General features: G+C 46.4%; 45 protein-coding genes and 1 CRISPR repeat array (1 of these 46 running past the window's edge). Of the genes, 39 read left to right on the top strand and 6 right to left on the bottom strand.

Annotated elements, in window-relative coordinates; translation table 11 throughout:
* The 6 genes from rsmB to rpe all read left to right on the top strand — a co-directional run.
* On the top strand, nucleotides 1-1,295 hold the 3' portion of the coding sequence (rsmB, locus tag AAHF22_RS19300; protein WP_371834089.1) for a 16S rRNA (cytosine(967)-C(5))-methyltransferase RsmB. It extends 40 nt beyond the left edge of the window; only the last 1,295 of its 1,335 coding nucleotides appear in the window; its start codon lies off the left edge, out of view; it ends in the stop codon at nucleotides 1,293-1,295.
* A 249-nt stretch (nucleotides 1,296-1,544) separates the two neighbouring features.
* Nucleotides 1,545-2,591, top strand: a complete 1,047-nt coding sequence (rlmN, locus tag AAHF22_RS19295) for a dual-specificity RNA methyltransferase RlmN (protein ID WP_347326650.1) — start codon at nucleotides 1,545-1,547, stop codon at nucleotides 2,589-2,591.
* Nucleotides 2,592-2,597: 6 nt separating this feature from the next.
* On the top strand, nucleotides 2,598-3,371 hold the full coding sequence (locus tag AAHF22_RS19290) for a Stp1/IreP family PP2C-type Ser/Thr phosphatase (protein ID WP_347326649.1): 774 nt from the start codon (nucleotides 2,598-2,600) through the stop codon (nucleotides 3,369-3,371).
* Entirely contained in the window at nucleotides 3,368-5,599 is a 2,232-nt protein-coding gene (gene pknB, locus AAHF22_RS19285) for a Stk1 family PASTA domain-containing Ser/Thr kinase (RefSeq protein WP_347326648.1), read from the top strand. The genes AAHF22_RS19290 and pknB overlap by 4 nt, the downstream gene beginning before the upstream one ends.
* Nucleotides 5,600-5,641: 42 nt before the next feature.
* Complete coding sequence (gene rsgA, locus AAHF22_RS19280; protein ID WP_347326647.1) at nucleotides 5,642-6,565, top strand: ribosome small subunit-dependent GTPase A; 924 nt, start codon at nucleotides 5,642-5,644, stop codon at nucleotides 6,563-6,565.
* A 3-nt stretch (nucleotides 6,566-6,568) separates the two neighbouring features.
* The gene (gene rpe, locus AAHF22_RS19275; RefSeq protein ID WP_347326646.1) at nucleotides 6,569-7,231 is read left to right on the top strand and encodes a ribulose-phosphate 3-epimerase; all 663 of its coding nucleotides are present in this window, start codon (nucleotides 6,569-6,571) and stop codon (nucleotides 7,229-7,231) included.
* A gap of 900 nt (nucleotides 7,232-8,131) precedes the next feature.
* Here rpe and rpmB read toward each other — a convergent pair.
* The gene (rpmB, locus tag AAHF22_RS19270; RefSeq protein WP_082472268.1) at nucleotides 8,132-8,320 is read right to left on the bottom strand and encodes a 50S ribosomal protein L28; all 189 of its coding nucleotides are present in this window, start codon (nucleotides 8,318-8,320) and stop codon (nucleotides 8,132-8,134) included.
* A gap of 545 nt (nucleotides 8,321-8,865) precedes the next feature.
* On the opposite strand from rpmB, the gene AAHF22_RS19265 reads away from it, so the two are divergent.
* From AAHF22_RS19265 to recG, 3 genes are read left to right on the top strand one after another with little or no spacing between them, the layout of a single operon-like run.
* Complete coding sequence (locus AAHF22_RS19265) at nucleotides 8,866-10,635, top strand: DAK2 domain-containing protein (RefSeq protein ID WP_347326645.1); 1,770 nt, start codon at nucleotides 8,866-8,868, stop codon at nucleotides 10,633-10,635.
* Nucleotides 10,636-10,689: 54 nt separating this feature from the next.
* Nucleotides 10,690-11,550 (top strand): DegV family protein, encoded by an 861-nt coding sequence (locus AAHF22_RS19260; protein ID WP_347326644.1) that lies wholly within the window; start codon nucleotides 10,690-10,692, stop codon nucleotides 11,548-11,550.
* A 14-nt stretch (nucleotides 11,551-11,564) separates the two neighbouring features.
* A complete protein-coding gene (gene recG, locus AAHF22_RS19255; RefSeq protein ID WP_347326643.1) occupies nucleotides 11,565-13,616 on the top strand; it encodes an ATP-dependent DNA helicase RecG in 2,052 nt (683 codons plus the stop codon).
* 301 nt (nucleotides 13,617-13,917) lie between these two features.
* Nucleotides 13,918-15,036: direct repeats of the CRISPR family, unit length 32 nt; unit sequence GTCACTCTCCGTGCGAGAGTGTGGATTGAAAT.
* A 440-nt stretch (nucleotides 15,037-15,476) separates the two neighbouring features.
* Here the strand turns inward: recG and AAHF22_RS19250 are convergent.
* Nucleotides 15,477-15,767, bottom strand: a complete 291-nt coding sequence (locus AAHF22_RS19250; protein ID WP_347326642.1) for a hypothetical protein — start codon at nucleotides 15,765-15,767, stop codon at nucleotides 15,477-15,479.
* Nucleotides 15,768-15,817: 50 nt separating this feature from the next.
* On the opposite strand from AAHF22_RS19250, the gene AAHF22_RS19245 reads away from it, so the two are divergent.
* The 27 genes from AAHF22_RS19245 (at nucleotide 15,818) to AAHF22_RS19115 (ending at nucleotide 50,354) form a co-directional block, all read left to right on the top strand.
* Nucleotides 15,818-15,949, top strand: a complete 132-nt coding sequence (locus AAHF22_RS19245) for a hypothetical protein (protein ID WP_347326641.1) — start codon at nucleotides 15,818-15,820, stop codon at nucleotides 15,947-15,949.
* 382 nt (nucleotides 15,950-16,331) lie between these two features.
* The gene (locus AAHF22_RS19240) at nucleotides 16,332-18,005 is read left to right on the top strand and encodes a LytS/YhcK type 5TM receptor domain-containing protein (protein ID WP_347326640.1); all 1,674 of its coding nucleotides are present in this window, start codon (nucleotides 16,332-16,334) and stop codon (nucleotides 18,003-18,005) included.
* Nucleotides 18,002-18,841 (top strand): LytR/AlgR family response regulator transcription factor, encoded by an 840-nt coding sequence (locus tag AAHF22_RS19235; protein WP_347326639.1) that lies wholly within the window; start codon nucleotides 18,002-18,004, stop codon nucleotides 18,839-18,841. Before AAHF22_RS19240 ends, AAHF22_RS19235 begins: the two co-directional genes overlap by 4 nt.
* Nucleotides 18,842-18,977: 136 nt before the next feature.
* Nucleotides 18,978-20,345 carry an L-lactate MFS transporter gene (locus AAHF22_RS19230; RefSeq protein ID WP_347326638.1) on the top strand — a complete coding sequence of 456 codons (1,368 nt, stop codon included), beginning with the start codon at nucleotides 18,978-18,980 and terminating at the stop codon, nucleotides 20,343-20,345.
* A 614-nt stretch (nucleotides 20,346-20,959) separates the two neighbouring features.
* Nucleotides 20,960-21,577, top strand: coding sequence for a HEAT repeat domain-containing protein (locus AAHF22_RS19225; protein ID WP_347326637.1), 618 nt, complete (start codon nucleotides 20,960-20,962; stop codon nucleotides 21,575-21,577).
* Between the two features lie 258 nt (nucleotides 21,578-21,835).
* Nucleotides 21,836-22,858 (top strand): serine/threonine protein kinase, encoded by a 1,023-nt coding sequence (locus AAHF22_RS19220; RefSeq protein WP_347326636.1) that lies wholly within the window; start codon nucleotides 21,836-21,838, stop codon nucleotides 22,856-22,858.
* Nucleotides 22,859-23,714: 856 nt separating this feature from the next.
* Complete coding sequence (locus AAHF22_RS19215) at nucleotides 23,715-25,910, top strand: transcriptional regulator (protein ID WP_347326635.1); 2,196 nt, start codon at nucleotides 23,715-23,717, stop codon at nucleotides 25,908-25,910.
* Nucleotides 25,911-26,291: 381 nt separating this feature from the next.
* On the top strand, nucleotides 26,292-26,717 hold the full coding sequence (locus AAHF22_RS19210) for a membrane-associated protease 1 (protein ID WP_347326634.1): 426 nt from the start codon (nucleotides 26,292-26,294) through the stop codon (nucleotides 26,715-26,717).
* Nucleotides 26,718-26,789: 72 nt separating this feature from the next.
* Nucleotides 26,790-27,236: a J domain-containing protein gene (locus AAHF22_RS19205; RefSeq protein WP_347326633.1), complete on the top strand. Its 447-nt coding sequence runs from the start codon at nucleotides 26,790-26,792 to the stop codon at nucleotides 27,234-27,236.
* Nucleotides 27,237-27,267: 31 nt separating this feature from the next.
* Nucleotides 27,268-27,804 carry an FHA domain-containing protein gene (locus AAHF22_RS19200; RefSeq protein WP_347326632.1) on the top strand — a complete coding sequence of 179 codons (537 nt, stop codon included), beginning with the start codon at nucleotides 27,268-27,270 and terminating at the stop codon, nucleotides 27,802-27,804.
* An 18-nt stretch (nucleotides 27,805-27,822) separates the two neighbouring features.
* Entirely contained in the window at nucleotides 27,823-28,359 is a 537-nt protein-coding gene (locus AAHF22_RS19195; protein ID WP_347326631.1) for an FHA domain-containing protein, read from the top strand.
* Nucleotides 28,360-28,371: 12 nt separating this feature from the next.
* The gene (locus AAHF22_RS19190) at nucleotides 28,372-29,256 is read left to right on the top strand and encodes a PP2C family protein-serine/threonine phosphatase (RefSeq protein ID WP_347326630.1); all 885 of its coding nucleotides are present in this window, start codon (nucleotides 28,372-28,374) and stop codon (nucleotides 29,254-29,256) included.
* A 3-nt stretch (nucleotides 29,257-29,259) separates the two neighbouring features.
* Nucleotides 29,260-31,014: a serine/threonine protein phosphatase gene (locus AAHF22_RS19185; protein ID WP_347326629.1), complete on the top strand. Its 1,755-nt coding sequence runs from the start codon at nucleotides 29,260-29,262 to the stop codon at nucleotides 31,012-31,014.
* A 798-nt stretch (nucleotides 31,015-31,812) separates the two neighbouring features.
* A complete protein-coding gene (locus AAHF22_RS19180) occupies nucleotides 31,813-33,153 on the top strand; it encodes a hypothetical protein (RefSeq protein ID WP_347326628.1) in 1,341 nt (446 codons plus the stop codon).
* A complete protein-coding gene (locus AAHF22_RS19175; RefSeq protein ID WP_347326627.1) occupies nucleotides 33,150-33,839 on the top strand; it encodes an iron-dependent peroxidase in 690 nt (229 codons plus the stop codon). The genes AAHF22_RS19180 and AAHF22_RS19175 overlap by 4 nt, the downstream gene beginning before the upstream one ends.
* 77 nt (nucleotides 33,840-33,916) lie before the next feature.
* Nucleotides 33,917-36,604 carry a molecular chaperone gene (locus AAHF22_RS19170; protein ID WP_347326626.1) on the top strand — a complete coding sequence of 896 codons (2,688 nt, stop codon included), beginning with the start codon at nucleotides 33,917-33,919 and terminating at the stop codon, nucleotides 36,602-36,604.
* Nucleotides 36,605-36,822: 218 nt separating this feature from the next.
* Nucleotides 36,823-37,599 (top strand): DNA and RNA helicase, encoded by a 777-nt coding sequence (locus AAHF22_RS19165; protein WP_347326625.1) that lies wholly within the window; start codon nucleotides 36,823-36,825, stop codon nucleotides 37,597-37,599.
* A 41-nt stretch (nucleotides 37,600-37,640) separates the two neighbouring features.
* Complete coding sequence (locus tag AAHF22_RS19160) at nucleotides 37,641-38,231, top strand: hypothetical protein (RefSeq protein ID WP_347326624.1); 591 nt, start codon at nucleotides 37,641-37,643, stop codon at nucleotides 38,229-38,231.
* 2 nt (nucleotides 38,232-38,233) lie between these two features.
* Nucleotides 38,234-39,724 carry a phage baseplate assembly protein V gene (locus tag AAHF22_RS19155; RefSeq protein ID WP_347326623.1) on the top strand — a complete coding sequence of 497 codons (1,491 nt, stop codon included), beginning with the start codon at nucleotides 38,234-38,236 and terminating at the stop codon, nucleotides 39,722-39,724.
* Entirely contained in the window at nucleotides 39,721-40,326 is a 606-nt protein-coding gene (locus tag AAHF22_RS19150) for a hypothetical protein (protein WP_347326622.1), read from the top strand. The genes AAHF22_RS19155 and AAHF22_RS19150 overlap by 4 nt, the downstream gene beginning before the upstream one ends.
* A gap of 340 nt (nucleotides 40,327-40,666) precedes the next feature.
* On the top strand, nucleotides 40,667-41,233 hold the full coding sequence (locus AAHF22_RS19145; protein WP_347326621.1) for a hypothetical protein: 567 nt from the start codon (nucleotides 40,667-40,669) through the stop codon (nucleotides 41,231-41,233).
* 179 nt (nucleotides 41,234-41,412) lie between these two features.
* The gene (locus AAHF22_RS19140) at nucleotides 41,413-41,796 is read left to right on the top strand and encodes a DUF4280 domain-containing protein (RefSeq protein ID WP_347326620.1); all 384 of its coding nucleotides are present in this window, start codon (nucleotides 41,413-41,415) and stop codon (nucleotides 41,794-41,796) included.
* A gap of 107 nt (nucleotides 41,797-41,903) precedes the next feature.
* A complete protein-coding gene (locus AAHF22_RS19135; RefSeq protein ID WP_347326619.1) occupies nucleotides 41,904-44,717 on the top strand; it encodes an AHH domain-containing protein in 2,814 nt (937 codons plus the stop codon).
* Nucleotides 44,714-45,217, top strand: coding sequence for a hypothetical protein (locus AAHF22_RS19130; RefSeq protein ID WP_347326618.1), 504 nt, complete (start codon nucleotides 44,714-44,716; stop codon nucleotides 45,215-45,217). Before AAHF22_RS19135 ends, AAHF22_RS19130 begins: the two co-directional genes overlap by 4 nt.
* 500 nt (nucleotides 45,218-45,717) lie before the next feature.
* On the top strand, nucleotides 45,718-46,503 hold the full coding sequence (locus tag AAHF22_RS19125) for a hypothetical protein (RefSeq protein ID WP_347326617.1): 786 nt from the start codon (nucleotides 45,718-45,720) through the stop codon (nucleotides 46,501-46,503).
* A gap of 169 nt (nucleotides 46,504-46,672) precedes the next feature.
* On the top strand, nucleotides 46,673-49,039 hold the full coding sequence (locus AAHF22_RS19120; protein ID WP_347326616.1) for a putative bifunctional diguanylate cyclase/phosphodiesterase: 2,367 nt from the start codon (nucleotides 46,673-46,675) through the stop codon (nucleotides 49,037-49,039).
* A gap of 619 nt (nucleotides 49,040-49,658) precedes the next feature.
* On the top strand, nucleotides 49,659-50,354 hold the full coding sequence (locus AAHF22_RS19115; protein ID WP_347326615.1) for a YitT family protein: 696 nt from the start codon (nucleotides 49,659-49,661) through the stop codon (nucleotides 50,352-50,354).
* 381 nt (nucleotides 50,355-50,735) lie between these two features.
* Here AAHF22_RS19115 and AAHF22_RS19110 read toward each other — a convergent pair whose 3' ends face one another.
* A complete protein-coding gene (locus AAHF22_RS19110; protein WP_347326614.1) occupies nucleotides 50,736-51,941 on the bottom strand; it encodes an MFS transporter in 1,206 nt (401 codons plus the stop codon).
* 155 nt (nucleotides 51,942-52,096) lie between these two features.
* On the opposite strand from AAHF22_RS19110, the gene AAHF22_RS19105 reads away from it, so the two are divergent.
* A complete protein-coding gene (locus AAHF22_RS19105; RefSeq protein WP_347326613.1) occupies nucleotides 52,097-52,651 on the top strand; it encodes an RNA 2'-phosphotransferase in 555 nt (184 codons plus the stop codon).
* A 352-nt stretch (nucleotides 52,652-53,003) separates the two neighbouring features.
* Here the strand turns inward: AAHF22_RS19105 and AAHF22_RS19100 are convergent, their stop codons facing one another.
* The 3 genes from AAHF22_RS19100 to hxlA all read right to left on the bottom strand — a co-directional run bounded on the left by AAHF22_RS19100 (nucleotide 53,004) and on the right by hxlA (nucleotide 55,805).
* Nucleotides 53,004-54,041, bottom strand: coding sequence for an LLM class flavin-dependent oxidoreductase (locus tag AAHF22_RS19100; RefSeq protein WP_347326696.1), 1,038 nt, complete (start codon nucleotides 54,039-54,041; stop codon nucleotides 53,004-53,006).
* 542 nt (nucleotides 54,042-54,583) lie between these two features.
* Nucleotides 54,584-55,168, bottom strand: a complete 585-nt coding sequence (gene hxlB / locus AAHF22_RS19095) for a 6-phospho-3-hexuloisomerase (protein WP_347326612.1) — start codon at nucleotides 55,166-55,168, stop codon at nucleotides 54,584-54,586.
* A 4-nt stretch (nucleotides 55,169-55,172) separates the two neighbouring features.
* Nucleotides 55,173-55,805 carry a 3-hexulose-6-phosphate synthase gene (gene hxlA / locus AAHF22_RS19090; protein WP_347326611.1) on the bottom strand — a complete coding sequence of 211 codons (633 nt, stop codon included), beginning with the start codon at nucleotides 55,803-55,805 and terminating at the stop codon, nucleotides 55,173-55,175.
* Nucleotides 55,806-56,057: 252 nt separating this feature from the next.
* On the opposite strand from hxlA, the gene hxlR reads away from it, so the two are divergent.
* Entirely contained in the window at nucleotides 56,058-56,417 is a 360-nt protein-coding gene (gene hxlR / locus AAHF22_RS19085) for a transcriptional activator HxlR (RefSeq protein WP_347326610.1), read from the top strand.
* A gap of 140 nt (nucleotides 56,418-56,557) precedes the next feature.
* Nucleotides 56,558-57,205, top strand: coding sequence for an SDR family oxidoreductase (locus AAHF22_RS19080; protein WP_347326609.1), 648 nt, complete (start codon nucleotides 56,558-56,560; stop codon nucleotides 57,203-57,205).
* Nucleotides 57,206-57,671 lie beyond the last annotated feature (466 nt).

Genomic DNA, 57,671 nt, shown 5'->3' with positions numbered 1-57,671 from the left:
CGTACAGCAACCTGCAATTGAATCAGGCGCTGGTACAGTCAGGGCTGGAACGAGCAGATGCTGGGCTAACGACCGAGATCGTGTACGGTACGATTTCTCATTTGAATACGATTGATTATTTTCTCGGACGTTTTGTAGCAAAAGGTGTGCATAAATTGCAGCCGTGGGTGCGCAGCTTGCTACGGTTAAGCTTTTACCAGATTTATTATCTGGATCGTATCCCTCCGCATGCAGCAGTGAATGAAGCGGTCAATATTGCCAAGCGCCGTGGTCATCAGGGGATTTCCGGTATGGTCAATGGCGTGCTGCGTAATGTACTGCGTCAGCTGGATGAACTTGTCATTCCAGATCATTTATCTACAGTACAGCGTATATCGTTACAATATTCGCATCCAGAATGGCTGGTAGAGCGCTGGATAAAGCAATTCGGTGAAAGTATCACCGAGCAGATTTGTATGTCTAACAATGAGCCACCTGCGGTCAGCGTCCGTGTGAACACAAACCAAACGACCCGTGAAGAGATGCTGAAGACGTTAAACGATGCAGGCTATTATGCTCAGCCATCGGCTATTGCGCCGGATGGTATTCTCGTTGGCGGTAGCGGCAATATGGCACTGACGGACTGGTATCGCGATGGCTTGCTGTCGATTCAAGATGAAAGCTCGATGCTCGTTGCCGAGGCAGTGCAGCCAGAGCCGGGGATGAAGGTGCTGGATTGCTGTGCGGCTCCAGGTGGTAAAACTGCCCATATGGCTGAAAAAATGCAAAACAAAGGGCATATTATCGCCAATGATATTCATGAGCACAAGCGCAAGCTGATCGATGATCAGGCACAGCGTTTGCATCTATCGGTCATTGATACGGCTGTTGGTGATGCGATGGCATTAGCTGAGCGTTATGAAGCAGCTTCATTTGATCGCATTTTGCTGGATGCACCTTGTTCAGGTCTTGGCGTTATTCGCCGCAAACCGGATTTGAAGTGGAACAAGTCCGCTTCCGATATTAAAGAGATTGCTGCTTTGCAGCGTAGACTGCTGGAACGTGTATCCTCCTTGCTCAAGCCTGGTGGTATACTCGTGTATAGCACCTGTACGATCGAGCAGAGTGAAAATGAAGATGTTGTACGTCATTTTATCGAAGCACATCCTCAGTTTGAACCGGTCGTTGTGCCGTTGTTTGCTAATAAGCTGACCGACCATACAGCATCCGATTCAACTTCGATCGGCGTACAAATTTTGCCGCAGGATTATCACTCGGATGGATTTTATATCGCTGCGCTGCGTTTGAAAGCATAAATGTATAGTTTGATAGGATAGGTTAACAACGAAGATAAGGATGAAAATACACCGCAACCACCTGTAAAACTACTGCGGTATAGCCTACAGCGGGCCCGTCAGGAGATGCTTCAAGCAAATTGTAGCACCGAATGGCGGCGCGCCCCTTTAGGCTTTCTTTGTTTTGTGCTAAAATAGTAAAGATGTGAACCCGATAGTTATGATCAGATCAACAAATTTAAGATATGAAGAATAGGTGTGATAAATCCAATGAAACCCTTGATATATGATTTTTCCCTGGAGGATCTTCAGGACTGGGTGAAAGAAAATAATGAGCCTGCATTCCGGGCAACGCAAATTTTTGACTGGCTGTATGTGAAGCGCGTAACTTCGTTTGAAGAAATGACGAACCTGTCCAAGGGGCTGCGTGCCAAGCTGAACGACCAGTTTTCTTTTGTTCTGTTAAATGAAATTACGAAGCTGCAATCCAAAGACGGTACGGTGAAATTCCTGTTCGGTCTGCATGATAACCATGCGATCGAGACTGTTATTATGCGTCACAACTACGGTAACAGTATCTGTGTAACGACACAGGTCGGCTGCCGGATCGGTTGTACATTTTGTGCATCCACACTGGGTGGTCTAAAACGTAACCTGACTGCTGGTGAGATCGTGGCACAGGTTGTACAGGCGCAAAAAATTCTCGATGAAACGAATGAACGTGTCAGCAGCATCGTTATTATGGGTTCTGGTGAGCCATTTGAGAACTATGATGCAACGATGAAGTTCCTGCGCATTATGATTCACGAAAAAGGTCTGAACATCGGACAACGTCATATTACCGTATCGACAAGTGGGATCGTACCGAGCATTTACAAATTTACGGACGAAAACACACAGATCAATCTGGCGATTTCGATTCACGCACCCAATGATAAGCTGCGTTCCAAGCTGATGCCGGTTAACCGCCGCTTCCCATTTGATGACGTGATGGAATCGTTGCGTCATTATATGGCGAAAACAGGACGCCGGATTACATTTGAATACGCATTGATCGGCGGCGTGAACGACCGTCCTGAGCATGCCGAAGAACTGGCTAACGTATTGAAAGATATGATGTGCCACGTCAACCTCATTCCGGTTAACTATGTACCGGAGCGCGATTATGTGCGTACACCACGTAAAGATATTTTTGAATTTCAACGTATTCTGGCAGACAAAGGTGTGAACGTAACGATCCGTCGTGAGCAGGGACATGATATTGCTGCGGCTTGCGGACAGTTGCGTGCGAAGCACATGGAGTCGACTGCGAGGTGATCGGTGTTGATTAAAACAGCACAGTTGAGTGATAAGGGACGCGTCAGACAGGTGAATGAAGATTCCGTATGGGTAGGCAATATACAGGGTGAATATGTACTCGGTATTGTAGCGGACGGCATGGGTGGGCATCGCGCAGGCGATACCGCCAGTCGTCTCGCTGTACAAACGGTCATTTCGGATTTGCAAGGACTTGAAGCGGGGCTATCGGCAGAAGCATGTCGTGCCGCGCTGCATGATGCGATTTTACATGCGAATGATGTTGTTTTTCATGTGGCCCAGACGAGTGATGATTATCATAATATGGGAACGACCGTTGTGGCTGTATTGTTGAAAGGAAGTCAGGGTATTATCGGTCATATTGGCGATAGCCGTGCCTATTTGATCAGCGAGGAAGGATTGCGCCTAATCACTCAAGATCATAGCCTGGTGAATGAACTGCTGAAAACCGGACAAATTAGTCAGGAGGAAGCAGCTTCTCATCCACGTCGCAACGTATTAACACGTGCGCTCGGTACGGATTCCGAAGTGAGTGTAGAACTGGACCATATCGAGTTATCTTCGGGCGAAGTATTGCTGTTATGCAGTGACGGACTTAGTAATATGATTACACGTGATCAGATTGAGACGGTAGCACTGGCAGGTATTGCGCTTGACGAGCGTGCACGTCATCTGGTTGCACTCGCGCTGGAAGCGGGTGGCGAAGACAATATTACCGTAGCCCTGTTTGAATATGATCAATCAGCACAGGGTGCACATAGTGAGGGGTGGACGCCATGATTGGACGTATTCTGGGCGGACGCTATGAAATTATGGAAGAGATCGGCGGAGGCGGCATGGCGCTTGTATATAAAGCGCTGGACGTGCTGCTGAACCGCCATGTAGCTATCAAAGTATTGCGACAGCAATTTGTATATGATGAAGAGTTTATTCGCCGTTTTCGCCGTGAGGCGCAGTCGGCTGCTTCGTTGTCCCATCCGAATGTCGTTAGCATTTATGATGTAGGTCAGGAAGATGATGTTCATTTTATCGTCATGGAATATGTAAATGGACAAAACTTGAATGAGATCATCAAAGCACGAGCACCGTTGCCGGTCGAGGAAGCGGTTCGCATTGCAACTCAAATCTGTGATGCACTGGAACATGCGCATCATAATCAGATTATTCACCGCGATATTAAGCCGCACAACATTTTGATCGGTTTGAATGGGCGCGTGAAAGTTACTGATTTTGGGATTGCGCGTGCGGTCACCTCAACGACGATTACTCAGACTGGCTCGGTTGTAGGTTCAGTGCATTATTTTTCACCGGAACATGCCAAAGGTGTGACGACAGGCGAGAAGTCTGACCTGTACTCACTTGGTATCGTGCTGTATCAAATGCTGACGGGCAGATTGCCTTTTCAAGGGGAAAGCCCAATCAGTGTTGCGCTCAAACATTTGCAGGATGAATTTGAAGATCCGCGTGCGATCAATCCGTTGATTCCGCAAAGTGTTGAAAATATCATTCTCAAGTCGATGCGCAAAAATCCAGCCGAGCGTTATCATTCCGCACAGGATATGCTGCTCGATCTGGATACATGTCTGATGCCAGAACGTAGTACAGAAACGAGAGTATATTTTCCAACTCATGACGATGATGAGCAGACGAAGGTCATATCGGCGATTCGGCCGAATTCGATCCCGATCCCACCGCCTGACAAGGAGGATGTTCGCCATATGGAACGCGACCGTGGAAGAACAAATCCCGCTACCAAGCCGAAAAGCTTCTGGAAAAAGCCAGCTGTATGGGTATCGCTCGTTGTCGTAGTGTTGTTAATTATGACTGCAATCGTAATGTACGTTAGCTCTACGCTGGAAACGAAAGATGTCGTTGTGCCAAGCGTGCTCAATCAAAAAGAACAGAGTGCGGTACAGCAACTGCAAGCGTCAGGGCTTACCGTTGCGGATAAGATCAATTACGAATATCAGGAAGGCAAAGAGGCCGGGATTGTGTTCGCCCAGGACCCGGCGCCAAATGCAACGGTCAAGTCAGGCGCACAGGTAACGCTAAGTGTGACCGTAGACAAAGACCCGATCAAAATGCCTGATTTTAAAGATGGACAGACGACTTATGAAGATGCACGCAAACAGTTACTTGCGCTTGGCTTCAAAGATAATCTGATTACCCGTGAAGACAAGACGAGTGACAATGTAGACAGTGGTGTCGTACTGGATCAAAACCCAGGTGCCAACGAAGATGTGAAGCCGGAAACACAGGCTGTTACACTCGTCGTGAGCAAGGGCGCTTCAACCGCAAGCGTACCGGATGTGACGAATGCCGGACAATCCTCTGCGCAATCGAAATTGTCGGGTGCAGGCTTCTCGGTTGGTAATGTACAGCAGGAATCAAGCTATACAGTAGAAGCGGGTAAAGTGACCCGTCAAAACCCACAGGCAGGCGCGTCCGCAACGAAAGGAAGTAAAGTCGATCTATGGGTGAGCAGCGGTTATCCGCCAGAAGCACTCGACTTTACGTATTCTGTTTCGGTACCGCCAAAGACAGCGGGTCAAGCGAGTAAAATTAATATCATTTATACCGATGCACGTGGCGCAGATCGTAATTGGGGCACCAAAACAATCAATTCGCGTCAATCGTTACAGGTGAATATGATCCTTGATCCAAGTCAAAATGGCGTTGTTAAAGTGTATCGTGATGGCCAGTTCCTGGATACGTTTGCGATCAGTTATAATGATGCCAAACAGGGAACGGTACAGGAAGGCGTTATCGAGCCGGACAATACCGGTCAGGTTACTCCACCGCCAGATGGCGGAACGACTTCACCAACGACGCCACCGGCTGATAACGGTAGCACAGGCACCGATCCAGCCGCTGGAAGCACAGGCACTGATAATGGTAATACCAATGGAAATGGTAACGCGAATGGTAGTGATAACCAGGGACCGGGTAATAACAATGGTAACGGTAGCGGGGCAACAGACCCTCCTGCGGGTACAAACGGACCTTGATGGTAGGATGAATTTAGTTTAAGAAATGAAAGGACGGATGGCATGCCTGAAGGCTTAATTGTCAAAGCGCTAAGCGGATATTATTACGTTAAACCGGATACGGAGAGCGAAGATAGCTCCCTCTCCGAGAGGGGTACAATCCAGTGCCGCGCCAGAGGCATTTTTAAGAAAAAAGGCATTTCACCGCTTGTCGGTGATGCGGTCATCTATTCATTGACTGAGAACGGAGAAGGCACCGTTGATGAAATATTGCCACGGAGGACGGAATTAATCCGTCCTCCTGTGGCGAATATTCGTCAAGCGGTGCTGCTCTTTTCCGTCAAGGAACCTGACCTTAGCCTGATTTTGCTGGATAAATTTCTGGTACATATTGAGCATGCCAGACTGGAGCCACTGATCTGTTTTACAAAGATGGATTTGCTGGACCCAGAGGATACAGCTTCACTACATGAAGTGGAGCAGGCGAAACAACTATACGAACGAATCGGTTACCAGGTTATTTTGACCAGTGCGGAAAACGAACTGGGCACCGATCAGATTCGTTCGGAACTGAACGGTAAAATTAGCATGTTCGCCGGACAATCCGGGGTTGGCAAATCTTCGCTGCTGAACAAAGTGATTCCCGGCAGCGATCTGCATACGAGCGAGATTAGTATGCGGCTTGGACGCGGACGGCATACGACACGCCATGTCGAGCTGATTGAGCTTGAAGGTGGCGGCTATGTAGCGGATACACCGGGCTTCAGTCAGCTCAATTTTACCCAGCTGGGCGTAGATGATCTCGGTTCGTGTTTCCGTGAGTTTAACGAGTATGCCGATGGCTGCAAATTCCGTGGTTGCACGCATTTGCATGAGCCTGGCTGCAAAGTGATTGAAGCGCTGGAGACAGGCGAGGTTGCAGCTACGCGCTACAAGCATTATCAGCAGTTCTATCAGGAAATGAAAGACGAGAAACGGAGGTACTAACCGATGCATAATATCAAAATTGCTCCTTCTATTCTGTCCGCAGATTTTGGACATTTATTGGAGGAAGTCAAAGAAGTTGAACGCAGTGGTGCAGACTGGCTGCATGTCGATGTGATGGATGGACATTTTGTACCGAATATTACGTTTGGCGCGCCAGTCCTACAAGCGGTATCGTCGCATACCGGACTGTTTATCGATGTTCACCTGATGATCGAAAATCCAGATCAATATATAGCTGATTTCGTTAAAGCCGGTGCACAGATGATTACCGTACACGCCGAAGCATGCACGCATCTGCATCGCGTTATTCATTTGATCAAGGAACACGGCGCTAAAGCAGGCGTTGCCCTCAACCCGGCAACCCCAGCTAGTGCCATTCGTGAAGTGCTGGAAGATGTCGACATGGTACTCGTGATGACCGTCAATCCGGGCTTCGGTGGACAGTCCTTCATCCCACGCACCGTACACAAAATTCGTCAAATCCGCCAATGGGCAAATGAAACGGGCCATACCGCTCTACACATCGAAGTAGACGGCGGCATCGCCGCTTCCACCGCCCGCCAGGTCGTCGAAGCAGGCGCAGACGTCCTCGTAGCCGGAAGCGCCGTCTTCGGCGCCCCAGACCGCGCAGCCGCGATTCGGAGTATTCGCGATAGTCTGGCGTAAAGCTGGGCATGAGAATGGCGAATGTTGTAAAATGATCTAGCAAAGTGAGCTTAATCATCAAGGCGCAATCCAATATCGTAAGACAAAATAAAAGCGTGTCAAAGTTAAGACTAACTTTGACACGCTTTTTTTATATGTAAATACGCAATTAAACGATAACGAAGAAATAAAAAAGGATAGTAGTAGAATAAGTGAATTAAATAAAGTAAAGCGGCGGCAATGCAAATAGCAAATTTACAAGGGTAAACGAAACGATGTGATTACAATTTAATTCCTTTTTTCAGAACGAGAATAAAAGTGTCTGGTAAGCTTAAAAGTAGTATTGAATGAGATTGAAAGTAATAGAAAAGTAGTAAGTTCGTCCATTGCAATGAAATTAATAAAAATAACCAGATAGTGAATAGCTATTATATGACGAATTAAAATACATTGATTAAGAGGACATAGTTAATACATACTAATATGCTAAAGTGCTCATGAACAAAAACGTGCAAAGTGTTGGAAGTACAATTCATAAGATAAAGTATGGTAAGAGCAGAATTAAATGGCTGGTTGCCATGAATTGAATTTGAATATCACTTCCAGAACAGTTCATTTACTAGATTGAATATTGATAGTACATCAGTAAACATATGAGTATGAACGGTCAATAGCACATAATGTATGACTGCGCACGGAGCGGAGGCAAGGGAATAAGGGAAAAGGACGACTTTGGAGGGGCGGGAATCTTCATTCTTCCTAATCCAAAAGATTCCCGCGGCTCCACCCGAGTCCGTCCCCTTATCCCTTGCCGGAGCGCTGTAACTCACAACAAATCTACTCAGCCACCATCAAAATTTATTTCAAAATCCACAGCAAAAAAGCACCCTCAGCGAGAGTGCTTTCTTCATCGACATATCATTATACGCGAGTAACTTTACCGGATTTCAGAGCACGAGTACTTACATAAACGCGCTTTGGTTTACCGTCAACGAGGATGCGAACTTTTTGAACGTTCACGCCCCAAGTGCGGCGATTACGGTTGTTTGCGTGAGATACGTGGTTACCGCTACCAGCAGTTTTACCAGTTACATAACATTTACGAGCCATAGTTACACCTCCTATTTCCAAAAAAGTGCATGAAAACAACACTCATAACATACTATCATAATCAAGAAAGCAACGTCAACACTTCTAAATACTTTATTTATTTCTGAACAGCGTTATAGTACAATGTAACATAGTTCAGTGTAAGATGTACGTAATAAAGCAAGCCCATTTGCGGACAAATGTAAAAGCGTTTTATTTCCGTCACACCGGAAGTAATCGGTTGATTTCGCCGCTCTTTATGCTTGTTATGTGAGCGAATGCCTGTTCTTGGTACTTGGTACGAATACATGGTGCTAAAATAAATGCAACGACTATTTTGTCAGTGCGTATTGTATGTCAGATTAGCAGGTATTTGAAGGGGATCGAATGTATTGAGGTTATAGGTCAAATAGCTGCAACATTCATTCTAATACTAGCACGCTTTACGCTCACGTCATATGAAATCATAATTATAACAAAATGTTGAATCAAAAGAGATCAGGAGGCTTATGTATACGGTAAGCCCGATCATACGAGTGATGATAGATGAGGAAGGGGATTTTTCATTGAGCAAGCGTTCTTTAAACGGGGTTGATTTTACCGCGATGGTACTAGCTGGCGCGGAGAAACTGCATGAGCATGCCGAGCACGTCAATTCTTTAAATGTATTTCCTGTACCGGATGGTGATACAGGAACGAATATGAATTTGACGATGACCGCAGGAGTAAATGAGCTGAAACGGAGCGAATCGCCTGTGATCGGACAGGTAGCAACGATATTGTCCAAAGGACTGTTGATGGGCGCGCGTGGTAACTCTGGCGTGATTCTGTCTCAACTATTCCGTGGATTCAGTCGTTCTGCCGCGTCTCGTGATGAATTGAATGCAGCTCAGTTTGCAGCAGCATTGCAGCAAGGAGTAGAAACAGCGTACAAGGCGGTAGTCAAGCCGGTAGAGGGAACGATTTTGACCGTAGCACGTGAAGCAGCCAAGCATGCTGTTTATTATTCACGTCGCACGACTGACATTACAGAGCTGATGGGCGAAGTATTAAAACAAGCGCAAGCGACGCTGGCACAGACGCAGGAGATGTTGCCTGTACTGAAGCAGGTTGGTGTCGTGGACTCTGGTGGACAGGGACTCGTTTATATTTATGAAGGTTTTTATGACTATTTGCAGCATGGTCAGTCGGCTTCCAGTCATGGAAATACAGCAGCTTCGACTTCAACAGGGCAGTCCAATGCACCTTCGCTGGCAAAGGTCGCTATCGATGTACCTTTATCTGCACAGGCGAAGCTGGAAACGGAAGATATCGAATTTCTGTATGATATGGAGTTTTTCATTAACCGTACACTTGGTGGAGCTGCCGGTACACGATTTGATGAAGAGAAGTTCCGTGCTGCGCTGGCGGTAAATGGTGATTCGATTATCGTCATTTCCGATGACGAGATTATTAAAGTACATGTGCATTCCAGAGCGCCTGGCGAGGTGCTGAATCTGGCACTGCAATATGGTGAAATTACACAAATTCATATTTTAAATATGCGTGAGCAACATCGTGATCTGTTGTCGGCAGGTCTGGATATTGCACCGCCGCCAGAGCTGTTTGCCGATATTCCGCAGGAGCCGATCAATCCGCAAACGGAAGCTTCGGTACCCGCAGAAGAGGTAGCAGCATATGGTATTATCGCTGTATCTTCCGGCGATGGCATTGCTGAGATTTTCCGCAGTCTGGGCGTAGATGTGATTTTGGCTGGTGGACAGACGATGAATCCGAGTACAGAGGATTTTGTGAAAGCGGTAGAAAGCCTGTCAGCGCGTCATATTTATATTTTGCCGAATAACTCTAACATTGTGCTTGCTGCGCAGCAGGCACGTGATCTGCTGGAGGATCAGCGTCAGGTGACCGTGATTCCGAGCAAAAGCATTCCGCAAGGAATCGCAGCTGCATTTGCATTTCAGGAAGATGAGCCTGCTGATGTGAATACGGCGAATCTGAACGAAGCATTAACCCATGTAAAATCCGGTCAGGTCACACTGGCTGTACGTGATACAACGATGGATGAAATGTCGATCCGTCAAGGACATTATATCGGTATTCATAATTCCAAAATCGTTGCGACAGCGCCAGAGCTGGTTGAGACATGCCAGCAACTGCTAGGTGCGATGATGGAGGAGGGTCAGGAAGTGATTACAATTCTGACCGGAAGTGAGGCTTCGGAAGAGGAGACAAGCCAGCTGGCAGCCTGGATTGAAGCGACGTATCCAGACGCTGAGCTTGAAATTCACAATGGCGGACAGCCTGTGTATCACTATCTGTTCTCTGTTGAATCCTGAGCTACGACTGGCGGCTCATCGTAGCCGTAGTCGTCTCATAGAGGAGGAACCAGGATGGCCCATCCGATTATTGTAACCGAGAGCACCGCCGATATTCCGGCGGAGCTAATTAAGGAGTATGACATTCAGATCATTCCACTACGACTGTTTTTTGGACAGGATTCCTATGCTGATGGTATAGATATGACATCAGCAGCCTTTTACGAGCGACTGGCTACGGTATCGCAGTTGCCGACTACCTCGCAACCGTCACCTGCTGATTATGAGGCGATGTATACGCGTCTGCTGGAACAATATCCAGATCGAGAGATTGTATCGATCCATCTGTCTTCCGGTCTGAGTGGAACGTATCAGTCGGCTACGATCGGACGCTCGATGGTCGAGCAAGCGGATCGTATTACAGTGATCGATTCGCTCTCCGCCTCGTATGGCTATGGTCTGGCAGTCGTTCATGCTGCACGTCTTGCCCGTCAGGGGGCATCGGTAGCCGAGATTGAAGCGGGTGTGAAGCATATACTGGCGAAGCGAGCGCTTTATTTTCTTGTGGATGATCTGGAATATTTACGTAAAGGTGGACGGATCGGACGCGCATCGGCGACGCTCGGTACGCTCCTGAATGTGAAACCGATATTATCGATCGATGAACAGGGTGTCATTTATCCGGTTGAAAAAATACGCGGGCAGAAAAAAGCGATGGCGCGCATCGCCCAAATGATGCGCGAGAAGCTGACTGCACGCAAAATCCATCTGGCGCTGGGACATACGGCGAATCGTGAATCATGCGAACCGATGCTACAGCTGCTACGGGAGCATTATGAGATCGTGGACGTGGTCTATTCGGAGATCGGTCCTGTGATCGGTACGCATACGGGCGCAGGGACGATTGCCGTATATGCCTGGCCGGATGAGGAATAGAAGAGGGATGAACAATGAATATCAATCTGGATCAGATTGGCGTTCGGCAGGTCAACGGCGTGAGTGCTTCCAAGGAAGGGGAGCTTCACGCCTTTGGCATCTCTACCGTACTTGATTTGCTGGAGTATTTTCCGTTTCGGTACGAAGATTATCGTTTACGGGCACTTCAGGATGTGAAGGACGGCGACAAAATTACCGTCGAAGGCAAGATTGTCGGCCTGCCGGTATTACAGCGCTATGGCAAAAAATCACGTTTAACGTGCAATGTAATGATAGATAATTGGATGGTGAAGGCGACCTGGTTTAATCGCCATTTTCTCAAAGATCAGTTGACGACCGGGCGCGATATTATTTTGACAGGTAAATGGGATCAGCGACGTGCGCAGATGACAGTTACCGATTCGGAGTTTCCCGATAAAGGGACGCAGCGCAGCGGTAGTTTGCAACCGGTCTACTCGATCGGCGGCAAAATTACACAGGGCTGGATTCGCAAAATGATCCATCAGGCGCTGGAGCAATATGGTGAGATGATTCCAGAAGTGCTGCCGCAGGAACTGATGCAGCGTTACAAGCTGATGTCGCGTAAGCAGGCGATTCGGCAAATCCATCAGCCTGAAGATGTGGGTGAGGGAAAACAGGCACGGCGACGGATGGTGTATGAGGAGCTATTTCTATTTCAGTTGAAATTGCAAGCTTATCGCAGCATGAACCGTAAACGTAAAACAGGTATCGTGCATACAGCCGATAATGCGACCATTCGTGAATTTGTACGCAGCTTGCCGTTTGAGCTGACTGATGCTCAAAAACAGGTCGAACTGGATATTCTCAAAGATATGCGTTCTCCATATAGCATGAATCGCTTGCTGCAAGGGGATGTAGGCTCCGGTAAAACGGTAGTCGCAGCGATTGGTCTGTATGCGACGGTGAAATCCGGTCATCAGGGTGCGTTGATGGTACCAACGGAGATTCTAGCCGAACAGCATGTGCGGTCGCTGAAAAAATTATTTGAGCCATTCGATATTACGGTGGAAATGCTGACGAGCAGCGTGACTGGACGTAAACGTAAAGACTTGCTCGCTTCGCTGCAAATGGGCATGACCGATATTATCGTCGGTACGCATGCGCTAATTCAGGAAGATGTCTTTTTCCGCAGTCTTGGTTTTGTGGTGACGGATGAGCAGCATCGCTTCGGGGTGAACCAGCGCAGTATTTTGCGGCGTAAAGGTTTTGACCCGGATGTGCTGACGATGACGGCAACGCCAATTCCGCGTACATTGGCGATTACAGCTTTTGGCGATATGGATGTGTCTACAATTGCCGAGCGTCCAAAGGGACGTAAACCGATTACCACGTATTGGGTAAAGCATAATATGATGGATCGAGTCATGGGCTTCATTTCGCGTGAAATTAAACAGGGTAGACAGGTATATGTGATCTGTCCGCTGATTGAGGAATCGGATAAGCTGGATGTGCAAAATGCGATTGATCTGTATGTGCAAATGGATCAGGCTTTGCCGGATATGAATGTCGGTTTATTGCATGGTCGTATGAATGCGGCAGAGAAGGAAGAAACGATGCGAGCCTTTTATACGAATGAAATTCAGTTGCTCGTATCGACGACGGTCGTTGAAGTTGGTGTGGACGTGCCCAATGCCACGCTTATGATCGTGATGGATGCGGATCGTTTTGGACTATCTCAGCTCCATCAGCTGCGCGGACGGGTAGGACGGGGTGAGCATGAATCGTTCTGTATTCTTGTGGCCGATCCGAAGTCGGAGATGGGACAGGAGCGTATGCGTGCCATGACCGAGACCGACGATGGATTTGAAGTTTCTCGCCGTGATCTGGAACTGCGCGGACCGGGTGAATTTTTCGGGACACGTCAGAGTGGCTTGCCCGAGTTTAAAATTGCCGATATGGTGAGTGATTTTGAAGTGCTGGAGATCGCTCGTGACGATGCTGCACGATTAGTGAACCATGAGTTTTTCTGGACTTCGCCAGAGTATGAATTGTTGCGCGAATATTTGGCAAGACAGCAGGTGTTTCAAGGCGAGTTGATCGATTGATCGTATGATGTAAAGATCATGCTAAGTGATAGGATGAATGATGATACAAAGAGGCATTGGATCGTGATCCGATGTCTTTTTTGTGTTGTTTGGATGATTGTAGAGAAATGGCACTACTTGTATCTTATGCTCAGCGCGAACCATAAGCTCACATAAAAACCCTGGGAGGTTCGCGCTCCTTACGTGGTAAGGGATTTCAGCGATTTTATTGTATTTTTCCCCTTTTTACAGTAGGCTAAAAAAGAGGTTCGCGTTTTTGTCTGATTTTTTCTTGGCATAGCAATGGGTTTGAAGCTCTACAGTCACTCTCCGCGCGAGAGTGTGGATTGAAATTTGGTGCTAACCTCACAGATCTCAAGCTCGCAGTGCGTCACTCTCCGCGCGAGAGTGTGGATTGAAATTTTTCCTCCCAGTACTTGATCGTGTCCTTGTGGACGTCACTCTCCGCGCGAGAGTGTGGATTGAAATCTTGGCGGCTTTATTGGTAAACGTAGCCACGAAGAGTCACTCTCCGTGCGAGAGTGTGGATTGAAATGTAATCGTAGTCTGGTGCAGGATACCGATGTTCTCGTCACTCTCCGTGCGAGAGTGTGGATTGAAATACATTGTATTGCTCTTGCAGTGCGTCCAGATCCAGTCACTCTCCGTGCGAGAGTGTGGATTGAAATTCAGCGTACCAATAACCGGTATAATCCATTGCAGCATATGTCACTCTCCGTGCGAGAGTGTGGATTGAAATATCTGGAGCCATAACCGCTTTGACATTACTCATTGTCACTCTCCGTGCGAGAGTGTGGATTGAAATATTGCGGTTGGCGGAGCTATAGCGGCGATTATATTAACGTCACTCTCCGTGCGAGAGTGTGGATTGAAATAGGAAGCCCGGCTGCACATGACTGGGCCGTCACTGGTCACTCTCCGTGCGAGAGTGTGGATTGAAATTGATTAGCCGTTCCTGGTGGCACAGGTGGCATCGTCACTCTCCGTGCGAGAGTGTGGATTGAAATTGTCCCATCGCCCATAAGTCGCATTAACGAGTTAGCCGCGTCACTCTCCGTGCGAGAGTGTGGATTGAAATACGCAACTTGCGCAAACGGAATACGTATACGAATGTCACTCTCCGTGCGAGAGTGTGGATTGAAATCAAGAAATCTGCGCTTTTTTCGATAAAAGCAGGTACGTTAGTCACTCTCCGTGCGAGAGTGTGGATTGAAATGATACACCAGCTGCTGCACTGACAATACCGGTCCAGGTCACTCTCCGTGCGAGAGTGTGGATTGAAATTTTCAGCATTAGGATGAACCATCAAAACGTATACATGTCACTCTCCGTGCGAGAGTATGGATTGAAATTGCCAAATCGGCTGATTTTGGGTATAGAAGTCCGTCGTCACTCTCCGTGCGAGAGTGTGGATTGAAATCCGGCATCACTCTCCATTGGGAAGTGAAGATTAGAATAGGTATATTAGATAGTGTACTCAGATTCGTATGCGTACAGCAGCCCTTCACTGCGGGAAGGAAATAAGGGGAAAGGACGATTTACAGTGTTAGTGGTTTCCTAACACGCGGTTCAATGAAAAAGTGGTTTTTGCAAAGCAAAATATCTTACCTCTTCCGAGCACGGGAATCTACAATGTACTCCTAATCGGCAGATTCCTGTGCGAGACAGGAGTCCGTCCCCTTATTCCTTGCCGGAGTGGTGTCTGCTCCAGCAAAACAGTTTGCGCACAAGCCCAAATATCAACCCTTCATATCCCCACCCACAATAAAAAAAGCCATCCTTTTCGGATGGCTGACCAATCAAACAATAATCTCAACGATTACATATACTTATCCCCTCACTGTCCTCATCACAGACAATCTACAAAACCAGCACAACTTCCAACTGCTGCTCCAATGCCAGCATATATTCATCATATTGCCATTGTGTAATTTTACCGGAGGAATACTCTTCCTTCAGGGTTAAGCTTATGTTATGACATAACAGCTCGCGAAATTGCTCGGCTGCGATGCCTTGATGTTCAGCAATATGAATGATGTGGTCGCCATCTTGCAAATACTGCTTCAGTTCAAGCAGTGTCAGTCCAAGCAGACTTGCTGCATGATCTAGCAGGCGGTTTAGTATCCATGCAGAGACAGGTTCTGCGACCAATTCAGCATCATATGATCCGGTGTAGACAGAAGCCGAATCGGAGTCGGATAATGACCTTGATGCTGATGCTGATGCTGATGCTGATGCTGATGCTGATGCTGATGCTGATGCTGATGCTGATGCTGATGCTGATGCTGATTCATGATGGTGTGTGTGACGAAATGTATAAATGCAATTGGTGAATGAATGGAGTGTATGATCTGCCCAGTGAATTATAGGGGAGGCAGCATATATCACAGTCGGAACTGTAGCTTCGGCATATGCGTTATCCCATGAAAGCTGCCGGGGGATGAATCTTCGCGTCAGGTTCATTATGCTTCCTGCCTCTCTTGATGTGTCATAGATATAAAGCTGATTGTAGAACAGCCATATGAATGATTCGTTAAACCAATCTTAAAGGAGCATAAAAAGCATACTTTTGTTACGGCTGTTCACACGATAGTCACGTCTAGTTGAATTGCGATCCCTGTTTTATTGAATTTGGGCATGATTATAACTTTCGGTTTGTTTATAATAGAGAGATGTACGTTGGAATAAGACTGAGGCTGCTGGAGGAGTATGAATGTGACTAGCTATGTAACACCGATTATTTTATTACAGCTGTTGGAACGTGCGGCATTGCTGCTAATTTGTTTATTTTTACTCAGCAAGCTTCCGCATTTTCGGCAGATTTTTCAGAAGGAAGTATTGGATACGAAAGATCGTATTATATTGTCGGTCATTTTTAGTGGCTTTGCCATTTTGGGCACCTATACAGGGATTAATGTGGAAGGCTCGCTTGTGAATGTGCGGATTATCGCCATTGTATCGGGCGGGATTTTGTTTGGTTGGCCGGTCGGCTTGATTACAGGTATCGTGTCAGGCGCGCATCGCTATCTGATCGATATTGGCGGTGTCACCTCGGTACCGTGCCTGATTACGAGTATTACAGCCGGGATCGTATCCGGCTATATTCACAACCGGGTGAGCAGCCGTCGGCGCTGGATCGTCGGTATCGCTGCTGGTATGGTGTGCGAAGCGCTTACGATGGTGCTTATTTTGCTTATGTCGCATCCGTATGCGCTAGGAAAAGAGATTGTATCGATCATTGGGATGCCGATGATTCTAGGACAGGTCGGCGTTGGCTTGATCGTACTATTTGTGCAGGGCGTAGAAGGAGAACGGGAAAATATCGCTGCACGCCAGGCGAAACTGGCGCTCGATATTGCGAATAAGACATTGCCTTATTTTCGCTCCATTAACAGCGATTCATTACGCAAAATATGTACCATTATCCGTCAGGACATTCAAGCCGATGCGGTAGCGATTACCGATAAGCGCTATATTCTCGCTTATGTCGGACTGGGTGAGGAACGTTACAATATCGGTCATGAAATTATTACCGATGCGACCAAGCAGGCGATTTCGAGCGGCGAAATTGTATTGATTAATGATGATGCAGAAGGCAAGGTTCCGAATATTCAATCATTGATCATCATCCCGCTGCAAGAAAAAGGCATCGTCACCGGTACGCTCAAAATTTACTATCGTAACGCTCACAAAATCACCTATTCCTTACAAACGCTAGCTGTCGGTCTATCACAAATTATCTCAACATTAATGGAAGTATCGCGCATTGAGCAGATGAAAGAAATGGCGAACAAAGCCGAGATCAAAGCGCTACAAACGAGCATTAATCCCCATTTTTTATTTAATGCTTTAAACGCAATTGCGTCATCCATTCGGATGAATCCAGACAATGCGCGCGAGATGATTATCAACCTATCCGGTTATTTACGTCACAGTCTGGAGTGGAGCGATGAACTGATCGATATTAACAAAGAGCTAGGTCAGGTCGTAAATTATGTCGAGATTGAAAAAGCGCGCTTTGGCAACAAATTGAATGTGATTTACGATATCGACGAAGTCGAGGTGAACATGCCGAGCCTGATCATCCAGCCGCTCGTTGAAAATGCGATTGTACATGGCATTTTAAAAGGGCGCGGTTCCGGTACCGTCACACTGGCAGTGAAGGATCGAATCGATGCGGTAGAAATCAGTATCGAAGATACCGGAATGGGCATCGATCCAGACGTGATTCACAAAGTGTATGCTGGCAGTATGCCAGAAAATCGAATCGGTCTATCCAATGTGCATCAGCGCGTAAAGCTGATTTATGGAGAAGGACTACAGATTGAAAGACTGGACAAGGGAACACGAATCCGGTTCCACATTAAAAAGGAGCGTTCGGCATCATGAAAGCGATCGTGGTAGAAGATGAATTTCTGGCGAGACAGGAGTTAGAATACTATATTCAAACGTATAGTGATATCGAAATAACAGGCAGCTTCGAAGATGGGCTGGATGTGCTCCGTTATGTGCAGGATCATGAGATTGATGCGATCTTTCTCGATATTAATATTCCTTCACTGGATGGGGTGTTGCTGGCGCACAATATTAGCAAGTTTTCCCGCAAGCCGTATATTATTTTTATAACCGCCTACAAGGAACATGCAGCAGAAGCGTTCGAGATTGAAGCATTCGACTATATACTGAAGCCCTACAGCGAATCACGTATCACTTCCATGCTGCATAAGCTGGAGGCCACCTATGCACGTGATCATGCCCAGTCTGATCGTGTCGTTTCGTCATCGGTAACTGCTGCGGCAGCAGCGAAAGTTGCTTTGCCACAGGAGGAGCATCATTCGGTAGGCAGTAGCCGTGCTTTTGTCCGTCCATCCGCAGGCATGCCTACACCAGCGCTACAGGGCAAACTGAGTCTGTGGAAAAACGACAATATTCATGTTGTTTCCGTAGATGATGTCTATTATGCTTCGGCAAGTGAAAAGGTAACCGAAGTGTTCACACGGCGAGATCGTTATACTGTACATGCGAGCATTACAGATTTTCAGGCGTTGTTGCCGGATGATTATTTTTTCCGTTGCCATCGTTCTTATATTGTCAATGTGAGCAAAATTCGTGAGATCGTTCCGTGGTTTAACAGCACGTATTTGCTGCGCTTACATGATCTGAATGATGAAGTGCCGGTCAGTCGCAGTAAAGTGAAAGAATTTCGGCAACTCATGCACATATAAATGCATTTCATTCCGACATAAAGCATCTCATTCCATTTCCGTTATGCTGCAAAGACGACGAGGGTATACTAGGTCCATAGAGAATTCTCCTCAAATCCATTACACATTGCAGTTATGACGGAAAGGAACGTCCATTATGAAAACATTATCTGCTCACACATCCACCACACGTTCGGGAGCGGAGGCACCTGCGGTTAATCGCTGGCTGATCGTTCTCGGCACGATTATTGTACAGATGGGACTGGGAACGATTTATACATGGAGCCTGTTTAACCAGCCGCTCGTTGATAAATTTGGCTGGCAGCTTAGCTCGGTAGCGATTACTTTCTCCATTACAAGCTTTGCGCTCGCTTTTGCAACGTTATTTTCGGGAAAATTACAGGAAAAATGGGGCATTCGTCGCCTGATTGGGACAGCCGGTATCGTGCTTGGACTCGGCTTGATGATGAGTTCACAAGTATCTTCACTGCCGCTTCTGTATTTGCTCGCAGGCGTCGTCGTCGGTTTTGCCGATGGTACAGCATATATGACATCGCTGTCTAACCTGATCAAATGGTTTCCAGAGCGTAAAGGTCTGATCTCCGGTATTTCGGTTGGTGCGTATGGTACAGGCAGTCTGCTGTTCAAATATATTAATGGCTCGCTGATCGGTTCGGTTGGCGTATCGATGGCATTTCTATACTGGGGTGTGATCGTGTTGCTGATGATCGTGGTTGGTTCACGGTTGATCAAGGAAGCTGTCGTAAGTGAAGCGCCAGCAATGAACACGGCTAAAGTAAATACATCCGCTACGGAAGCAGCACTTAACGGCACGGATCAGCCAGCACGAAATGGTGCAGCACCGACGACCGCTGCTATAGTCCATAACTATACCGTTAAACAAATGCTCAAAACAAAACAAGCGTATCTGCTGTTCATTATGTTCTTCACCGCTTGTATGAGCGGTCTGTATTTAATCGGTATCGTCAAAGATATCGGTGTCCAGCTGGCAGGGCTTGATCTAGCCACAGCAGCGAATGCCGTAGCGATGATCGCGATTTTCAACACGGTTGGTCGTATCATTCTGGGTGCGCTATCGGATAAAGTGGGACGACTCAAAGTGTTATGCGGTACATTCCTGGTCACTGCGATCGCAGTAGCAGTATTAAGCTTTGTGCCATTAACATTTGGTATCTTCTTTGCAGCTGTAGCAGCGATTGCGTTTTGCTTTGGCGGTAATATTACCGTATTCCCAGCCATTGTGAGTGATTTCTTCGGTCTGAAAAATCATGGTAAAAACTATGGCGTGATCTATCAAGGTTTTGGTATCGGTGCACTGGCTGGTGCATTCATCGCTGCCTGGATGGGCGGCTTCAAGCCAACCTTTATCGTGATTGGTATTTTATGTCTGATCTCGTTCTTGATTGCGATGATGATCAAACCGCCAGTCTATGGCGAGCGTGAACAACAGGCCAATGAAGCTACACCTGCAAAATGGAAAGCGAATCCGCATACGGTACGTTAATGATAGGCTGAACTTTCCGTCATACTGCCAATGTGACTGTGTACTATAAATGGATGACTAGTATAGAAATTACATGAAGAATGTTAAAAGAATAGCCAGAACCATAGTAAAAGAAATGATCAAAGAAAATGTAAACTTACAAAATCTAAAATCCCTGTCCATGATCATGATGGCAGGGATTTTGTTTGAAATGGCTCTTTTTATACCGATCGGTGCGTAGTGTTATAACGATTATTCAGTCGACGCACATGTATATTTTTCAACGACCGCTCCACTATCTTTAATCGCTAAACGCTCGTTCAATGATCCAGTAAGTCCGAAATCACCGTGCTATATTCAAAACTACCATGCTATAGCACCATATATTATTGAAACCAGTAGCTTTAACTTTCTAATATGCTGGCATATACGGGCATAGGAAAGGTATAATGGAAAAGAATATTAAATTACAAATATTGGTTATTTAGCAATGGATTATCCTTCTGTTTATACCGGTCATTAATGCCGAACGATGCAGAGGAGATTGCTAATCATCGATAGTTTTATGCAGATGCCGGAGCGTTCAGACTATGCATGTACACCGATTCCACGCCAGTGAAGGAGGAGCACGCCGTATGAACCAGAATCAGAACCAGATTCGATTATGTACACGTCGACAATGGACAGCACAACATATCGTGGATCGATTATCGAGTGAAGAAAGTCTCTCGATAGTGCCTGTGCACGATCAGCAAAAGGGGCAGGAAGTAGACGAGTATTATTCGTTTGTGATGAACGACGGACTAACGATGATCTATGTGGTCGTTGATCGTGCCACCAGTTTACCTTATATCGTATTACATGGGCCTTTATCTGCACAGAGTGCCTGGCTGCTCAATATGCTCCGTGTGACAGAAGATATTGGAACGATTCAACAGTATTGCCGTGAAGCCGAACATGCAGAGGACAAAATTGATGCGATTTGCCGCCTCGGTATTGCGGCTTATTTTGATGAAGCTCAGCCGGAGATCGTGGATACATTCAAACAGTATATGCGTGATGGGGATGCACGGGTGCGTCAGTCGGCGATTTTTGCGACCAGCTTTATCGGTTGGCCGGAGTTTGAACCGTTGTTACAGATCGCGATGGAGCGTGACCCGGATACACGTGTGTCCGCTATCGCTGAAAGTGCAATTCGTATTATGCGCGAGAGTGACTGGGGCGATACACCATCCTCGCAAACTCGTTCATAATTAACGTTTTCTTTTTGAAAAGGATGGGAATTCCGCATATTTGCGATGCAAACTACAATTATTTTCATAAATAGTTGTAGTTTGTATCAAATGCAATTACAAGTGTTTCATTTTATGCTAGAATGGCTGTAACAACGGCTGTACCTATCTTTGTAAGCCACCGGCAATTTTGCCGACCGCTTCTTACATGTATAGCCCTATATTTTTGCCGGTCCGCAGTACCCAATGCTGTAAACCGCGATAAGTGAGGTGGAAATGATGAGCAAACCGGTGAACAGGCAGACCCTTCCCCGCAACGAGAAACTTGCCAGTACATATCAGATCCGCCGGACGTTATCGGTCAGCGAGCTGTCGATCATTTATGTGGCAAGACATATGGAGCATGGAACATTGCATGTGATTAAAGAGTTTTTCCCGTCCGCACTTGCAAGACGTAGTCGAGATCGATGTACCGTGGAATGCAATGGCAGTCATTTGCAATCTAAATTTGCTGATATGATGCAGACCTTCCGACAGGAAGGAGAAATATTGAGCAAGGTGAATCATCCGGGCATCGTTCGCTATGAATCGGAATTTGAGCAGCATGGTACGGCATATCTGGTGTTGCAATATTATCGGGGCATGACATTAGATCATTATGTTCGTGAGCATCCGCATGAACTGGATGCCGGATTTTTGAAACGACGTTTGTTTCCAATTATCGATGCGCTTCAATACATACATCATCTTGGTTACATTCATCGCGATGTGAAGCCAAGCAATATTATGTTAACAGAAGACGGACGAACATTACTGCTAGATTTTGGGTCGGCGGTGCGATATGAGCAACGAACGCATCCTATTTTGACGACAGCCGGGTATTCGCCGATTGAATTTTATTCCGGTCGTTCTGTGCAAGGACCGGTTTCAGATATTTACAGTCTGGCGGCAACGTTTTACTTCTGTTGTCGTGGTCAGGCACCGGTCGACGTACCCAAACGTCTGTTTAACGATACATTGGAGAAGCTGGGTACGAATGGAGTCGCTTCGCCTATTATGGCACGAGTCATTCACTGGGGGCTGGCGGTGTCGGCAGATAAGCGCTGTGCTTCATTAAAATGGTTCAAAATTGCGATGCAGGCTGAACGTTTCTGGAAGCGGAATTTGGTACTCACGCGCAAAAGAAAAAGACAGCGAGCAAGCTCTGCTGTACAACTACTGCAAGATGAGATCGGCCCATCCAGCGAAACGGCTAACGGGAAGCAAAGCGAATCGGAAGCAGCACAATATTCATTAAAATGAATAGGCCTGACATAGTTTCAAGCTCTACCTGCCAATCAAGCTTCAGATGCTAAATAAGTTTCACATGCTAAATAAGCTTCACATGCTAAATAAGCTTCACATGCAAAAACCACATCATCTTGATGTGGTTTTTTTGTCGATCCATCCAAACTGGATTCCGCTCAAGCGATGATCTGCTTCAGTTACAGACATGCGCAATCATGTACATGCGACGACATTTGGTCTCTTGTTTATGTAAAAAATTGTTGATTACTGACATGGAAAAATGGACATAAGCAGTGACTTATCTAAAAATAGAACTATTTTTAACAGGGTATAGAGTGGACATAAAAATAGTCCAAAAGTTTCGGTGAAATTTTGTAAGAAAGTAATGAGATAAAAGTAAACGAAGTTGATACCTAAAAATAATTTATTTAATTTTATAAATCGACGCGTGGCAGAAAGCTTTAGCGCCTTAATGAACTACATAATCATCCAAATTAAAACACGAACATACTTTCCCAATTTAGGTCTATAGTCTGTTTAAGAAGATATGACAATAATTTTACATTTTCAGGTTGAAAATTTGAGAATTAGAACTATTATTACAGAATTTCGGTATAAATAGGACAAAACAGGACTAAATTGAAACGCTTCGACAAGAGTTCGCAACATTTCCTAGTGCTCGTTTCCTATAAAAAAGACGAAATTCAAAAAATTGACAAGTAACCCTGTCCATATTGTATGATGTGTTTTGTAACTCGGAGGTAAGCAAACGCAAACGATAGCAAATGATAATAAAGCTGCACATACAGCAAGTTATCCGTAATGTACACATTTAATTTTGCAACTCCGTGTATGACCGTTTATACATAGCATGCAGGTGAGAAGGGGAGGAATAGCGGTGGATATTATTAACCAGACCAACCGTACGATGCTCTTTGAGGAGATTAACCCGGAAAAGCTTGATTTAATCACACTCGTAGGAGACGTTCGCGGAATCGACAGTTTAAGTGATGATAAAATTAGGGAAATTAATCAGCATCTATTAGTGCGTAGCTTTGATGAATTTTTGAATCGTTTCACCCCGACTGTATATTCGTTTTTTAATGCGGCGAATCAAAAGGTCGTGTACACATTGAAAAAACCGGAAGGCATTGCCGATGATTGCATTTCTGAGATTCGGATCGATCAAAATAATGATTTTCTGAAAATGCTATTTACGCTCATCGATACGAAACGCAGTCAGGGGATTACGAATGTAGATTTCAAATTCGAAAATCTACTCGATATGATCTCACCGAAAAAGGTAATGGATGACATTCGTCAGGTGCGTAAAGAAATTCATTACATGTACGGTCAGTATGATGGATTGGACGAAGGCGATCCTAAGAAGCTAGAAATGGGCGATAAGCTCAATCAAATGTTCGAGGAAGCGAGCCTGAACTACAATAACGTGATGGCGATGTTGCCGCTAGCGATTGAAGACATCAAAACACGCCTGCTGCTAGGCGGTTCACAGGATGATCAGCAAGCAGAGGAGTTCCGCATCGGTATGCTGAAGATTGGCGATGGCGGTGAACTGCAAATCGTAGAAGCACCGAAAGCAGATACGACGGAGCTGATGCTCCTGGACGACAATAGCACGAACGAACTGATTGCTGTGTTTGAAGAAGATTATGAAAGTGTGAGCGAGACACCATCGATGTATGTGAAAGATCTGGTCGTGCGTACATTCTGTCCGCTGCCTGCGGTCAACACAGAAGTTGACACCGAGCTGGAAGTGCAAAATTACAATACGTATCTGGAATTTTACAAAACCGCAAAGGATGAATTTGTAAAAGCGGTCAAGCCACTGGTAGAGAAACTGCTCGGTGTGAAAATGTTCTTCGACCAGTATGCCACAAAAAATCGCGGGATGGCACCAACGCTGCTCGTTACGAACACCAAGCTGGATCTGCTGGTGAAAAGTACCCATGCGCCGCGTCTGGAAACGTATTTGAATACTGTTAACTCTAAAAATGATTTTACCGATACGGTCTGGTTTGGCATTGTGCCGTCGATCGAGCTGGAAACATCCAACAATGTGCGTGTTAGCCGCGCTCGTTTCAAAGGCACCGAGAAATCGCTGCGTCAGGATGGCAATACGCTCGAATCGCTATCGATGCTATTGCAAATCGTTAAAAATTACAAAGTGCAGCTATTCTTTAACTTTGAATCCGGTGAAGAAACGACATTTAACCATGTCGCTACATCCGGCATCGACAACTTTATCGACAAATGCACACCGCTGCTGCGTCAGGATTACAGTGAATTTGCGATTCCGTGTCTGCCGAACTTTACGATCATTCCAAAAGACAAATCCGGTGTGATTATCGATAGTCGTATGATGCGTACCGAGTCGGGTGTTGAACTGTCACGTGAGAAAGAAGATATTTTGAAGCTGTGGATCGAGGGCGTTTATGTCGGTGCCGCTTATGTGGCTGCTGGTTTGACGGCGGCTTATCAGTGCCCGGAATATTTGAAAGAGCATTTCAAGCAGGTGCAGCGTGATGCACCAGGCGTGCGTTTCGATATCGAATCCGGCGATAACAGCCTGCGTTTCGTCACGACGATGGCGAAAGAAATTACCGGCTTTACGAATAGCATCAAAGATTCGATTAACCGCAAAAATTTCGGCTTTGTATTTTCGTCGGAAAATGCGCAGCTGCTCGGCAAAGACATTCGCCGTATTACCGTATACAAAGCAAGAAGTCTGGCAATGTCGGAAGATGGGTTCGATTCCATTTACAAAACGCTAGTTAGCACGTATGTAGAACGCATTTTGCGTTTCCAGACGAGCGATTTCAAATACGAAAATATCGTTAAGTTTTTTAGCAACAATCCAAGCAGTCAAAAAAGCCGCTGGCTCGGCGCCAAAGGTTCGGTCAATTCGATCGTACAAGATGGCGACGATCTCAACTACCTGATCGATGAAAAGAATAATCTGTGCAATATCGATCTGATGTTTAACGGCAATGTGAAAAATCTGGAAGTTACGATTACGAAAGCAACTAGCGCTGCTCGCGCGTAAAGCGGCAGCTGGTCTGGCACACAGCAGAAGGAAGTACCGGCAGGGAACGCCGCAACGTTAGGACGGATGATCGTCTGGCTTCCCTGCCACCTGCTGTACCCCGTTTCCTTTGAACCGATGGAAAAGGGAATGCCGACCGTACTGTACATAACTCATTATGATAAAAATGATGATAACAACGAGCTGACGACAAAAATAGAAAGAAAGCTGAACGTTCTAGTGCAATGGATAACAGTTGCCAGAACAGCCGCTACCTGAAGTGTAATCTCCCCGTCGTCACCGGGCTTTATGTACAGCGGCAAGGTATGTTGGGAACGGCTCCACAGGCTCTGTTCCTTTACATAAAAAATAAAAAAGTACTTATTCCAAGGAGGAACACAAATGGGTTTCACACTCAAAGTAGAAGGCGCAGAAACAATCGAGCTTGGTCTGGATAACATCCAAACAGTCGTATATGACACGGATACACCGGATGATTCCAACGCACGCTCTACCGATGTAGGTTCCACACTGCGGATCACTGGTAAAATTTTGACCGCTACCGATGGTGACAAAGCCGACGACACGATGAAGCTGGCAACCTGGTCACTCGTGCCTGCTGAAAAAGCAGACTGCTATCGTAAAGTGACACTGGAAGTCATTTCCGCTGATCAAGTCGTGCGCAAAATCTATTTCCCGAACGCCTTTGTTGTCGATTACAACGAGCGTTTTGGTGATGTAGAAGGCGTCGGTCAGTTCAGTCTATTTATCAAGCAAAAGAAAGACAAAACCGAGCTTGCCAAAATCGAGGGCGGTTATTCTAGCTAATAATCGGTACAAAGGAGCCGTGCAGCTGCGCGGCTCTATCCTCTACTCCAGTGCAAAGAAGGTGAGTCGCCCATGAGCAATTCGATCAGCAATTGGTATCACATACTCGGTATCACGCCACAGGCAGATGCCGCGCAAATTAAGCAGGCGTACCGCAAATTAGCTAAGCAATATCATCCTGATCGCAATCAGGGAAGTGCCGCAGCAGAACAGCGATTTAAGCAGATTCAGCAAGCCTATGAAACACTGGGTGATGAACAGAGTCGCAAGCGATATGATGAGTCACTACAAAGTAAGACTTCAGAATCGCGTCAGTCTAACACAACTACGGCTAGTCACGAACGTTCCGGTACAATGGCACGTCCCGACTTCGATCCGCGCAATGTACAGGCGCAGTTTGAACGCTTTTTTGGCTTTAACGCGAATGGACAGAAAAAAGAAGACACCGATCGCAAAACAAGCAAAAATCCACTGGACACGTCAACAATCTTTGACCGATATTTTGGGCCGCGTCCATGAAAATCCGTCTTGCAATGGAGGTTGTACATATATGAAATCCGAGAGAACTACAGCATTATGGAGTGTCGATATTGCTATTGCTCTCCTGTCGGTAGCGACACTGATCTACGTGTTTACGACGCCTTCGATTGTACTCCGAATACTTGTTGTACTGATGGTCATGACAGCGATCGGCTGGTTTATTTATGATCGCTGGGTCAAAGACAAGCATGAGGTAGCGGTCTATGAACCGATCCGCGAAATTATTCTCATTGATGAATTTGGCGAACGCATCAAAGGCTGGGATATTATCGGCGAAACGAGCATGTTAATCGGCAAAAATACGCGCCACAACCGGGTCGATATCGATCTGTCTGGCAGCGATTATGCGTCACTCGTCAGCAGCCAGCATGCTGTGTTGAATTGTGTGAATGGTCTCTGGTATGTGGAAGATGCCGATTCGAGCAACGGAACAGGCATTCGTCCGGCAACCGAGAACAAATCCAATAAAATCGAAATTGGGCGTCCTTATCCGATTGGACCAGGGGATGTTTTATATATTGCGAACACAAGATTGCTCGTAAATTGAGACTGGGAGATGACAACGATGAGTTTAACAAGATGCCCCAATGGCCATATGTTCAGCACAAGAAGACATGGTAGCACTTGCCCGTATTGCAACACCGTCGTCGCGATGGAAACCGGAACGGGTGGAGCGCGCCCAGCGATTCGCATTCACGAGGAAGAGGAGAAGACGATGCCTTATCTGGGCGAAACCGTCGGTATTCATCCGGTTACCGGTTGGCTCGTCTGTATTGAAGGTCCACAGCTCGGTCAAGATTACCGGATTATGGCGGAAAAGAATTTTATCGGACGTTCGGAAGAAATGCATATCCGTATTATTGGCGATAATGCCATCTCTCGTCGCAACCATGCGGTAATCGTATACGATCCGAAAAAGCGCAATTTCTACCTGCTTCCAGGTGACGCTTCCGGTCTCGCCTATCATAACAATGAAGCGGTATATTCGCCGGTAGAGCTGAATCCGTATGATGTGTTACAGCTCGGTCACAGTAAGTTTATTTTCATTCCGCTATGCGGCGCCCATTTTGAATGGGAAAATAACGCTCTCGTTGCTGAATAGGAGGGCTAGCTTATGAGTGCAATGGCAACACCTTATATTGTGTTTGTTTGTGCTTGCGCCATTCTGGCTGGATTACTGTGGCTGCGTCAGCGGCTGGTGCTACAAACGACAGGCATATCGCTCTATGTGAACGATACGGGCTTGCCGATGGATCGCGTGCAGATCGGTAACGGTCAGACGATAGGTACACGTCCAGAGCAGGATGATTATTTTGCCAGTCAGACGACATCGGTTGGAACATTAGCTGTACTCGCAGATGGGATCAGCGGTCTCGATCATGGCCGGATGGCTAGCACGCTGGCAGTGACTACGTTTATGCAAGATTATGAGCAGGTAAAAGAATATCGCCAGATTCCGGATTATATGGAGGAAGCGGCATTTGCCAGCAACCGTGAGATTGTGCAGCAACTTAAAGGTAATCACGGTGGTACGACACTGGCAGCAGTTGTCATTACCGGACGGCATCTGTACTGGGGCGCTGTGGGCGATAGCATCATTACGATCTTCCGCAACAGCAGCTTTATTCGGGTCAACTCGATGCACACATTCGGCGCAGCCGTTTTACAGCAAAAAGTACTGTCCGGTGAAATGACACGTCAGCAAGCAGATAGCAGTCCACAGCGTAAACAGCTGGTGAATTACCTCGGTTATGAAGGTTTTGATCATATGGAAATTTGCGATACGCCGTTTGTGCTGCGTCCGGGGGATAAAGTGCTGCTGTGCAGTGACGGCATTTATGATGCGCTGACCGAAGTGGAGCTGGAAGCGATTTTGAAGGCAGAACAGACGCCGCAGGATGCAGCGGATCGGATCATCGAAAGCATTCAACAAAAACAGCTGAAGCACCAGGATAATGCGACAGTGATCATTATGGAGCATGGCCTGAGCGGGAGGTAGTCAATGAGAAGAGAAAACAGTGATGTAAAGACAGCTTTCGTCTCGGAGGCAGGCTCTTTGCTCGATAATCGCGATTATTTTGCCTATACCGAACTGGATGATCGCGCCTGTTATGTGATCGCGGATGGGCTGGATGAAGATGACCAGCAGCGTAGCGCGGAGATGGCGGCGAAGATCATTTTAGAAAATTTTATGGAAAAGCCGAGTTTGTCACGCTGGCGTATTCGCCGCTGGCTTAAAGAAGCGCATGAAACGCTCAAATTTGAAAGCCGCCGCATGCGTTTGAAAGCAAGTCTACTGGTGATCGTGACCGACTATACGAAATATGTATGTGCATCCAGCGGTAATGCAAGATTGCTTCATCTGCGCAACGGTCGGTTGCTGGTGAAAAGTCATGATCAAAGTCTGGCACAGCTGATGGCAGATCGTGGCAAGCTGGCACCGGATAAAGTGTACCATCATGAGGAAAGCAGTAATCTGATGGAATATATCGGCAAACCGGAGCAATTCGGCATGTCTTTTATCCGCAAAACACGCATGATGGACGGCGATGTATTGCTGCTAACGACAGCAGGGCTGTGGAAAGGGCTAGATCAAACGGAGATTGCCGATGCGCTGTCCGAATCACAGGACCCGCAGACATTCGCCGACACGCTGGAAGATGTGCTGCTGAGCAAACAGGCGTATCACTATGACAACTATACCGCCGCAGCCCTTTACATAAACAAGGTATACCAGGATGACCCGAAAAAGAAAATGCGTATCATTCGCCGCATTCTGATTGCGGCACTTGTATTTTTGGTACTCGGTGGCGGCATATGGTGGGCGACGTATCGCAGCATCGAACGTAAAGCCGAAGCTGCTGCTAATCTGGTCGAATATCAACAGACAGGCGATCAATACACCCAGCAGGGCGATTATGAAAAAGCGCTTAAATCGTACAGTGAAGCGCGTAACGCTGCGATCAAAATTCGCGACCGCCTGCATAAAGCTACACTGAGCGACAAAATGAAGATCGCCCAATCGCTCGTCGACGGCGATGGCTATTTGAAGCAAAAAGAATACGATCAAGCAATCACCAGCTACAAAGCCGCCCGTCAGCAAGCCGAGAACTACCCGATCTTCAGCGAAGCCGATATCCAAAAGCGATTGGATCAGACTCAAGCGTTCGAAAGCGTCAACGAAACCGTACAGCAAGCCGATCTCAAATTCCAGTCCGGCGAATACAGTGCCGCCAAAAAGTTATACGAACAGGCGAATAAAGAGGCAACACAGGTCGCCTACACCGACGCGCAAAAGGACGTCACGACCAAATTGAACGACACGCAGGCGAAGCTGGACGAAATTCAACAGCAAACCCAGGAACTGCGTGCCGAAAAACAAGAAAAACGCGGCGACAAAGCACTTGACGCTGGCAACTACGAACTTGCCGTCACCGCTTATGATGATGCACAGGGCATTTATCAGGATATCGACAAACTTGAAAAAGTGCTGTCTATCGAACGCAAAATTAGCAAAGTCCAGGAACAACAGGACAAACGCGCCGAAGCCGCCATTGCCGCCCAAAACCAGGCAGCCCAGCAAAACGCCGCCATGAACAACATGCTACCACCAGCTACAAGTGCTAACGAAACAACCGGCACCCTAAACGGCACAGGCACAACCGCAACGAGCCAGGGTACAACCAAACCCGTTCCCGAGTCCCAATCAACCGACTCCCCCGGCATCACCGACAGCGGCGTAGCCAACGGCTCGTAAGAAAATAAAATGAACATAAAGTGAATAGTCACAGTCTCAGTCACAGTCTCAATCTCAGTCACAGTCTCAATCTCAGTCAAAAAAATCATCTTCCTATTGCTAAAACAACTGATTCAAACATCCAAAAACCAAAAAGTTCATCAAAACCATCTCTAAAACTAGAAAACGAGACAACATCTTCAAATCCAGACCTTCGTCCTTACATTGATCAAAACAGTCCCATTTCACATCAGAAAAGTCGCAGGTAAGCGTAAACCTAACCAAAAGAAGCTGTATCCAATAGCACGCAGAGTAGCTTTAGTACCAAACTCACTAAAATGAAAGCCACAAAAAATTTAGACCTGTTTCCATTAAACAATCAAAATAAACAACCAAAATAAACAATCGATAAACTCAAAATTTCGATCCAATATCCAACTCTCTAATCCGTAATCTTTAATCTGTAATCTTTAATAAATTCAAAAAAATCATCTTTCCAAAGCCCTTGACCGTGCCCTTAAAACTGCTGCCCCACCCCAAGCCTTTGGAAACTGAATATGGCGCATATGCATGGAGCGGAGGGAAGGGAATTGGGAAAAAGGACGATTTCTAGTGTTTGTGATCTTCAAACACGGGGTCCAATGAAAAGTGATTTTTGCGAAAGCAAAATATCTTACTGCTTTGGAGGTGCGAGAATCTACATTTTATCCTAATCCGTAGATTCTCGTACCTCCACTGAGACCGTTTCCCAATCCCTTCCCGGAGCGGTCCCCAGCATATCAGCGCCAACCCATGTCATTCCCAAAGGAGCACTCCTCAATGAAACGCCAGCTGCAATCCATCATGCATGACCGTATTCAACGCTTAACCCAACTGGATGATCGCCGACTGATGCGTCAACTCGTCAATGACTTTTTAATCGACATGGTTGACCATCAAGAGCAAATGCTAAACCGCCTGGAGCAGCGCGTTCTGGACGAAAGCCGCACCGTTAGCGATCAATACGATATTTATGGCACCGTCTGCCGACAGGAAGACTGGGATAGTGCACGCACATTTTTATATCCGGTACTACCGGAAGATGTGCAGCAGCAACATTTGAATATGCGTCAGTTGCTATCCGCTGGCACAGCAGAAGGCGCTGCTACGGTAACAGCTGAACAGCGTTTATGTCGATTGTTTCTGGAAATGGATACGACACAGGTGCAACGACTGGCGCGTAGCGGACGGATGTTCCGGGCGGTTGTCACGACCAATGTCGGTCAGTATGACGTTCATACGCTAGTACGCCCGGCTTACGATTATGCCGCGCAAGTGGAACATCTGTATGCTAGTTTCCAGTTAAGCGGATTGAGCTGGAAAACGGTCTACCATCCGTATTTGTATAAATTTGTCGATGTGTTATTGCAGCACTGGGAAGTGCAGCCGACGCCGGAAGAACAAATCGTATCGATTACGGTCGATATGGAAGAATTTCAATCGTATCAGCGTCCCGGCTGGATTCCCGTATGGAATGTACAGCAACTGCGGATCAAAAGTACAGGCTTCCCGATGCCTGCGCTGGATCGTATTCATTATGAACATCTGATCACGCTCCAACGTTACGGTACAGAACATGGATATGCAGTGGATGCGTCTGCTGAAGATATCCGGTATATCAAGCGTGGAGCACACGATATGACAATTGTATCGACAGAAGAACGATCCGGTTTCTGGCAGGTGCTACAAATTCATCGTCCGGATGAAGCGAGCGATGTGTACCGTCCCTATCCGCTACTACACAATGCGTATGCGGATCGGTTCGCCCATCATTATGGCGAGCGGCAATCCTTACCTATACGGACGCGCGGAGAACTGGAACGACTCGTGCATATGCTTGTTCATGCCCGCGGTGTAGAACTGGTCGATGTACAAACGGAAACAAGTTCGTCTGCATCGGCATCCCTATCGCCATCTAGCGAATCGCACGTGTTAGATTGGAATGAGTTTCTCGGTGATCATATTCGCCCGGATGCGCATCGTCCGCTGCTCACGCTCTCTTTTCGCCAGCAGCAAGCGCAGGCTTTGCCAGCTTTTTTGCAGCAGGATCAGCTTCAATATGTGATCGCTGAACTTCAGCGTCGCTTGCCTGAATATCGGTGCAAAGGGGTGTGGACATGAATTATATTTGGGATTTGCTCATACGTGCGCGGGAAAAAGGCATACCTGAATCGTCGATTACTTTTGTGCCTGCACAGCGTTATTCGCCGTATATGGAACTGAGTCTAAATGAATTGAATACGACTGAGATTGGGCAGCAGGTAGAGCTGAATCCGTATTATCGGTTTGAGACATTGTTCAAAAACTGGTTTCATCCCGATGTGCAAGAAGATGCAGAGCTGCGTGCGGTACTATTTGATATCGTAATCCACTTTCTCGCCCAGATGGATATGTATGAAGGGATGACCAGACGAGAGTACGAAATTCGCTTTTTGCTGCAAGATCTGGAACAGGGTGTATTGGGACCAGAAGTCGCGCAGCATCTGGCGCTACTGAATCGGGATGAACAGGAACAGCTGGGTGAGCAATTGCTGCGGCTACATGAAACAGGAGAGCCGATTGCGCTGCTCCGTCAGCTGCTCCGGCGCTGGTTTCCACGCTCGCTTATTTATGTCAATCGGGAGGAGCGACAGGAGATGCTCGTCTATATCGGTCAACCGGACCATGACAGAAATCGCGCCAGAGTGAATATACTGCTGTTGCTGTTTATACCGATTTGGTTTGATGTTCGGATGTACTGGGCGCATCATTTTGGGTTGGTCGGTACGGATGAGACGATGAAGATCGATAGTATTGCTCTGTATTGATCGTGCATCAAAAGGACAGAACATCATAATGTTGCTCAACAGGCAGGGATATACAGACAACGAAAGGATGATCGCACATGAACAAAACGTATTCTTACCGGCTGCATAATCATCCGCTGGAGCGTCAGAGCAGCAAAGGTCAAGCTCGCTTTACCCGGGACGAGTTGGAAGAAATGACGACTTTTGAACTGCGTAATATTTGTTATAAGGAGCGATTGGTTGAAGGCATCGCCGGTACGCTGGATCGGGAGGAATTGATTCGCACAATTCTTAAATTCCGCGGCATGCAGCATACGCTGCGTATCGAGCACCATCGCAAAGGTGGATTCCAACGCATCGTATCCGTATTGGGACGCTACTTGAATGCGCAAAAGCCGGATCACGGCAGCATTCGTGTACCTGCTCGCATCGTACTGTATCAGGGCATCCGACTTGGTTTGCTGGACAACTATATTATCGAAGCAGGTCCCGGTCTGGGCGAGAATGTGCTGCTCGTGAACGATAATGGTGAGCTATGCGGTATTTTGAATGTGAAAGGACAGGAAGACGATCCAAGCAAATATTTGCTAACCGCACCGAGTCACTGGGAATATCGCATGACAGCGAACCAGAATTATAGTCTGTATTTTACACGCAGACAGGATTCGGATTATTTGTACCATGCGTATTATAGCGATCGCCCGCTTATTCCTGCCAATTTGCATTATTATCGTGTACCGGTAGCAGAGCTGGAAATACGAATACCGGAGCCGACCGATACCGTGCTGGCGATCGATTTTGGTACGTCCAATACGACAGCAGGAGCTTATCTGGGCAGTGGTTATGGTTCAGCAGTACAGCAGGAAGAACATGGACTGCGTAATCAGGATCGACTGTTTGGACAAAATACCCCTTATCGTAAACGTAACGAGATCAACTATGTCGTGTTTCCGAATGTGACCGACAAGCAGGAGCAATGGCTGGAACTGCTGCCGACACTGGCTGCGGCAGCCGATTGTGCCGATGCCGACAATGTGCGGATGGTGTACGGCTATGATGCGCTGGCTTACATTCAGCGTAACGGACATAATAGCCGTGCAACCGTCTTTCGTGGCATGAAGCGCTGGGTGAACGATTACGAACGCACCGAAGAACTGATGGATGCGGCAGGCAATACGGCGTATTTGAGTCGCGGCGATATTTTAAAAGGATACATGTCCTATGTAGTAGAAACCGCAGAGCAGCAATTCAAATGCCGCTTTACCCATCTGCATATTTCCAGTCCGGTCAAACTAAAAACCCAGTTTCTCGATATGTTCACCCGTCTGCTGCCAGAATATACGATTGAAACCGAAGATGCGCTTGATGAAGGCATGTCTGTGCTCTACAACACGATTGCTGATCAGATCGATAAAGGAACGTATGTGGACGGTGAGGAATATCAGGCACTGGTCATTGACTGCGGCGGCGGTACGACCGATCTTAGCTCATGTCGATTCAGTATCCATGAAGGCCGCATTTCATATGGTCTGGACATTCACACCAGTTATGAAAATGGCGATACAAACTTCGGCGGCAACAATATTACATATCGCATTATGCAGTGGATGAAGATCGTCTTTGCCGAATGGTATAGCGGTCAGCAGCGCCGAATCGATATGGATGCACTGATTGATATTCCGGGTGCAGAGCTATTCCGATATGTGGACGAATACGGCATTCGCGCTGTATATGAGGGCATGGAAGCACGCTATCTGGAAGCGGAAAAGATCATTCCGACCAAATATCGCGATTATGAACAGCGCAGCCGTGATGAGTATCAGCGTGTGCGCGGTAACTTTTACTTTCTATGGGCGATGGCGGATCAGATGAAGCAGGAGTTTTTTCGCAAAACGGGCATTTTACGCAGTCGTTTTCACGATGATAGCGAGATGACGATGGACAGCGATATTAAAACTACGCGCGTTGATCGCTGGTTTCTATCGGTAGCGGAGTCCGACGGACGATTGCGCAATGAGTATCGTCCGCCAGATGTCGTATTCAATATCCGTGAGATTAATCAGCTGATCAAAGCAGATATTTATGAGATTGTACGCAAGTTTTTGGATGAATTTTATCAGGATGGACGATTGCAGGATTTCTCGATTATTAAATTGACCGGACAATCGTGCCGAATCGATGTGTTCCGTGAAGCGCTAAAGGAATTTGTACCGGGACGCAGCATCGAATTTCGCCAGAAAACGAAGGAAAACAGTCAGGTTCCCGATCTGAAACTTGCCTGCCTGCGCGGTGCGATTCGCTATTTAAACGCGAAGAAGATTGGAATGATCAAGCCTGTCCTGACAAACGAAATACCGGCGATTCCGTATTCGGTCACCGCCTCTACCCATACACGTCAGGAGATGACATTGATTCGCAGTTTGGAGCGCGGACGTACATTTGGCAATGTGTCCAGACCACAGCATACGACCGAAATTGAATTTCTCGTGTGGGCAGACGATGGCAGCTTACGTCACCGCTATGTGCATAAAGGCTGGGCAGACAGCTTCCGTCCGGTCATATATGAGCAAATCGAAGCGCTGTATGGCGCGTACATCATTCAGGATGAGACAGACAGTATTAGCAATGGAGAAACGAAGTTTTTTGTATTTGCTGGTGAACAGCGCTGGGGCTTTCATGTCGTGCCGGTGATGCGCGATAACGAGCAGCTTTATGTGGCGGATCGTCAATTTTTCGCTTTTGAAAACGATCTGTCAGAGCTGGATTTCTTTGACGGTACGAAGTAATAGTGACCGGGTCTAGCTGGGGCGTGTACGCAAACTATTTTTGCTGGTGCAGATACGACTCCTACTTACACGTATACGAGTTTACGGACACGCCATAGTACCTGATTCGAGACTGGTACGAGATCAATTTCAACTGTAACTCGGCTTCAAGCTCTGAATCCTATTCATGCCAACACATCTGTTGAATCATAAGAATCCGAACGAAAGGAGGTGGTGCAGTGTTTACGTATATTCAACCCCGATTTGAAAAAGGACGTGTGCTCAAAACCGAAATGTTAGAGCAGATGCGCGATTATCCGCTTGTACTAACAAATATCGAATACGAGCAATATAGCGATGGCATCCTGAACGGAGCAAACGTAACGGTTGATCCGGCAGAGCTGATCGTCGCGCCCGGTATCGTTAAATTCCGTAATCATCTGTATAGGCTAGAACAGCCGCAACGATTATTTTATGAAGCGACTGAAACCGAGCAAATTTTGCGCATTCGCTTTGAAGATGGAGGTTCGGATCGGGATTTTGACCGATTAACGGGGGTACTCGTATTGGATGAGCAGCAGCCATCGGCAGATGAATTGGAATTAGGACGCTTTAAATTAAAGCAGGGCGCCGTGTTGCGATCAGATTATATGGACTTTGCCGATATGGTGACCGAGTTCAATACGTGGAATCCCGTCTCTGCCTGTTACGCGGGGATCGGTCAACCTACGCTGCGACCGGAAGTGATTCATCGCTTCGCGCGTGAGCTGTTGCAGACAGGCACACAGGATGCGGCGGATTATGCCTTTGCTTTTATGGCCTTAAATACGATGCGAATCGAACGCACTGTACTGGAGCATTATATCGCTGCTCGCAATGGGACTGAACCGGGCAGTGGCAGCAATACTAGACTGCACCGCCAGTTGACCGTCATTTTGCAGGATGCTGCTCGTGGCAAAAGAAACCCGTCACGCTGGGGAAACCGCAGTCCAGGTGGACGTATGATTGTAGATTGACTACCATGCAGCTCGGCTGACAGGACAAGGAGGAATCACCGATGCCATTTGAAGATGAGAAGATTGCTGCCGTATTGAATGAATGGGAAGAGCAACAGCGGAATCATAATATTCTGACCGGACCGGTTGAAGCGGAAGGGAGCGCGTACACGTTTGCGCCGCGTTCCTTTTTTGACAATCGGCTGCATATGTATGTACCGGAATCGTTTAGTTTGATGTCCAAATCGATGCAAAAAGCTAAGTATCCTTATGAAGAGCGTCCAGCGGTTATTTTGACGAATGGACGCTGTGAAGTGGACATTACGTTTCAGCATGTGGATCAGCCGTTACAGGATGACTGGATTCCTGAGCTAGTCGATGGGATGAAGCAGATGATCCGTAATGTACAACCGACCAACGTATTTTATGAGCAAAAGGTTGAACAGGTGAATGGTAAATCAATCGGCTATTTTGACTTTAAAAGCCCGGCACTGGATCAGCCTGCGTACCGATTGATGTTTTATCTGGAGCTGGATGGCGAAACGATCATCGGTGGTTTTAGCTGTCCGTATAAAAGCTATGCTGACTGGCGTCCGCTTATTATACAAATGCTGCATACGATTCGTGCGACTACAACGGAAGGAGGCGAGTGACAATGAGCTTTATGCCCACTTCTTCATCCAAATGGCCAGATTTGTCGACTGGCGAGTTGCCGATGCTGTTTCCGGACATTTTCAGTATTGGTGATCTGGATGTGCAGCCCTACCAGTTTGAACGTATTCTCGATCTGAAGATCGTCAAGCAATTAAATGAACATGTGACGTTTACGCTCAGCGGCATCGTGCCAGAGGAATTGCTGGATCAGTATGTCGAGCATGCCGACGAAAATGAAAAGATTGAAGTGTTTATTACGAATCTGCTGGAAGATGTGTACAGCGAGCGAGAGCGTCTATTTCAAGGGACGGTTACGAATATATCGATCAAAGCGGTACATGGCGTGCGCGAACTGCATATTGAAGCGCAGAGTCTGACGTCCAAGATGGATATTGAGAAAAAGCAGCGCTCGTTCCAGAAAACCGAAGATACATATCGTGATCTGTTCAACCATATAGCTTCTGACTATGCTGAAGCAAAAGTGCTGGACGAGGCGTCTAATGGTCAGTATTTAGGTGAGCTATTTGTGCAAAATAAAGAGACCGACTGGGAATTTCTGAAACGTCTTGCTTCCCGTCTACATGCGCCGCTCATTCCAATGTCGACCCAGCCTGGAATGAAGCTGATGATCGGCGTGCCCGAAGGAGATACGCCCATCACCCTAAACGAATACAATTACACAGTCAAAAAAGATCTGATGGAACATAAGCTTAAAGCGAACAATGATATTCCCGACGATCTGGAAGAATCCAGCATCAGCTATGAAGTGAGCAGCTACGAACTGTTGGAATTGGGCACGCCAGTGCAGTTTCTGAATAAGGTGCTGTATATCGCATCCGCGGAAATCGGCATCGACGATGAGGTACTAATGGGACGTTATATTTTGCGAGATCGTCCAAGCTTTCGCAACCGGATCATCTGGCCGTATGACATGTCAGGCTCTTCCTTGTTTGGCAAAGTGATTGACATTATGAAAGATCAGGTGAAGATCAAGCTGGATATTGATCAAGGTTCCGAAGATAGCGGCGCGATGTGGTTTCCGTATTCGACCGTATATTCGTCACCGGACGGTAGCGGCTGGTATGCGATGCCAGAAGTCAACGATCAGATTCGACTTTATTTTCCGAATGAACGAGAGCAGCACGCTTTTGTCGCCAGCTCGGTCGATCTGAAATCGTCTGACCCGGTCAAGCGCAGCGATCCGGCAGTTAAAAGCATCAGTACCAAATACGGCAAACAGGTTGTGTTTCGCCCGGGAGCGGTTGAGATTATAGCTAACGGCGAATTGTTAATACGGATGACCGATGATGGCGGAATTGAGATTAACAGCAATAAAAAGATCATCATGACCGCTGACGAGGATATCGAGATTACTGGTAAAACAAAGATTATGATCGAAGGCAAAGAAGGCGTCGACTTTGTACAGGGCGGAGCGACCGTCAATATTAAGGACGATGTGCGCCTGACCGGAGGCAAGGTGAATATCGAATGAAATTGCCAACACGGGATGAAGCGATGCAGGAATTTCTGGAACAGCATGTGTTAAATGGTTGGCTGGATGATGTGCCGATCATTGAACACAACTGTGCAGAGCATGAACAGCAGCTGATCGATACATGGCTGTCCGCGCTGGAACAGTCGTGTAACGAGGCAAGTCTTTTGCAGGCAAAGGGCGAGAAAGGCCCGGTGCGTTATGTATACATCTCCTTGCTGCGCACATCGCTACTGGATTATCAGGCACTGTACCGGATCGATTGTCACGATCAACGCTGGTTTTTGGATGAAACGGACAGTACCGCGCACTGGGATGCCGGATGGGTATTCGATCCGCTGTTCCAGCGTATGCAAAAGTTAAAGGAACAGCGCCAATCCTACGGTCGCCGCATCACCGTCATGGATGTGGAGAAAATCATGCAATTGGAAGCGATCAAGTATCATACGCTCACCTTGCATGTATTGCAGGCGCTATTGCCTCATTGGCTAGAACATCCGACATGGAGAGCACTGAATAAAACATCCGACTGCTCGATCTATGCGGGAGAATTTCACGACGAGTGTGAACTGTTGTATCAGGAAAGCGTCGAACTATCGTAGGCAAGTATAAGTATGCCAGGTGGAGCAGCCTTGCAAGAAAGGGGCAGGTGGAACTACACCATCAGCCCTTTGCTAACATTCAGCTATGCAGGCCAAATCGTATGGATGTGAGCAGCACGAGAAAAGAGACCATGCCATCTTCCTGCTCAGCGTGGCGAATATCACCCGCATCGATTGGCGTACACGATTGGAGTAGGCATCTTGATAAACCGTATGGGCAACATGCCTGTTGCGGATTATAGACAACCATAGTAGACAAGAGACCTTGTGAGCACGGATGGATGCTTGGGGTGCGGGTTGAATGATAGATCAACAACATGTAGAAAGGAGATGCGCCGCTATGGACTATTTTCTGCTTACACAGGATTGGCGCTATACCGATATTCCGCAATTAGAACCGCTGAGCCGTCAGCTACCCGCTTTAAAGCCGGAGTTCGTACAGCCGGGTGATTTGCAGCAGCCGCTCGGCTTATATATCCAGAGTCACGAAGACAGCGAATATTTGGACTATTTGGAAGAGGCATTACCGCTCTTATCCAGCCGCATGATGAAATTATGGCAAATGTACGAGCCGCAGATGAGCTTTCATCCCGTCGTGCTGATGAACCCGGAGCGTTCTCTTCAAATGACATATCATCTAGCATTTCCAGCAGTGGTCGATGTACTACACGAGGATAGCGAATGGAATCAAGATCATACCTTGCTCCAGCATATTGTACTGGATCGCAGCCGACTGCCACGCCGTAAAATTTTCAAAATCGGCGAGAGCACGAAACCGCAGATCGTCATTCGTCTCGATGTGGCTGAAAGCATGCTGCGCCGCGATATGACCGGCATCGCTCTGCAAAAGCTTGAAGTCGCTGAACCGAAAACGATATATCGAGCAGCTCGGCCATTCGTAATGTGAAGGAATAAATGAAAGTTCATGTATTGAACTGAATGCCATGATGCACAGGTAAGGCACAGATTGATGTATGAACACAATCGCTGTCAGGACAATCTCTATCAACGCATTATGATTAATTCCATCCTATTGTTCTGCTTATTATTTTGCTTATTATTCTGCTAACTGGGGAGGAACAGGAAATGTCGGACCAATACTACGTTGTACGCGGTGCATCCATGCGCTGTAACTGCGGTTCCCATACACGTAAAATCAATTTACCAGCCAGCCACGGCGCTTTTGTCAAAACGCAGCCGATGATGAATGAGGACGATTACAAGCCGGTCAACGTGCCGAGTTTTGGCGTATGCAGCAGCTCTACTAATCCTAGCTCGGCAACCGTCTATCTCGTAGCAGAAGGCGGCGGACAGGTACAGGGCAAACCATGTACGCCGATGCTAATGCAGCCGTGGATGAACACGATGGAAAAGACACGTGTTGAGAGTAAGCCCGCATTGACCACATCCTCCTGTCATATGTGCATGTACAAAGGCAGCATTACATTTGAAAGTAGCGGACAGGAATAACAACGGCGCACGGATCACCATAGCAGCACGAGAACAGCAGCACAGAAACACGTTCCGTTTAACAAGCACGACCCACTACAGACACATCGAAATCGGAGGTCGACAAGGTGATTGGTTACGATCAAATCAGGGTCAAATGCCCGTATCCACTCCTGCATATTCATGAGCTGCAAATCGACTGGCAGCCCGGAGAGCATGCAAAGCTGTTGCTAACCGGCTGGATGGATGAGCAATTGCAGATGGAGATGCCGCTGACGGCCTCCGTACAGGACGAAATTGAAGTGTTTTACAACACGCCGATCTGGATGGGAATTGGCATCGAACAGCCATTATTTCGTGGTGTTGTGAACAAAGTCGAAGCGTATCGGCAAAACAGTGTACATAAAATTAGCATTGAAGGCATTAGTGCAACTTCGCTCTGGGATGTAAAAAAGCGCAAGCGGACGTTTCCCGAACCGACACAGACGTATGAACAGCTGCTGACCAAAGTGATCGAAGATTACCCCGGCAGTGAGGTCGAATTTCATACCGGAGCAGACAAACCCATTGGCGATGCGACCTTGCAATATGAGGAGACTGATTGGGAGCTGAGCAAGCGACTGGCAAGCACATTACAGGCAGTTGTCGTTTGTGATATGCTAAAATCGGTAAAACCGCACTTTCATTTTGGTCTGCCTGAGGGCAAGGAAGTGACGGTTCCGGATCATACGCCATATACCGCACATAAGGATCTGGCAGCGTATCAGCGAGCAGTTGCAACAGGAGCAGAACTGCATGATACGGACTTTTTTCGTTATGAATTGCAATATAATGAGCCACTCGCCATCGGTGATCGAGTACGGTTCCGAGATAAACAGCTTGTCGTCAAAGAACTGCACGCCCAGATGGAAAAAGGCGAGCTGCTATTTAACTATGTACTCGCACGCGAATCGGGTGTACGGCACCCGATCATTTTGAATCAAAAAGCGATCGGTGTCGCCCTGGAAGGAACTGTACTGGACGTGCGCGGCGAAGAAGTGAAGCTGAAGCTGGATGTGGACAGGGATGACGGTAAGGCCGATCCGCACTGGTATCCGTTTGCACCGCCGACCGGTAGCCCAATGTACAGCATGCCACAGGTGGGTACAAAAGCAAGTCTGTACCATCCAGACGGTAGCGGCTTGCACGCTCAGGTGCTTGGCTCGGTGCGTACCAATGGCGCAACGGCGGCCAAAACAAGAGATCCGAATACGCGCTATTATGGTAGCGAACACGGCAGCGAATTGAAGATTGCACCGGATCATGCTCACTTTTACGGTAATCCAGACGGTACATTGTCGATCAGTTTGCAAGATGGCGACGGCGTCGTAATCCGCAGCCCCAAAAAACTAACCATTACCGGCAAAGAAGATATCATACTGAAAAGCAAAAAGAAAGTCATTTTAAACGCCACCGAGATGATCATGGCGTACAAAACCGGCGTATCCTCCGGTATTGCCGTCGAAGGCGAATATCATCTGCTCGGTCAAAATGTATGGGCAGACGGCAGCGATCGTACAGCATATGCTGCTTACGATGACGCACCCCAAGAAGGCACACCTCCGCCGCCACCCGATCCACCCAAACCATTCGACTGGGGCAAGCTCGGCCGCAACGTGCTGGGTGGACTCGCGATCGTTGTCGGCGTAGCCGCACTGGCAGCCTTTACCGTCGCCACGCTTGGCGCTGGCCCGCTCATTGTCGGTGCTGTAGCCGTTGGCGCTGTTGCCGCAGGCGGAATCGCCGTTGGCATGCAAGCCGCGTCGGACATCGCCCGAGGAGAAGTGAGCGACTTCGGGGAATATGCGACGACCGCATTGCGGGAGTCGTTTATCGGAGCGGTGACAGGGGCGATCTTTGGACCGCTCGGAGCAGGTGGAGCGATTGCTAGTAAGATGGCGCTGGGTGCAGCGGAAAATGCCATATCCGACGTTGCCAGTCAGATGTTGCAGGGGAAAAGCTTATCGGAAGTGGATTGGAAATCAGTCGGCTTGAGCGCAGGTCTTGGTGCCGCTACAGTCGGTGTGGTCAATTCCAAAGCAGGTAAAGCGGTTGGCGAAATGATCGGCAACGGGGTAACCAAAGTCACACCACAAGCGATCCAGGACGGATTCAAAGCCGCAGGTGAAGGCTTCAGCAAAGCCGTCAACCAGCTCGGCGAATCCGGTAGCAGACTGGGCCAAAAAATAAGCAATGGTCTGGGCAGTCCCCAATTGGCTACTGCAAACGGCATGCATATGGATATGGGCAGTGGCAATGTCAACCGAATGGAGAGCAGGAGCATACCGGAGACGGATGTGCAGCGGAATTATAATAAGGCGATGAAGGAAGCGGAAGAAAAAGTAAGATTAATACCAGGAGAGCCAGGCAAAGTTACAGGAGGCAGTTCACAAAAACTAGGTAAAAATATGTTTGAGGAGATGGGATTGCCTAGATCTACAAAAAGAACTCCGTATCAAGCGCAGCATTTAATTCCGGCAGAGTATAAAAAACATCCTGTTTTGCAAAAAATAGGAATGGATATGGATCATGCATCAAATGGTTTTTTTCTTCGCATCCCTGATGAAAGTATTAGTCCAACTTCAAGACATCAAGGATATCACTCGGTTTATAGTGATTTTGTTGAAAAGAAGTTGGATAAATTAGATATTAATCAGAGTGTAGATGTATTAGAAAAACAAGTTTACGATTTACAACAAAAGCTAAGGAAGCTTCAAGAAAAGGGATTGCCTTTATATCTGAAAGATGATTACCTAAACAAAGAACTAAGAAAAATCAAATTGAAAGGGATGGATCAATACATTATTGAGCGTGCAAACAATAAAGATAAAATTAAACCGATCTGGGATCGAGGCGGCGGAGCTACAGTGGAAATGTGGGAAAGGTGGTTTGACAAATTATGAAGTATGGGAAATATAAAGTATTAGTTGAGGAAGTATTTGAGATAGCAAGAAAAATGAATAATAAAGTTGTTATCTCAAAGCCAAACAACATTGTAGTAATGAATAAATATTCAGATATTGAAAAATATGCATTTGATGAAATATATGGAGAAGATGAATATACATGGTCAGATATTCGGCAGTTAGAAGCTGCTGAGATAAAAGGAAAACTTTATGAATTAGACATAGAATCAAAACCAGAAGGTTTAGATGATTTGACAGAAGTGATAGCTAATATTCTGAGAGAAAGTATTCCAGATGAATATAGCGATTTTTTCGAGAATGTAGTTGTTGATTTAAAAAATTGTGCTCTCAATCGTGCGGTGAATGGTAAAATAGATAATTTTTATGAAATAATATTACAAATATATAATTCTGGAGGTTTTCCTTGTGGCTGGCAAGGAAATTATCCGGATGAAGGAAAAATCGTTGCATATTATGAATCGACATCAATTTCGTAGACCAACTGAATGTTAAAAAAAGATATAGTGGCTTTATATCACATTATAATTATCGATTTAAAGAAGACCTCTATTTTTAATAGTGTTTAAAACAGTAACCTATTTTAGCAACTAGGTTACTGTTTTAAATACAAAATATACATATCCCCTATTCACGAGCATTTTTTAGAATGGAATGTAAAGCTTTATCAACGAAACAGTATGAGAGGTTTTTCATCTTTCAGATCAGCTTGCAGCTATTCTAAAGCCTTCTTTTGGTACCACGCATCTATTCTGGACTGTATCTTATCTATGGACAAATGATAATGAGCGGATACATGTATGGATGGACGCCTGTGCATTACCAACCCCTATTGAAGTGCGAGTTGAACAGCTGATGATGAATCGCCGATCTTTCCTTTCATATGAAAATAGCAAACTCTCGTTTGCTGAATGCTCTAAACAAACTAATCATGCTGCAAACGCAAAAACTACACAGTTTATAGATGTTGAGGTGTATGATGATCCCAAACTTATTCTCTATCGCTATGTTTCCTTCTGTACCAATCAAAGACGCTGGAAATTTACACCGTCTGCTGGATCTGTTTGAAAATTTCAAAATTTGCCCTCCAACGCGTTGGAGTAATAATGAAATCACCTCGTTAGAGTATGACCGAAATGCGATTTCGGAAAGAGCGTTGTTGAACGAAAACAGAATTTCAGAAGTATATCTCTATGGAAAGCAAGGATCTATTAGCTATTCCGCACGTTTTAGTTTAAATGTTTCGTTTCGATCTTTTTTGGAGATCGATTGCAAAAGATTACCGCAAACATACTGGGGCGACTTTTTTGAATTTTCCGATCATATCGCTAACATTGTTAAACCGAGATACGGTGCAACTCATCTATTTTGGCCTACAGCGATTCCGTGGCAAACGGAGCGTGAACGACTGCACAGTTGGATGGATTTTTGTGCGCAACCCGCTCCCGTCCATTTAGGGGTGAATGGACCTCTTGGATTAGCGGCAAGAACGTATTTCGGGACAGATATACTTGCATTATTGGATGATGAAATATTATCTCAAGTGAATGCGAAGATTGTTGCTACTCAGTGGAATGGAATCCGTATTGATGTCATTCCCAATCCCTGGTCTGTTGATGCCGATGAGTTGCTCAACGGTTGGATTCACTCTATGAATGCTTTTGATGATGCTAAGCTTTTTGCTATACCTGAATTCAACAATAAAAGCCGACGAAGTGTTTCGTTTCAGCCTAATGAGAAATGGATTGCTCATCTTCATAAATAGTCGTACATTCCCCCCTTGAGTACGATTGAACATCCCCATACTCATAAATAAAACTACCTAATTTTTAATTTATAGTTAAAAAATCCCATATTATTTCCGATATAGTTACCAATGCAATGAAATACGTGATGGAATCATGCTTCGATTGTTCGACTGAGGGGGAGTTGTTGTGTATCGTTATCGCCATTTTGCCTATATTGCAGCGGTAGGGCTTTTAGTGAACTACTTCATACTGTTCATCTTTCGGCAGAACGACAATGTATTGACATGGGTTGTGCCCTTATTCAATATTATTACACCATTACTGACGACGGTGATTTTATTTACGGTCAGCTATCGATCGAAAGGGTATAATCGAATATTTTGGGGCTTACTTACTGCCAGTCATCTGTGCTACAGCTTTTCTATTTTCTTTTCTTCTATTCTCCATACGAATCCTTCTCTTATCCCTTCTCTTATCCCTTCTCTATTCGGCTTTGCCGATTTCTTCTGGATGCTGCATAACCTGTGTATATTTGTTGCTTTGCTGTTATTAGGACAGCGCAGCTTGCGTGGACTCGGTAAAATTCAATTTCTGCTGGACACGTCTATTTTTATGCTAACGATAGTAGCGATTAGCTGGGCGCTCATCGTAGAACCGATCATGTGGCGGAATATGCATGAAAATGGAGGCAACTGGACATATTTACTCGTGAATTTAAGTTATCCATTAGTGGAGCTTGTGCTCATCTTTATGCTGGTGTTGTTATTGTTCGTTAGAGTAGATCGACAGCATAATCGTGTGGGCTGGTTGTTAATGGGATCATTACTCGTTTTTGCAGCCGCGGATATGATCTATTTTTATATGCTGGAGCATGACATGTACCATATCGGTAGCTGGATCGATCCATTATGGAGTGCCTCTTTGTTATTGTCTGCGCTCGCAGGTACCGAATTTTTAAAGCAGCCGTCTACGCAGGATGTCTTACCGGTGGCGTATGCCTCTAATGCAAGAGGATGGATTAAACGTTTTCTTCCTTATGTTAGTGTGACGGTATTGTTGCTCATCGTGATTCCGAGACAATTTGCTTCATTTGATATGTTATTACTTAGCTGTATGCTGGGCATCTTACTTATTTCCATTCGTCAGTTGCTATCTCTGTCTGAAAATGATACATTGCTGCTCCGTTTGCGTCAGCATTTGCGGCGCAGCGATCATGCTGCCCGGCATGATGAATTAACCGGTTTGCCGAATCGACGTCAATTTTATGAGCAATTGCAGCAGCGCATGGAGATGGCAGAGGGGAAGCATGAACTGGCTATACTGTTTTTTGACTTTAATCGTTTTAAATACATTAATGATAGCCTGGGACATGCAGCAGGAGATCGTGTTTTACAAATGGCAGCTGAGCGTTTTCGCAGCCATCTGTCCGATGATATTATGCTTGCACGTCTGGGTGGCGATGAGTTCATTTTATTGCTTGATCCGATGCAGGATTATGCCCATGTGGAGCGTGTTGTGAACCGGATCGGTCAATGTTTGCAAGAGCCGCTTGATATGAACGGTCATCCGCTCTATATTTCGCTCAGCATCGGTATTGCAGTCTACCCGCAAAATGGATTAACGCCAGATGAGCTCGTCAAAAATGCGGACGCAGCGATGTATGAAGCGAAAAAGAATGCGCAGCAAGAGGCTGTATTTTTCACCAATGCGATCGGTATTCATTACGAGAATCGTCTTGGGTTAGAAAGCTCGTTGCGTAGCGTACTATGTCGCCGGGAGTTAGAGCTATATTATCAATATCAAGTGGGATTGGATAACGGACAAATTGAAGGGATGGAAGCGTTACTACGCTGGAAGCATCCAGAATTTGGCTTTATTTCACCGCTTGATTTTATTCCCATTGCTGAAGAGACGGGCATGATCATTCCAATCGGAGACTGGGTACTGCGAACGGCGTGTGAACAGCAACGCATCTGGAAAGAACAAGGATATGGTGATTTTCGCATGAGTGTTAACGTATCGCCTTATCAATTTCATGATGAGCATCTAGCCGATCATTTTCTGGAAATCATCGCCGAGACTGGCATTGAGCCAAGTCGACTTGTACTGGAAATGACGGAATCGCTGGCGATTCATAATGTAGAGCGTGTCATTGTGCAGCTGGATAAGCTACGTGCGTATGGCGTACAATTGGCAATTGATGATTTTGGTAGTGGCTATGCATCGCTCGCTTATGTGAAGCAATTACGTCCCTCTATATTAAAAATTGATCGCAGTTTTGTGAGCTGTATTGATGATATGGATGAAGATTGCCGTATGGCAGGAGCGATTGTGGCGCTCGGCAAAGCACTGCATATTCATGTGCTTGCCGAAGGGGTGGAAACCGAAGCTCAGCTGCAATTTTTGAAGGAAGCGGGTTGTGACGAAATTCAAGGCTACTACGTGAATCGTCCGATGCCCGAATCGGAAATTAGTCAACAGCTCGGATCAGCAGGCAATTCCTTTTATATCGTTAAACGGTTGCTCGATAATCTCGACCGCGCGAAACAGTGAAGTTATCTTTTCATTATCGTTCACATTCATGAGAATGATAGTATAGAGGAGCGAAATGCACCTATCATCTCAGAAATAAACACATCCTCTCACAGGTATATCGCAACTATACGTATGAATTGTAAACGCCATGTTAGCTCTACTTTAACGCAATATTACCGCGTAAAACGGCGTATTTTCGCGACCTATCCGCTTTTCAAACGGGATCGATGAGAAACGGTGCATATGGAAGGAAAAGCGGTAGGATAGTGAATCTATACATGAATATGACGGGATAATGACAGTTTATTGCAAACCATTGCGACTTATTGCAGAATACGACGATTCGGCAAGTTGTTTAGCCATGACATCGCCGTGGTATAATAGATACAGATTTAAATTCTAACACCAGAAAGGATCAGGATACCATGTGTCCCCGAAGGATGATTTCCCAAAGGACGATTTGGAAACGTTATGATCTCTCCTATACTTAGCTCCTCCGTAGTGTAGTGCCCAACCTATTGGCCTATATCTTACGGAAAAGGAGCAGCACGTATGCGAAGGATGAAGTCCTCCAGGTGCACCTCCCGTAAGAACAGGTCATTCAAGACCACACTTACGAGAAAAAGAGGGAACCTGTATGAGGAAGAGAACAAATGACAATTGGAAAGTTGTGGCAAAGCAAGTTGCTGCAATATTAATCGGTACGTTTATTCTTGCGTTTGCTTATTATCACATTAATTTTCACAACAATCTGTCAGAAGGCGGATTTGTTGGTCTAGCATTGCTGGGCAAATATTTATTTGGCTGGTCGCCGGCATGGAGTACGCTTGTACTCGATATTCCAGTGATTGCGCTTGCCTGGTGGCTGAAAGGACACCGCTTTATGATTATGACGATGATCGGAGCGGGTGCGTTCTCGCTGTTCTATGCAGGATTTGAGCAATTATCGCCGTTTGTCGTGGACTTGCACGGAAGTCTGTTAGCAGCCGCTGTATTGTCTGGCGTATTGACTGGACTTGGCGCTGGAATTGTTCTCCGTTATGGAGGGGCCACGGGAGGCGACGATGTACTATCCCGTTTGATCAGTGATTGGAAAGGGTGGAAGATCGGTAATGTCTTCTTCGCTGGAGACGTTGTTGTACTCGGTCTATGTCTGCTATTTCTGCCATTCAAGGAAACGATGTTTACGATGTTAGCCGTATGGTTGGCAGGTAAAATGATCACCTGGACGGTAACAGTCGAGCTGAGAATGCCATTTGCTGTTCGTAAGGTAAAAGATGCAGCTACATCTGTACAAGTACCTACTGCATCGACATTGCCTCGTTCGTCTTAATCGGCACTCGTTTGTTCCGTATATTAAAATTGTAGATGGATGTGTTGAACATTTGATTGATCTGACTGGATTTATACGATCCACATCGGCTCAGACACATGAGCGATGTATCGAATACACCGAGTTACCAATAAGGGCGTGCTGTATCGGATTCCTCCGTACAGCGCGCTTTTATTGTATGTACAGATTATACATATACAACGATACGTACAAGACAGCAGGATATACGTTGGATTATTAGATGCAAAATAGACCATGAACATAGTAGTAACTGCATCGATATTCGTCAGTTGAACGTACATTCATGGTCTATTTTATACATCAAGATTTTATGCGTTATGATGAATAGGTGAATACGAACTTGGATACGATAGCTTTTGCTCAGGCAGCGTGTTGCTTCCGTTTTTCTACCATATAATAGCTAAGCACAGCGCCGCCTGTACCGATAGCCGCCAGTACACCACCAACGAGCGGTACATAAAGCAGTCCAACATGTGTAATGACAACACCGCCGATAAAGGCGCCTGCTGCATTCCCGAGATTGAGCGCAGAATGACTGGAAGTCGCAGCCAGGCGTGGCGCTTCATGAGCCAGATTCATAATGCGCAGCTGGATACCCGGCATAATACCAAATGCCGCCATGCCCCATAGGAAAATAACGATCAATGTTAGTACAGGCCAGTGCAGTACACCGGATAGAATGAAGAGTAGCACAGACAATAAACCAAAGATCGTAATGACAGACGGCATCAGCTTCCAGTCGGCCAATCGTCCGCCGATCAGATTGCCTAATGTAACGCCGATACCGTACATGACTAAAATCCAGGTCACATTGCTCTCTTGAAATCCGGTCACATCGGTTAGCATCGGGGTAATATACGTAAACACCGTAAATAGACTACAGCAGCCAAATGCACCTGTCGCGAGAATAAGCAGTACCTGGGGCTGAAGCAGACTGCGAACTTCTTTTGCGAGACTCGGTTGCTCGGTCTGATGAATTTTAGGAATGAGCCAGATAATGCCGATCAGTGAAATCACACCCATAATCGTGATCGCACCAAATGATGATCGCCAGCCCAGTTGCTGTCCAATCAATGTGCCAAACGGAACGCCGATAATGTTAGCGATCGTCAAGCCAGCCAGCACGAGTGATACGGCGCCGGCGCGTTTGTCTGGACGAACGAGTCGTGCGGCGATCAGCGAGCCTGTACCGAGGAACGTACCGTGGGCAAGAGCGGTGACCAGGCGCGAGATCATCAGTACATTATAATTCGGCGCAATCGCTGCCACCAGATTACCGATAATAAAGATCAGCATTAGCAGGCAAAGCAGTTGTTTTTGTGCGACCCGATTGGTTGCAATGGTCAGCAGCGGAGCACCGACAGCGACGCCGAGTGCATAGCCGGTAATTAGCTGTCCGGCTTGCGGAATCGTCACTTTTAGATCATTTGCCACATTGGGCAGCAGACCCATAATGACAAATTCAGTCATGCCAATCGCAAAAGCACCTGCGGTCAGGCAGAACAGAGCGACCGGAAAGCGACCATTCGCGGTTGCTCCGGCTTCAGATATGTCTTTGTTTTGCATGGTTTCTCTCCATTTCATATTATTTCTCTAGGTATACTATAATCATACTACCATTTCAAATTGTAAATGAACATCATTTCAAACTCGTCATTCCGCAGGGAATATCACATATAAGTGGTCGCTCTCTATTAGCGGAGGAAAGGAATAGATCCGTCATGAATGCTAAACGTGAAAAACAACTCAGCAAGCAAATGAGTTTTGTATTAAGACATCGACCGGAAGATTATGGCATTGTGCTCGACCCTGAAGACGGCTCTTGTTTACTGCAACAACTTGTTGAAGCCTTAACAACACATGGAGATGCAGGCACCGTCACTGAAGACGAACTACGCGAAGTGGTTGCCCATTCCGACAAGCAGCGCTTTGAAATTAACGGAGATCGCATCCGAGCAAGATATGGACACAGTAGCCCGGAAGTACAGTATGCGGCTGCAACTCCACCTGGTGTGCTCTATCATGGAACAGCAGAGTCGATCTGGCCGATCATTCAGCAAGAAGGGTTAAAGCCGATGGGAAGACAATATGTACATCTGTCTGCTAGCACAGCATTTGCTGCTCTGGCAGGGAAACGTAAGGGTAAACTGCTGATGCTGCGAATCGATGCTACGGCTGCTGCGCTCGACGGTATTCTATTTTATGATGCAGGTCATAATGTATGGCTTGCGCATCATATACCGGCAGCCTATATTCAGCAACACCTGCAAGCTTGAACAGCATAAGTTCAAGTAGTGTAAATCTAAGTAATATCAATCCAAGTAACGTGAATCTGAATAGCATACGTCTACACAGTAGCCATAAAACGTAAACGAATAGAAACGAGCATTCTCTCAAATTATCAGAAGAAGCCACAGTCATCGTATCGAACATGTAGAGCTGGCTCAGATTGTATAAGCGTGATGATACCGGTGATTTGATTTGAATCTGACATCGCATTCAAATCAAAGCATCTGTAGTAAGGCTAGAACGTGATCCACACGGCAATATACACATAAAAAGCAGCGGCAGGGACATCGTCCGATACCGCTGCTTTTGTTCATAATTGATACGTTATCAATCGATACGTTATCTTACGTGCGCAGGCGCCGCATCATTGAGCTTGAACGCTTCGGCAAGCAGTTCATACGAGCGAATACGTGCTTTATTATCATGAATCGCCGACACGATTAGCAGCTCGTCTGTTTGATAATCTGCCGCAAATTGCAGCAATCGTTCTTTAACCTGATCCGGTGTACCGACAACGCGGAAGCGGCGGCTATCGCGAATGTTAGCAAGTTCCATCTCGTTATAGTGATACTCAGCCGCAGTTTTCGCAGATGGCAAATAAGGTAACGGACGATTTTGACGTAAGGTCAGGAAGTATAGGTCATTACTGCGCATCAAGTATTGCGCTTCTTCCTCTGTCTCCGCACATGCTACCGTAATTGCAGCCAGTGACTTCGGTGTAGGCGATAGAACGGACGGTCTGAAGTTTTCCTTATAATGCGCGACAGCCTCCTCGCCGCCAGTCGTTCCGAAAAATTGGGCGAATGCATACGAAGCACCTGTCATCGCTGCCAGTTCTGCTGTACCACCACTGGAACCAAGCAGCCATAACTCAGGCATCGTATCAATGCTCGGTTGAGCAGTTAGACCTGCATAACGATGGTCGGCAGGTGTCGCATCATTCAAATAGCCGATCAGATCGACAATTTGCTGTGGATAACGGTCTGCTGCATGCATCGATGGGAATTTGCCTTCTTGCATCGCCCGATTTACTAGCGGTGTACCGCCGGGAGCGCGTCCTACACCAAGATCGATTCGGTTAGGATACAGTGCTTCCAGCAGTCGGAACGTCTCCGCTACTTTATAAGCACTGTAGTGTGGGAGCATAATACCGCCGGAACCGACACGAATCCGCGACGTGTGCGCAGCAATATGAGAAATCATAATTTCTGGACTGGAATGAGCCAGACTTGGAAAGTCATGATGCTCCGACATCCAATAACGTGAATAGCCGAGACGATCTGCGGCTTGAGCAAGCTCTAATGTATTGTTCAGCGCATCGATCGCGTTCTGTCCTTCATTAATATGCGACTGGTCAAGAATGCCCAGTTTCAACATCATCATCACCTCAAATAAAATGGATAGCTGCTTGCACGCTGCTATCCTTTAGATTGTTTTAGCTTCTATACCTGAACATTGTTTTAATTGTTACTTTTAGATACTATGTTACTTGTGTGTCGTTACTAATATTATATTACAAAACGTTCCAAATGACAAAGGGTATCGAAATGCAAAATATGAAATGCAGAATATTTTGTAATCGTTTTGCAGTTTTTGGATTTATGCAATCTTTGAAAAAATAATCTGTAACATCATCGATACTACTTTACAAAATGAGCTATAAAAATGATCTATAAAAATAAGCGATCATGTGGTGTCTTTATCATGACACCGCACAATCGCTTAGAACTACGTATACACTATAGATGATTATATAACAGGCTGTTAATTAAACAGCATCCATTGATAATAGAAACAGATTATGATGCAAAATAGTCGTGTGGCATATACGATGCAAACAGATCGCTATTATACATGTGGCACATGCAGATATGAATATACAGATAGAGCTATAAAAGTCTAAATACAGCTGCTAACGACTACTCCAGATTAGCATGGTTGCTGAACATCGCTTCGGTATCGCCGCCACGTTGTTCCATCAAGTGCAACATCAGGCCGTCAAATAATAACAGTACCGTCTGTTCAAACAGCGAACCCATCGGTTGAACAGTGCTCGTATTACCTTTTTGAGCACGGTCTTTAGGGGCACCAGGCACCTGCACGATCAGATTTGCTTTACGTCCAATCGTCGATTCGGGAAAGATCGTGACAGCAGCAAGTTCCACTTCGGCTCCAAGCGCCTTGTCTGCCATAATGTCCAACCCTTTTGTCTCTCCCGAACCGGATACGATAATGAGCAGATCATCAGGACCGGCTTTTGGTGTTACCGTTTCGCCGACAACATACGCATTCAATCCCAGCTGCATTAAGCGCATCGCCAGAGCACGCGACATCAGTCCGGAACGTCCGGCACCAGCGGTGAAAATATGGCGAGCCTGCAAAATACGTGCTGCCAGTTGTTCCACCTGTGTGCTGGAAATGCCAGCTAATGTACCTTGCAACTCCTGTAAAATACGTTCAAAATGCGCGGACACCGAAACCTTCGCAGAAGGAAGCTGGCTCATCACGTTACGCCTGTGCAATCAGCTCGCGGAATTGCGAAGCCGTTGCTGCTTTGTCGTCCTGGCTTGTAATACCGCCGCCAACGATAACCAGATCTGGATTCGCTTGAATGACTTCTGGCATTGTCGCCAGTTTAATACCACCAGCAACAGCTGTTTTTGCGTTTTTCACAACACTTTTAATCGTTGCCAGATCTGTGAATGGGCTTTGACCTGCTGCCTGGCCATCGTAGCCCGTATGCACGCAAATGTAGTCCACACCAAGCTCGTCCAGTTCTTTGGCACGTGTAGCGATATCCTGTACGTTGATCATATCAACCAGCACTTTGCGACCTTGCTTTTTCGCTTCATCCACACAGCCTTTGATTGTCAGATCGTTACTTGCGCCCAGTACGGTGATGATATCGGCGCCAGCTTCAGAAGCTTTCATAATCTCATAACCGCCTGCATCCATAATTTTCAGGTCAGCCAGAACTTTCAGATTAGGAAAAGCTTCTTTCATCGCTTTGACAGCGTGCAGTCCTTCGTTGATAACAATCGGTGTACCAATTTCAACGATATCGATAAATGGCTCCACTTCTTTGACGAGTGCGATGCCTTCCGGAATATTCACCAGATCGAGTGCGAGTTGTAGTTCCATATTCGTAATTCCTCCTGTAGTAGCCACATTCGGCATATAATATAGTATATTCATGCGAACAATCGGTTTTAATAGTGAAGTCGTATCATAGGTAGCACCATTACAGTTGCGTTCGCTGTAGTGCTAGTATAAAGTAGAAACGTTAGTTTAAGTAAGTACGCACTTTTTTTTTACCTAGTGCCCAAAAGTATACTATGGGCAGTGACAAGGGTTTTGAGCGATAAGGATATCAATTTATGGAGGAATGTATAGATGCGTGAGCGTATTTTTAACTGTGAAAAGGAATTAACCCTATCGGTAATCGGAGGTAAATGGAAGATGCTGATCCTGTGGCATCTAGGTAAAACGGGTACAAAACGCTTCGGTGAATTGAAATCACTCATTCCAGGTATTACGCAGCGGATGCTGGTGAGCCAGCTACGCGAGCTGGAGGAGGATCTGATCGTGCATCGTGAGGTGTATCCGGTCGTACCGCCCAAAGTGGAGTATTCGCTCACTGAAATTGGTGAAAGCTTAATGCCGATTTTGGATGCGATGTACAGCTGGGGTCAAAATTATATGAAAGTCGCTGAGATCGAACCAGTCGAAATCAAACCAGCGATGTGGAACTAGGATTCAGTCGTCTAACAAGCGATAGGTGGTAAATAGCACGCATTTACGGGTATACATGTAGGGGAGCCTGAAATCAAAGGCAAGTATACGATGAATGAGGCGACATTTGCTTATTCGTTTGTTTAGAGGAGGAATCAATGATGAATATTACAGTTATTGGCGCCAATGGACAAATTGGCAAGCTACTCACACAATATCTTGCACAGGAAACGGATCACGAAGTAACAGCGGTCATTCGTAAGCCAGAGCAGGCAGAAGCATTGGAAAAGCTAGGTGCAAAGACAGCCATCGGCGATCTGGAAGGTACGGTCGAAGATCTGTCTAATGTTATTAAAGGCTCAGACGCTGTTGTATTCGCAGCCGGTTCCGGTGGCGGTACAGGCGACGATAAGACATTACTGATCGATCTGGATGGTGCGGTCAAAAGTATGGAAGCAGCAGAGCAGGCAGGTGTATCCCGCTTTGTACTGATCAGCGCGCTATTTGCCTATGACCGGGCAAAATGGTCAGACGAGATTAAACCTTATTATGTAGCGAAGCATTACGCAGACCGCATGCTGGAAGCAAGTTCGCTCGATTATACAATCGTCCGTCCAGGCGGTCTGAAAAATGATCCGGGCACTGGCAATATCCAAATTGCTGAAAAATTATCCGACAGCGGAAGCATTCCACGCGCCGATGTAGCGAAAGTCATCGCACACCTGATCGATAACCCGAGTACGTATCGTAAAGGCTATGATATTATTTCTGGCGATCAGCCAGTAGAGGAAGCGTTGAAAGGGCTGTAAGGCTTCAACGATGAGTGCAATAGCAATAGGCAAGTATAAATGTGCATACTTCGATTTTGGTTCATTCGGATCATATGATTTCCATATCCAATCACACCGTAATACATTGTTAGCAGTATATAATCCGTAGTTATGCAGCTGGACTGCATAGCTGCGGATTTATTTTTTGACGCTTTTTGCCGATAAGGTACGTATGGAAGAGATAAAAGGAAGACATAGCAGCAATATGCCTGTAGAAAAGGGTATACAACAGAATAAGCTTACATACGATGCTCCAAGCAGGATAAAATAACACGATGGATGCAAGATTGGAATGATGATCGCTATGTTTACTGTTAAACATTTAATGAGTACGATTCAATAAAATTAGTGTAAACACAGGTATAATTTACAAGCACTACAAGCACTACAAGCACTACAAGCACTACAAGCACTACAAGCACTACAAGCACTACAAGCACTACAA

This window comes from Paenibacillus wenxiniae (genome assembly GCF_039822605.1).
Taxonomy (GTDB): Bacteria; Bacillota; Bacilli; order Paenibacillales; family Paenibacillaceae; genus Saccharibacillus; species Saccharibacillus wenxiniae.
This window is presented reverse-complemented; position numbering and strand designations above follow the sequence as displayed.

What these genes read in the sequence shown, in the direction of transcription:
- rlmN (WP_347326650.1), top strand. Translation starts at nt 1,545, where the DNA reads ATGAAACCCTTGATATATGATTTTTCCCTGGAGGATCTTCAGGACTGG.
- pknB (WP_347326648.1), top strand. Translation starts at nt 3,368, where the DNA reads ATGATTGGACGTATTCTGGGCGGACGCTATGAAATTATGGAAGAGATC.
- rsgA (WP_347326647.1), top strand. Translation starts at nt 5,642, where the DNA reads ATGCCTGAAGGCTTAATTGTCAAAGCGCTAAGCGGATATTATTACGTT.
- rpe (WP_347326646.1), top strand. Translation starts at nt 6,569, where the DNA reads ATGCATAATATCAAAATTGCTCCTTCTATTCTGTCCGCAGATTTTGGA.
- rpmB (WP_082472268.1), bottom strand. Translation starts at nt 8,320, where the DNA reads ATGGCTCGTAAATGTTATGTAACTGGTAAAACTGCTGGTAGCGGTAAC.
- AAHF22_RS19260 (WP_347326644.1), top strand. Translation starts at nt 10,690, where the DNA reads ATGGCCCATCCGATTATTGTAACCGAGAGCACCGCCGATATTCCGGCG.
- recG (WP_347326643.1), top strand. Translation starts at nt 11,565, where the DNA reads ATGAATATCAATCTGGATCAGATTGGCGTTCGGCAGGTCAACGGCGTG.
- AAHF22_RS19245 (WP_347326641.1), top strand. Translation starts at nt 15,818, where the DNA reads ATGACCTTGATGCTGATGCTGATGCTGATGCTGATGCTGATGCTGATG.
- AAHF22_RS19235 (WP_347326639.1), top strand. Translation starts at nt 18,002, where the DNA reads ATGAAAGCGATCGTGGTAGAAGATGAATTTCTGGCGAGACAGGAGTTA.
- AAHF22_RS19230 (WP_347326638.1), top strand. Translation starts at nt 18,978, where the DNA reads ATGAAAACATTATCTGCTCACACATCCACCACACGTTCGGGAGCGGAG.
- AAHF22_RS19225 (WP_347326637.1), top strand. Translation starts at nt 20,960, where the DNA reads ATGAACCAGAATCAGAACCAGATTCGATTATGTACACGTCGACAATGG.
- AAHF22_RS19220 (WP_347326636.1), top strand. Translation starts at nt 21,836, where the DNA reads ATGAGCAAACCGGTGAACAGGCAGACCCTTCCCCGCAACGAGAAACTT.
- AAHF22_RS19215 (WP_347326635.1), top strand. Translation starts at nt 23,715, where the DNA reads ATGCAGGTGAGAAGGGGAGGAATAGCGGTGGATATTATTAACCAGACC.
- AAHF22_RS19210 (WP_347326634.1), top strand. Translation starts at nt 26,292, where the DNA reads ATGGGTTTCACACTCAAAGTAGAAGGCGCAGAAACAATCGAGCTTGGT.
- AAHF22_RS19205 (WP_347326633.1), top strand. Translation starts at nt 26,790, where the DNA reads ATGAGCAATTCGATCAGCAATTGGTATCACATACTCGGTATCACGCCA.
- AAHF22_RS19200 (WP_347326632.1), top strand. Translation starts at nt 27,268, where the DNA reads ATGAAATCCGAGAGAACTACAGCATTATGGAGTGTCGATATTGCTATT.
- AAHF22_RS19195 (WP_347326631.1), top strand. Translation starts at nt 27,823, where the DNA reads ATGAGTTTAACAAGATGCCCCAATGGCCATATGTTCAGCACAAGAAGA.
- AAHF22_RS19190 (WP_347326630.1), top strand. Translation starts at nt 28,372, where the DNA reads ATGAGTGCAATGGCAACACCTTATATTGTGTTTGTTTGTGCTTGCGCC.
- AAHF22_RS19185 (WP_347326629.1), top strand. Translation starts at nt 29,260, where the DNA reads ATGAGAAGAGAAAACAGTGATGTAAAGACAGCTTTCGTCTCGGAGGCA.
- AAHF22_RS19180 (WP_347326628.1), top strand. Translation starts at nt 31,813, where the DNA reads ATGAAACGCCAGCTGCAATCCATCATGCATGACCGTATTCAACGCTTA.
- AAHF22_RS19175 (WP_347326627.1), top strand. Translation starts at nt 33,150, where the DNA reads ATGAATTATATTTGGGATTTGCTCATACGTGCGCGGGAAAAAGGCATA.
- AAHF22_RS19170 (WP_347326626.1), top strand. Translation starts at nt 33,917, where the DNA reads ATGAACAAAACGTATTCTTACCGGCTGCATAATCATCCGCTGGAGCGT.
- AAHF22_RS19160 (WP_347326624.1), top strand. Translation starts at nt 37,641, where the DNA reads ATGCCATTTGAAGATGAGAAGATTGCTGCCGTATTGAATGAATGGGAA.
- AAHF22_RS19155 (WP_347326623.1), top strand. Translation starts at nt 38,234, where the DNA reads ATGAGCTTTATGCCCACTTCTTCATCCAAATGGCCAGATTTGTCGACT.
- AAHF22_RS19150 (WP_347326622.1), top strand. Translation starts at nt 39,721, where the DNA reads ATGAAATTGCCAACACGGGATGAAGCGATGCAGGAATTTCTGGAACAG.
- AAHF22_RS19145 (WP_347326621.1), top strand. Translation starts at nt 40,667, where the DNA reads ATGGACTATTTTCTGCTTACACAGGATTGGCGCTATACCGATATTCCG.
- AAHF22_RS19140 (WP_347326620.1), top strand. Translation starts at nt 41,413, where the DNA reads ATGTCGGACCAATACTACGTTGTACGCGGTGCATCCATGCGCTGTAAC.
- AAHF22_RS19130 (WP_347326618.1), top strand. Translation starts at nt 44,714, where the DNA reads ATGAAGTATGGGAAATATAAAGTATTAGTTGAGGAAGTATTTGAGATA.
- AAHF22_RS19125 (WP_347326617.1), top strand. Translation starts at nt 45,718, where the DNA reads ATGATCCCAAACTTATTCTCTATCGCTATGTTTCCTTCTGTACCAATC.
- AAHF22_RS19115 (WP_347326615.1), top strand. Translation starts at nt 49,659, where the DNA reads ATGAGGAAGAGAACAAATGACAATTGGAAAGTTGTGGCAAAGCAAGTT.
- AAHF22_RS19110 (WP_347326614.1), bottom strand. Translation starts at nt 51,941, where the DNA reads ATGCAAAACAAAGACATATCTGAAGCCGGAGCAACCGCGAATGGTCGC.
- AAHF22_RS19105 (WP_347326613.1), top strand. Translation starts at nt 52,097, where the DNA reads ATGAATGCTAAACGTGAAAAACAACTCAGCAAGCAAATGAGTTTTGTA.
- AAHF22_RS19100 (WP_347326696.1), bottom strand. Translation starts at nt 54,041, where the DNA reads ATGTTGAAACTGGGCATTCTTGACCAGTCGCATATTAATGAAGGACAG.
- hxlB (WP_347326612.1), bottom strand. Translation starts at nt 55,168, where the DNA reads ATGAGCCAGCTTCCTTCTGCGAAGGTTTCGGTGTCCGCGCATTTTGAA.
- hxlA (WP_347326611.1), bottom strand. Translation starts at nt 55,805, where the DNA reads ATGGAACTACAACTCGCACTCGATCTGGTGAATATTCCGGAAGGCATC.
- hxlR (WP_347326610.1), top strand. Translation starts at nt 56,058, where the DNA reads ATGCGTGAGCGTATTTTTAACTGTGAAAAGGAATTAACCCTATCGGTA.
- AAHF22_RS19080 (WP_347326609.1), top strand. Translation starts at nt 56,558, where the DNA reads ATGAATATTACAGTTATTGGCGCCAATGGACAAATTGGCAAGCTACTC.